Raw genomic sequence first — 54,484 nt, 5'->3', positions numbered from 1 at the left:
TTGAAGCGAAACATCACCTGGGCGCGCTTGGCCGGTGGCGTATTACGCCAGGCCGGGAACGCGGATTTGGCAGAGTCAATGGCTTGCTGGATGGTTTCACGGCTGGCCAACGGCACTTTATGAATCGCCTTGCCAGTGGAAGGGTTGAATACGTCGCTGCTACGACCGTTGTCGCTGACCAGTTCGCCGTGGATCAGGTGTTGAATCAAACTCATGCGGGGACTCCTGAAAAGGGGGAAGGCGCAGGCACGAAACGCTTCATGCCTGCCTCTATATAAGAAGGATCGAATCAGTCGAGCTTGTTCAGCACTTCGCCAACCGCATCGAACAGACGATCGAGGTCTTGTGGCTTGCTATTAAAGGTTGGGCCGAACTGCAGGGTGTCGCCGCCGAAGCGCACGTAGAAACCGGCTTTCCACAAGGCCATGCCGGCCTCGAATGGACGCACGATCGCATCACCGTCCCTGTGCGCGATCTGGATCGCACCGGCCAGGCCGAAGTTACGGATGTCGATCACGTTCTTCGCGCCCTTGATGCCGTGCAGCGCATTCTCGAAATGCGGAGCAACTTCAGCCACGCTCTGCACCAGGTTTTCCTTCTGCAGCAGATCCAGTGCCGCCAGACCCGCAGCGCACGCCACCGGGTGCGCCGAATAGGTGTAGCCGTGGGGGAATTCCACTGCGTACTCAGGCGTCGCCTGGTTCATGAAGGTCTGATAGATCTCGGAGCTGGCAATCACCGCGCCCATGGGAATGGCGCCGTTGGTGACCTGCTTGGCCACACACATCAGATCCGGGGTTACGCCGAAGCTGTCGGCGCCAAACATCGCACCCGTACGACCGAAGCCTGTGATCACTTCGTCGAACACCAGCAGGATGTTGTGCTGATCACAGATTTCCCGCAGACGCTTGAGATAACCCTGTGGCGGCACCAGTACGCCAGCCGAGCCAGCCATCGGCTCGACGAAGACCGCAGCGATATTGGAAGCATCGTGCAGTTCGATCAGCTTCAGCAGCTCATCGGCCAGGGCAATACCGCCCTGCTCCGGCATGCCACGGGAAAACGCGTTACTGGCCAGCAGAGTGTGCGGCAGGTGGTCCACATCCATCATTGCCTGGCCGAACAGTTTACGGTTGCCGTTGACCCCGCCCAGGCTGGTGCCGGCGATGTTCACACCGTGATAGCCACGGGCACGGCCGATCATCTTGGTCTTGGTCGACTGGCCTTTCAGGCGCCAGTAGGCACGCACCATCTTCACTGCGGTATCAGCGCACTCGGAGCCGGAGTCGGTGAAGAACACGTGGTTCAGGTTGCCCGGAGTCAGGTCGGTGATTTTTTCCGCCAGTTGAAACGACAGCGGGTGACCGTATTGGAAGCCTGGGGAGTAATCCAGGGTGCCCAGTTGCTTGGATACCGCTTCCTGGATCTCTTTGCGCGAGTGACCGGCGCCGCAAGTCCACAGACCGGACAGCGAGTCATAGACCTTGCGACCCTTGTCATCCACCAGCCAGCTGCCTTCGGCGCCGACGATCAGGCGCGGGTCGCGTTGGAAGTTGCGATTGGCGGTGTAGGGCATCCAGTGAGCGTCAAGCTTGAGCTGACTGGCCAAAGATGGAATCGCGGTTTCCGGCATGTTCATGAGCAAAACCTCGCAAGGCAATGAAGCGGCGTAGGAATAAAAGCGTTGTTGCGACTAAGTTGCCACGGCTATAAAGTCGGTGAAATCCAACTTTAATAACCTTCAGTCTGGCATCCACTAAACTATGAGCAGCCGTCGCGCCGACCCGCTGGCGCAAGTCAGCGACTTTGATATCCGCCTGCTGCGGATCTTTCGCAGCGTTGTGGAATGCGGTGGTTTCTCCGCCGCAGAGACCGTGCTCGGCATTGGCCGCTCGGCCATCAGCCAACAGATGAGTGATCTGGAGCAACGGGTCGGCCTGCGCCTGTGCCAACGCGGACGCGCCGGCTTTTCCCTCACCGAAGAAGGCCGCGAGGTCTATCAGTCGAGCCTGCAACTGCTCAGCGCCCTGGAGAGCTTCCGCACCGAGGTCAACGGCCTGCACCGCCACCTGCGGGGCGAGTTGATCATCGGCCTCACCGACAACCTGGTGACCCTGCCCCACATGCGCATCACCCACGCCCTGGCGCAATTGAAGGAGCGCGGCCCGGACGTGCAGATCCAGATCCGCATGATCGCCCCCAACGAAGTCGAGCAAGGGGTACTCGACGGTCGCCTGCACGTCGGCGTGGTGCCCCAGGCCAGCGCCCTGTCTGGATTGGAGTATCAGCCGCTGTATGACGAACGTTCGTTGCTGTACTGCGCGGTGGGCCATCCCCTGTTCTACGTGGACGACAAGCAACTGGACGATCAGCGTCTCAACGATCAGGACGCCATTGCCCCGACCTTCCGCCTGCCCGCGGAAATCCAGGCCCACTATCAAGCATTGAACTGCACCGCCAGCGCATCCGACCGCGAAGGCATGGCCTTCCTGATCCTCACCGGACGCTATATCGGCTACCTCCCTGACCACTACGCCACCCTCTGGGTGCAGCAGGGCCGGTTGCGCGCGCTCAAGCCCAAGTCGCGCTTCTATGACCTGAGCCTGGCATCGGTCACACGCAAGGGCCGGCGCCCCCACCTGGTGCTGGAAAGCTTCCTGGAGAGCCTGGCGGCGACCCGCTAAAAACCGGCAAAGCCCCGTACTCGCATGGCCGCATCGACAACCAGACAAAATGGCCTGAGCACCTGGACCGCTTTTTTGCAAAGACCTCGGCACCTAGAACCTTCAGCCCGAGCTCCACGCCCTGCAGCCAGATGCTTCCCGCAGCCGTGAACTGATCCATGGACTCAACGACCGCCGCAACCCCTGGCAGCCCTGCTGATGCGCCTGCTGCCGGAAGGTAAAAGCCTGCCAAACGACATAAATCCGGCGCCGGAAAATCACAGTCTGAAGGCCCGCTGAAGCTTTTGTCGCGCCAAGGCTTGTCTGATCAACCTGGGTGCGCTATCAACGCACAGGTTGCACCCACAGACTTGCTCGGAAACCTCCATGACCTTTGAAGTCCCCGCCCACAGCACTCCTCACCCAGGCAAACCCGCCAGCCGCATTCGACAGAAGAATGAAGAGGCCATCATCCAGGCCGCCGAGGACGAGTTCGCCCGTCACGGCTTCAAAGGCACCAGCATGAACACCATCGCGCAGAAGGCCGGCCTGCCCAAAGCCAACCTGCACTACTATTTCACCAACAAGCTGGGGCTGTACATCGCGGTGCTGAGCAACATCCTCGAACTCTGGGACAGCACCTTCAACACCCTCACCGCCGAGGATGACCCGGCGGAGGCCCTGACCCGCTACATCCGCGCCAAGATGGAATTTTCCCGTCGCCAGCCACAGGCCTCGCGGATCTTCGCCATGGAAATCATCAGTGGCGGCGAATGCCTGAGCGAATACTTCAGCCAGGACTACCGCGCCTGGTTCCAAGGCCGGGCCAATGTGTTCCAGGCCTGGATCGACGCCGGCAAGATGGACCCGGTTGACCCGGTGCACCTGATCTTCCTGCTCTGGGGCAGCACCCAGCACTACGCCGACTTCGCCACCCAGATCTGCCGCGTCACCGGCCGCAGCCGCCTGACCAAGCAGGATTTCGAAGAGGCCGGCACCAACCTGATCCGTATCATCCTCAAAGGCTGTGGCCTGACTCCCGCCCAGAAAGACTGACGCTCATGCCCTTTACCCTGGCCGGCCTTTGCGAGTACCGCGAAGAGATTCGCAAAAGCCGCTTCATCACCTTTGCCGCGCCCATCACCAGCGCGGTCGAGGCCCAAGCCTTCATCCAGCAATACAGTGACCTCAACGCCTCCCACAATTGCTGGGCGTGGAAGCTGGCCGATCAGTACCGCAGCAACGACGACGGCGAACCCGGCGGCACCGCCGGACGGCCGATCCTCGCGGCCATCGAGGCCCAGGATTGCGATCAGGTAGCCGTGCTGGTGATCCGCTGGTACGGCGGCATCCAGCTGGGCACTGGTGGCCTGGCCCGGGCCTACGGCGGCGGTGCCAACAAATGCCTGCAAGGCGCCGAACGCATCGCCCTGGTCAACCGCATACCGCTGCGCTGCGCCTGCAGTTTCAGCGAGCTGGCCCTGGTCAAGTTGCGGATCGCCGAGCTGGGCGGACTACTGGTCCAGGAAGACTTCACCGCCCATGGCGTGGAGTTGCAACTGGCCCTGGGCGAAGAGCAGATCGATACCCTGCAACAGCAGTTGGCCGACCTCAGCCGCGGACGCATCCTCTTGCAGCGCTGAGCGCACCAACCCGGCCCGAGCACCTTGTGCATAACCCGGCAGAGCCTCCCGCAGTTGCCCACATCTGCTGTGCACCCGACTGTGGATAACCTGAGCACATAGCGCTGTAACCCTTCTGTAACGTGGCTTTGCGGGCTTTGTTCATTTTTTGCCCAAAGTTCCTCCAGTGGACTTTTTTTGCAACGTAAAACAGCAAGTTAGAGTGGTTTATCGCGGTTGGAAGGCAAGGCTGCCGGGCTTATGCCCAAGTTCCAGGCTTGCACACAAATACTGTGGAGCAAGCTGTGGATAACCCGTGCAAGGCTGCTCCAGCCGCTGACGGCACAGGGCCTGCAGGCCACTGGTCATTTTTTGCGCAGTTTGCCGCGGACAAAAACAGAGCCCTTTCAAACACTTTGCCCCGAAGTGGTGCCCGGTATCCGCCTTCTCCGACAGTTCAAGGGGCACTCCAGGGCGGCGCCTGAGCTTTCCTGACCTACTGGCCAGGAAATTGCTTTATCCACAGCAACAACTCCAATCCCCTGAGCCCGTCATGCCAAATTCCGCTGTGCCCATCGCACAAACTCCGCGCCTGCAACTGCGCCAGATCAGCAAGCGCTATCCCGGTTGCCTGGCCAACGACGCCATCGACCTGAGCATCGCCCCAGGTGAAATCCAGGCCCTGCTCGGCGAGAACGGCGCCGGCAAAAGCACCTTGATGAAGATCATCTACGGGGTGATCCAGGCCGACTCGGGGGAGTTGATCTGGCAAGGCCGGCGTCAGCTCATCAGCAGCCCGGCCCAGGCTCGCGGCCTGGGAATCGGCATGGTGTTCCAGCATTTCTCATTGTTCGAAACCCTCAGCGTCGCGCAAAACATCGCCCTGGCCATGGGCGCGGCGGCCGGCACGCCGGGCCAGCTGGAAGGCAAGATCCGCGAAGTGTCCCAGCGCTACGGCATGGCCCTGGAACCCCAGCGCCTGGTGCACAGCCTGTCCATCGGCGAGCGCCAGCGAGTGGAGATCGTGCGCTGCCTGATGCAGGACATCCGCCTGTTGATTCTCGACGAACCCACCTCAGTGCTGACCCCGCAAGAGGCCGAAGAACTGTTCATCACCCTGCGCCGGCTGGCGGCCGAGGGCTGCAGCATCCTGTTCATCAGCCACAAGCTCGCCGAAGTCCGCGCGCTGTGCCACAGCGCCACAGTACTGCGGGGCGGCCGGGTGGCCGGTCACTGTCGGCCGGCCGAATGCTCGAACCAGGAACTGGCGCGACTGATGGTGGGTGACACGGCGGCCCTGCTCGCCGACTACCCCAAGGTCAGCGGCGCTACCGAATTCCTGCACATCCGCGAGTTGAGCTGGCACAACCCCGATCCCTTCGGCTGCTCCCTCAAGGCCATCGACCTGAGCCTGCGCAGTGGCGAAATCGTCGGCATCGCCGGGGTCGCCGGCAATGGCCAGGACGAACTGCTGGCCCTGCTCAGCGGCGAGCAACGCCTGGCTCCCGGTGAGGCCCAACGCATCTGCCTGGCCGGCCAGGCCGTCGGCCATCTCTACCCCGATGCAAGACGCCGAAAGGGGCTGGCCTTCGTCCCCGCCGAACGCCTGGGGCAAGGTGCCGTGCCGGAACTGAGCCTGGAAGACAACGCGCTGCTCAGCGCCTTTCAACAGGGACTGGTCCGCAATGGCCTGATTCAAAGAGCCAAGGTCCGCGCCCTGGCCGAGAAAATAATCCAGCGCTTCGGGGTCAAGACCGGTGATGCCCAGAGCCCGGCCCGCAGCCTGTCCGGCGGCAATCTGCAGAAATTCATCCTCGGCCGCGAGATCCTCCAGCAACCGCGCTTGCTGATCGCCGCGCACCCGACCTGGGGCGTCGACGTGGGTGCCGCTGCCACCATTCACCGGGCACTGATCGCCCTGCGCGATGCCGGCGCGGCGATCCTGGTGATCTCCGAAGACCTGGATGAACTGCTGCAGATCAGCGATCGCATTGCCGCCCTGTGCGGCGGTCGTCTCTCGACGCCCAAAGCCTGCGCCGACACCTCATTGGTCGAAGTCGGCGCCTGGATGGCCGGCCACTTCGAAGCCGTCCCTTCTACCCCCGCCCCGGCGGTTTAACGGAGTCGTCCATGCTGCTTTCACTCGAACCTCGCGGCCGCCAGTCGCGCCTGATGCTCTGGTGTTCCCCTCTTCTGGCCGCGCTGCTGACCCTGAGCTGTGGCGCCCTGCTGTTCATGGCCCTGGGGCATGACCCGCTGCTGACCTTGCACACCCTGCTGATCGCCCCGGTCAGCGACCTGTACGGCGTCTCGGAACTGCTGGTCAAGGCGCTGCCGATCCTGCTCTGCGCCCTGGGCCTGGCAGTGGCCTACCGGGCCCGCATCTGGAACATCGGCGCTGAAGGCCAATTGCTGATCGGGGCCCTGGCCGGCAGCGCCCTGGCGGTCAACCTCATCGAGTTGCAAAGTCGCTGGGCGCTGGTACTGATCCTGCTCACCGGCACCCTGGCCGGAGCCGCCTGGGCCGGGCTCACCGCCTGGTTGCGCACGCGTTTCAACGCCAACGAAATCCTTACCAGCATCATGCTCAACTACATCGCCCTGAACCTGTTGCTGTATTGCGTACACGGCCCATTGAAGGACCCCGCCGGGTTCAACTTCCCCGAGTCGGCGATGTTCGGCGACGCCAGCCGCTTGCCACAGTTGATGGAAGACGGTCGGGTCCACGCCGGGGTGTATTTCGCCCTGCTGGCCCTGGTGGCAGTCTGGGTACTGCTGCAGAAAAGCTTCGTCGGTTTCCAGATCAAGGTCCTCGGGCTGGACACCCGCGCCGCAGGTTTCGTCGGCTTTCGCCAGCAGCGCCTGATCTGGCTGGCGCTATTGATCAGCGGCGCCCTGGCAGGGCTGGCCGGGGTCTGTGAAGTCACCGGCCCCATCGGCCAACTGGTGCCGCAAGTCTCCCCCGGCTACGGCTATGCGGCGATCACCGTGGCCTTTCTTGGACGCTTGAACCCCATCGGCATCCTGTTCTCCAGCCTGCTCATGGCCCTGCTGTACATCGGTGGCGAAAGCGCGCAGATGAGCCTCAACCTGCCACAGGCCATTACCCAGTTGTTCCAGGGCATGATGCTGTTCTTCCTCCTGGCCTGTGACGTACTGATTCTCTATCGGCCGCGCCTGAACCTGCGCTGGGCACGCCGCGACACGCCCCTCAGCGCAACCGCCGGAGCCCTGTAATGGATATCGATCTGCTGAGCAATATTCTCTACGCCATGGTGCGCTGCGGCACGCCCTTGCTGCTGGTGGCCCTGGGGGAACTGATCTGTGAAAAGAGCGGCGTCCTCAACCTCGGCCAGGAAGGCATGATGCTGTTCGGCGCGGTGATAGGTTTTATCGTCGCCCTCAACAGCGGCCATTTGTGGCTTGGCGTGCTGCTGGCAATGGCGGCGGGAATGCTGCTCTCGGCGCTGTTTGCCCTGGTGGCCCTGGCGTTCAACGCCAATCAGGTGGCTACCGGGCTGGCGTTGACCATCTTCGGGGTCGGCCTGTCGAGCTTTGTCGGTGCGGCCTGGGTCGGCAAGCCACTGGCCGGGTTCGAACCGCTGGCGCTGCCATTGCTCAGCGACATCCCGCTGATCGGCCGCATGCTGTTTGCCCAGGATCTGCTGGTGTACTTGTCCTTCGCGCTGTTCGCCCTGGTGGCCTGGGTGATCCTCAAGAGCCGGGTTGGCCTGATCATCCAGGCCGTCGGCGAAAACCCCGACGCCGCCAGCGCCATGGGCCTGCCGGTGCTGCGGGTGCGCACTCTCGCGGTGCTGTTCGGCGGCGCCATGGCCGGGTTGGCCGGGGCCTACCTGTCCCTGGCCTACACCCCGATGTGGGCCGAGAACATGAGCGCCGGCCGCGGCTGGATTGCCCTGGCCCTGGTGGTGTTCGCCAGTTGGCGCGTGTGGCGACTGTTGCTCGGCGCCTACCTGTTCGGCCTGGCGAGCATCCTGCATCTGGTGGCCCAGGGCCTGGGGCTGGCGATACCCTCCAACCTGCTGGCGATGCTGCCGTATGCCGCCACCATCCTGGTGCTGGTGCTGCTATCGCGCGACGCCTTGCGCACCCGTTTGTACGCTCCGGTTTCCCTGGGGCAGCCGTGGCAGGCGGGGCATTAAATGACCGGCGCACGCCCGGCTGCAGCCAGCTTGCCGACGTCGCCTTTGACCGGCAGCAACTGCGCCACGCACCAGGCCAGTTCGAAAACCAGGAACACCGCGATCAATGCCGTGGCGCCGTGCATCAGGGCGTACCCCAGCCAGGTGGCAAACAGGAGGCGCCCCACCGCGTCATAACGACCAAACGCCTGCTGCGGATCACGAATCCGCAGCACCGACCATACGCAGACAATCGACCCCATGAGGTTGGCCATCAGCAGGTGCATCGGCTCGAACGGAGGCAGGCTACCGGGCAGATTGAAGGCCTGGACCGCGCCCTGCAGCAACTCGTGCAGGGCCATGAAGCTCCAGGGGGTGACAAAGGCCAGCGTCACCAGCAAGTCGTACCAGCCGCTGGCGCGGACCAATTTTCGGTAGTGTTCGGTCGTCCACATAGGAAGTGCTCCATCAACTCAAGGAGCGCGCAGGCTAAAGCCTGGAGTATGCTCAAGGGTCAAGCCCTTTCGAGCCCCATGCATGTGCATCGGAGAACTGGGCCAGTTGCGCCACGAGCTGCAACTGCGGCTGGGACAAGCCTGTCCATTGAATCCGTGATCCTCATTTATCAAGGAACCTCATCATGCCCACGGTAAAAACCGCACTGATCATCGGCGCCTCCCGGGGCCTTGGCCTCGGCCTGGTACAACGCCTGCTGGAAGACGGCTGGCAAGTCACCGCCACCGTGCGCAACCCGCACAAGGCCGAGGCCCTGCAGGCCCTGGGCAAGGTGCAGATCGAACAACTGGACATGGACGATCAACAAGCGGTGATCGCCCTGAGCCAGAAACTCAAGGACCAGGTGTTCGACCTGCTGTTCGTCAATGCCGGGGTCAAGGGCCCGGACAACCAGCTGCCGGGCCACGCGACCCTGGCCGAAGTCGGCCAGCTGTTCTTCACCAACGCGGTGGCGCCGATCAACCTGGCCCAGCGCTTTGTCGGGCAGATCCGCAAGGACAGCGGCGTGCTGGCGTTCATGAGTTCGGTGCTAGGCAGCGTGACCATGCCGGACGCTCCGGAGCTGGCGCTGTACAAGGCCAGCAAGGCGGCGCTGAATTCCATGACCAACAGTTTCGTGACCCAACTGCAACAGAAGCTGACCGTGCTCTCGCTGCACCCGGGCTGGGTAAAGACCGACATGGGCGGCGAAGGCGCCGACATCGACGTGCAAACCAGCACCCGTGGGCTGATCGCCCAGATCAACGCCTACACCGGCAAGGGCGGCCATCACTTCGTCAACTACAAGGGCGAAACCATCCCCTGGTAAGCCCGCAACCTCTGTAACCTATGCCCCTGGCAGCGCTTGCACAGCGCGGCCAAGGCTCTGCAACGGGGGGCAAACCGCAAGTTTTGTCCCCCGGCACATCTTTCGCTAGACTGCGCACCTCGCCCCTTGCGGCGACCCTGGATCAGCAGACAGGGCAACACTGAGCTGGCTAACCTGAACCCACTTTCAGAGGAGCCGGCCACCATGCCTGCGACCCGTACCTGGTTAAAAAATCCCCTGGCCATCTTCACCGGCAATGCCCTCGACGCCCGTGGCGGCCTGGTCGTGCAAGACGGTCTGATCGTCGAAGTCCTGGGCCTGGGCCAACAGCCTGCGAGCCCTTGCCAACAGGTCTTCGATGCCCGCGAGCACGTGTTGCTGCCGGGCCTGATCAACACCCACCATCACTTCTACCAAACCCTGACCCGGGCCTGGGCGCCGGTGGTCAACCAGCCGCTGTTCCCCTGGCTCAAGACCCTGTACCCGGTCTGGGCGCGGCTGACCCCGGAAAAACTCGCCCTGGCCACCAAAGTGGCGCTGGCCGAACTGCTGCTCTCCGGTTGCACCACCGCCGCCGACCATCACTACCTGTTCCCGGACGGTCTGGAAAACGCCATCGACGTACAAGTCGAAAGCGTGCGTGAACTGGGCATGCGCGCCATGCTCACCCGCGGTTCCATGAGCCTTGGCGAAAAGGACGGCGGCCTGCCACCGCAACAGACCGTGCAGGAAGGCCAGGTGATTCTCGACGACAGTCAGCGCCTGATTCACCAGTACCACGAGCGTGGCGACGGCGCGCAAATCCAGATTGCCCTGGCGCCGTGCTCGCCGTTCTCGGTGACCCCGGAAATCATGTCGGCCAGCGCCGAACTGGCCAACGGACTCGATGTGCGCCTGCACACTCACCTCGCCGAGACCCTCGACGAAGAAGACTTCTGCCTGCAGCGCTTCGGCCTGCGCACCGTGGATTACCTGGACAGCGTCGGCTGGCTCGGTCCGCGTACCTGGCTGGCCCACGGCATCCACTTCAACCCGGATGAAATCGCCCGCCTGGGCGCTGCCGGCACCGGCATCTGCCATTGTCCGAGTTCGAACATGCGCCTGGCCTCCGGCATCTGCCCCAGTATCGAGCTGACCGATGCGGGGGCGCCGCTTGGCTTGGGCGTGGATGGCTCGGCATCCAATGATGCCTCGAACATGATCCTCGAAGCCCGTCAGGCGCTGTACATCCAGCGTCTGCGCTACGGCGCCGAGAAGATCACCCCGGAGCGGGTACTGGGCTGGGCGACCCAGGGTTCGGCAAGCCTGTTGGGCCGCACCGACATCGGCGAGCTGGCGGCGGGCAAGCAGGCGGACCTGGCGTTGTTCAAGCTTGATGAGCTGCGTTTCTCGGGTAGCCATGATCCGGTTTCGGCGCTGCTGTTGTGCGGCGCGGATCGAGCGGACCGGGTCATGATTGGTGGCAAGTGGCGGGTGATTGATGGCCAGGTCGAAGGGCTCGACCTGAAAAACCTGATCGCCGATCACAGCCAGGCGGCCCGGCAGTTGATCGCCGGTAGCTGATCGTTGAGTCCAACGGCGAGGGACCCGATCCCTCGCCTGCGCCTTAAGCGGAATCGGATTGAGGAAACATGTTAGTTTCCGCCCTCGAACGAACCGCTATAGGGACATTACGTGAAACAAAAGTACGGACTGGCGCTCTGCGTCGCGCTGCTGATTTCAGGCTGCGAGAAACTGGAGGTTGCTGGCCCGCCCAGCAAAGTGCTGTCCCCTGAAAAAGTGGCAGAAATTGCTTCGACCATCAGCCGCAAATACCCGAATCTGTCCCCACAAAACCGCGATGCCGTACTCAACACAGTGATCCGCTCGCTGGACAACATGGTGTTGATTGAAGGGGGCGAATTCCAGATGGGCGATTTCGGTTGGCCCCATGGCTTCGACCCACTTGCCTTGTGCCAATGGCCCTGCGGCGTGGACCCGGCAAAAATGGAGCGGATCAGTCTCGACGTCGATGACGATTTCGTTCACCCGGTCAAATTGAGCAGCTATTACCTGTCCTCGCTGCAAACCACCTTGGGCGATTTTGATCTGTTCTTCCTGGCCCAAGGCAAGCCGCCATTCGACGCTGAACTTCGTAAACGCGAAGACATGAAGCACCTCTACCTTGAAAACCTGCCCGCCCCGGCCTCTCGATCATGGCAAGAGGCCAAGGATTACTGTGGCTGGCTGGCAGACCTCAGCGGCTATCGCGTCGATCTGCCGACCGAGGCGCAATGGGAATATGCGGCGCGCAACCGCGGCCAGCCGGTGATGTTCGCCACCGACAACGGCAATCTGGATTACGGCCGCAACTTCCCGGCCCCTGACGACAACGAAACCTTCGCCGTGGACAGGTTTGTGCCCAATCCGCTGGGCCTCTACAACCTCACCGGCAACGCCAGTGAATGGGTCAACGATTGGTACGATAAACACTACTATCGCGAGTCTCCCGTGGAGAACCCGCAAGGGCCTGAAACAGGCATCTATCGGGCGCAACGCGGCGCCAACAACAAGTTTGCCAACGACCCGACCTTTTCTCCTTCGGCCAGCACCGTGCGCCGTTGGCGTTGGGGGGCACTGGCGGCCTGGAATGCCCCGGGTGTCAGCTTTCGCTGCGCCATCCAGTCAGCTCAGCCGCTTTAAAGGCCCAGCAGCGACAGCATGATGAAGGTGGCAAACAGCACAAAGTGAGTCATGCCTTCTATGGCATTGGTTTCACCGTCGTTGAGGTTGATCGCGCTGACGATCAGGGTGATGAACACCATCACTGTCTGCACCGGAGTCATGGCCATCTGGAACGGCTGGCCGGTGTACAAGGCCATGGCCTCCATCACCGGCACCGTGAGGATCACCGTCGACAGGGAGGCGCCCAGTGCCACGTTGACCACCGACTGCATGCGGTTGGCCAAGGCCGCGCGCAGGGCGGTGAGAATCTCCGGCGCGGCGGAAATGGCCGCCACCAGGATTGCCGTGATCACCGGCGGTGCGCCCGTGCCTTCCAGGCCCAGGTCAAGGGTCTTGGACATGACCTCGGCCAGGGCACCGATCACCACCACCCCGAACACCAGGATGCCGATGCTCCAGGCCAGGTTGACGGCATGGGGCTGTTCCTGGGCCTCTTTAGCACGGCGCTTTTCCGGGTAGCTATAGCTGAAGAAGTAACTGTGGGGCCCGACCTGCATGCGCAGGAACAGGGTATAGAGCACCACCATCGCGCCAATGGTGAAGGCCGAATACACCTTCCAGTCGGCCTCGGGGATGAACTCCGGCACCACCATCGACACGCCCATGGCGGTGAGGATCATCACGCTGTAGGTGCGCGCCGAATCGTCGTTGTAAGGCTGCTCGCCGTGCTTGATGCCGCCCATCAACGCGGCCAGGCCGAGGATGCCATTGATGTCCAGCATCACCGCCGAATAGATGGTGTCGCGCACCAGGGTCGGCGAAGCTTCGTTGCTCATCATGATGGCCAGGATCACCACCTCCACCAGCACCGCAGCCAGGGTCAGGATCATGGTGCCGTAGGGGTCGCCGACCTTTTCCGCCAGCCGTTCGGCGTGGTGGGCAACGCGCATCGAGGCGATGACGATAAAGCCGATCAGCACCAGCCCGGCCATCAGGGCAATGCCTTGGCCGCTATTGAGCAACAGGTGTTCCAGGGGATAGGCGGCCACGGCAGCCAGCAGCGCAAGCAGCAGAAACTGTTCTTGCTTGAGGGAAGTGAGCATCGCAGTCCTTTGACGGAAATAAAAACCAGTACAGGAGATGAGTAAAAGACTGCTTCGGGTCACTAACGTTTCGTTACATGTCAGTGCACCAGGCTCAGGCGCCGCGCACCGGGATGGATCTTGAACAGCCCTTCGCCGGCAAGCCGGCTCCTACATTCCAACGCCGTAGGAGCTGGCTTGCCAGCGAAAAACGCGCTCCAAAGCCCCCGTAGAAACCGCCTCGCCGGCGCAACGCCGATCTTTGTTGTCCTGTTGGTCAGCTATTTGCATTGCCCTCCAGCGCTTGCCGACCCAGTCCTCCCCCACAACAAGATGGAGCTCCAATTCATGCATACACGCCCGTTGCACAAGCTGCTCTGCGCCCTGGCCGCCGCTGTCGGCCTGAGTGCCAGTCTCGCCGCCAGCGCTGCCGATCCGCTGAAGGTCGGCTTCGTCTACATCGGTCCCATCGGTGACCACGGCTGGACCTATCAGCATGAACAAGGACGCAAGGCACTGGCGGAAAAATTCGGCGAGCAGATCAAGACCAACTACGTCGAGAACGTGGCCGAAGGCGCCGACGCCGAGCGGGTGATCCGCAACATGGCCAAGGATCATTACGACCTGATCTTCACCACCTCCTTCGGCTACATGAACCCCACCCTGAAAGTCGCCAAGCAGTTCCCCAAGGTGACCTTCGAACACGCCACCGGCTACAAGCAGGACAAGAACCTCGGAACCTACCTGGCACGCACTTACGAGGGCCGTTATGTCGGCGGCTTCCTCGCGGCAAAGATGACCAAGACCAAGAAGATCGGCTACGTCGCCTCCTTCCCGATCCCGGAAGTGATCCGCGACATCAACGCCATCCAGCTAGCCCTGAACAAGTACAACCCGGGCACCGAGATCAAAGTGGTGTGGGTCAACTCCTGGTTCGACCCGGGCAAGGAAGCCGACGCCGCCAACGCCCTGATCGACCAGGGCGCCGACGTGATCTTCCAGCACACCGACAGCCCGGCGCCGATCCAGGCCGCAGAACGCCGTGGCGTGTATGCGGTGGGCTACGCCTCGGACATGGCCCACTTCGGCCCCAAGGCGGTGCTGACCTCCATCGTCAACAACTGGGCCCCCCATTACATCCAGGCCACCCAAGGGGTGCTGGACCACAGCTGGACATCCCAGGACTACTGGGGCGGCCTGAAAGAGGGTACGGTTGAGCTGCCCCTCAGCGACCTGCTGCCGGCCCCGGTGAAAGCCGAGGCCGAGCAGATCATCGCCAGCATCAAGAGTGGCCAGTTCCACCCGTTCACCGGCCCGATCAAGGACCAGGGCGGGACAGAAAAAATCCCTGCGGGGGTCAGCGCCAGCAATGCCGAACTGGCCTCGATGAACTACTACGTCGAAGGCCTGAAGGCAGACCTCCCCAAATAAGCTGGTCGTCGCTGCCGGAGCACCCGCCAGCGACGACGGACCGCCAACAGGATGGGAGCCTTTTCATGCATCAACTGCCGATCATCGATATCAGCCCGCTGTATCAGGAGGCCCAGCCAGGCTGGGACAGTGTCGCCAAACAGATCGACCGCGCCTGTCGCGAATGGGGCTTCTTCTACATCAAGGGCCACCCGATCAGCGCACAACGCATCGAGCAATTGCTGGCCATGGCCAAGCAGTTCTTCGCCCTGCCCAGCGCCGAAAAACTCAAGATCGACATCACCCAGAGCCGCCACCATCGCGGCTACGGCGCCATCGCCACCGAGCAGCTGGACCCGGGCAAGCCCAGCGACCTCAAGGAAACCTTCGACATGGGCCTGCATCTGCCCGCCGAGCATCCCGAGGTAGTGGCGGACAAGCCCCTGCGCGGCCCCAACCGCCACCCGGACCTGCCCGGCTGGAAAGACCTGATGGAGCAGCACTACCAGGACATGCAGGCCCTGGCCCAGACCCTGCTGCGGGCCATGACCCTGGCCCTGGGCATCGAACGCGACTTCTTCGACCGCCGCTTCCAGGACCCGGTCAGCGTGCTGCGGCTGATCCACTATCCGCCGCGCCACACCGCCAGCAGCACCGAGCAGCAAGGCGCCGGCGCCCACACCGACTATGGCTGCATCACCCTGCTCTACCAGGACGCCGCCGGTGGCTTGCAGGTACGCAACGTCCAGGGGCAATGGATCGACGCGCCGCCCATTGCAGGCACCTTCGTGGTCAACCTCGGCGACATGATGGCGCGCTGGAGCAACGACCGTTACCTGTCGACTCCGCACCGGGTCATCAGCCCGCTGGGGGTGGACCGCTACTCGATGCCGTTCTTCGCCGAACCGCACCCGGACACCCGCATCGAATGCCTGCCCGGCTGCCAGGACGCGGAGCATCCGGCCAAGTATCCGCTGACCACCTGCGCCGAATTCCTGCTCTCGCGTTTTGCCGATACCTACGCCTATCGCCGGGAGCTGGAGCAGGCCTGATCGCCCACTCGGTCAGGTTTTGCCGAACAATCGCGCCGCCAGATGTAGAATGGCGGCTTTTTCGGGCCCGGTGAAAACCTGGCGATCGCCGCAACCGCCGCCAGTTCCCCAGAGAAGGGCACGGCCCCGGCAGCGCATCACACTTCGCAGCGCCCGCCTGCACCTGATGAGACAACACCATGTATGACTGGCTGAACGCCTTGCCCAAGGCCGAGTTGCACCTGCACCTGGAAGGCTCCCTGGAGCCGGAACTGCTGTTCGCCCTGGCCGAACGCAACAAGATCGCCCTGCCCTGGAGCGACGTCGAAACCCTGCGCAAGGCCTACGCCTTCAACAACCTGCAGGAGTTCCTCGACCTGTATTACCAGGGCGCCGATGTGCTGCGCACCTCACAGGACTTCTACGACCTGACCTGGGCCTACCTGCTGCGCTGCAAAGAGCAGAACGTGATCCACACCGAGCCCTTCTTCGATCCGCAGACCCACACCGACCGTGGCATCCCGTTCGAAGTGGTGCTCAACGGCATCGCCGCCGCGCTGAAGGACGGCGAACAGCAACTGGGTATCACCAGTGGGCTGATCCTCAGTTTCCTGCGCCACTTGAGCGAAGAAGAGGCACAGAAAACCCTCGACCAGGCGCTGCCGTTCCGCGACGCCTTTGTCGCCGTGGGCCTGGACAGTTCGGAAATGGGTCATCCGCCGAGCAAGTTCCAGCGGGTCTTCGACCGCGCGCGCAGTGAAGGCTTCCTGACCGTCGCCCATGCCGGCGAGGAAGGCCCGCCCGAGTACATCTGGCAAGCCCTGGACCTGTTGAAGATCCAGCGCATCGACCACGGCGTGCGCGCCTTCGAAGACGAGCGGCTGATGCAGCGCATCATCGACGAACAGATCCCGCTGACCGTGTGCCCGCTGTCCAACACCAAGCTCTGCGTGTTCGACCACATGTCCCAGCACAACATCCTGCAAATGCTCGAGCGCGGGGTGAAGGTCACGGTCAACTCCGATGACCCGGCCTACTTCGGCGGCTACGTCACCGAGAACTTCCACGCCTTGTACACCGACCTGGGCATGACCCAGGACCAGGCCCGGCGCCTGGCGCAGAACAGCCTGGATGCGCGGCTGGTCAAGCCGTAACGGTCTTCGCCGGCCAGCCGGCTCCTACAGGTTCGTGTAGGAGCCGGCTGGCCGGCGCAACTCAAGCGCCCGCCTCGCTCAACGCCTCCAGCGTCTTGCCCCGGGTCTCCATCCCGAACAGCCAGACCACTCCCGCCGCCACCACAAAGCACGCCGCCCCCAAGGCAAACACCCCGCCCTGCCCGGTGATGGGAAACACCAGCCCGGTCACCAACGGCCCCAGCAGCGAACCGATCCGGCCAACGGCCGAAGCAAAGCCCGAACCCGTAGCCCGGGCAGACGTCGGGTACAGCTCGGGCGTGTAGGTGTAGAGCACCGCCCACATGCCGAACAGGAAGAACTGCATCAGCAGGCCGGTGCCGATCAACAGGCTTACGTTGCCGCCAAACACCGCGCTCTGCCCGTAGAAGAAGGCCATGATCCCGCCGCCGAGCAAGGTGACGATGCACACCGGCTTGCGCCCCCAGCGCTCCACCAGCCAGGCGGCCATGAGGAACCCGGGAATCCCGCCCAGGGAAATCAGCACCGTGTAGTACACCGACTGGGTCACGGCAAAACCGGACTGTTGCAGCAAGGCGCTGAGCCAGGACGTCAACCCGTAGAACCCCAGCAATGCGAAGAACCAAAGGCTCCAGATCATCATCGTGCGTTGCCGATACAGGGGCGACCAGATCTGTTTCAGCGCGGAGAAAAAATGCCCCGGCGCACTGTCGATGCGTGGCAGGCGCACCGGCTCCGGCAACGCAGCACCACCCAGGGCAGCCCGCACCTTGTCCTCGATGCCCAGCAGCACCCGGTCGGCCTCGGCATGGCGCCCAGCCTGCTCCAGCCAGCGCGGCGACTCGGGAATGAAGAAGCGGATCACCAGCACGAACACTGCCGGAATCGCCAACACCAGGAAGATGTCGCGCCAGCCGATCAGCGGCAGGAGGAAGTACGACAGCGCACCGGCCGCCACAAAACCCAAGGGCCAGAAGCCGTCCATCAAAGCGATGTAGCGCCCGCGTCGTTGCGCCGGAATCATCTCCGAGAGCATCGATTGGGCGATGGGAAACTCCATGCCCATGCCGATGCCCAGCAGCACCCGGAACAGGGTCAGGCTGTCCACGCTCTGGGCGGTGGAACACAGGTAACTGGCCACGCCCCAGAGCACGATACTCCATTGGAACACCGGCTTGCGCCCGAAGCGGTCGGCGAGCATGCCCGACAGCGAGGCGCCGAGCACCATGCCGAAGAAGCTGGAGCTGGCCAGCAGGCCGGCCTGGGCCGAGCTCAGGCCGAACTCGGTTTTGATCGACCCCAGCAGGAAGGTCATCATCGCCAAATCCATGGAGTCGAAGAAAAACGCCAGGGCAATGATGATGAAGATCACCCGGTGATAACCGCTGATGGGTAAGCGCTCCAGGCGCTCTGCGGCGCTGTATCCCTGTATGCCCATGCCCTGTTCCCCCGATTGAATGCACGACCCGTCGAGTGTGCGGGATCGAAGCGGGGGGTGATGGCTGAGGGCGACCTGTTCGCGTCCGGCAGCGACGCCGAGGGCGCGGCACCTGGGTTCGCCGGCAACCCGGCTCTTACGGGCGGCGGGCGCTGATCTGGGCGCAGCGCTCCTGGAGCATGTCCCGCAACAGCTTGACCGGTTTGCTCAAGTGCGCGCGATGGGTGCACAAAAGGTTCAGCGACGCGCCTTCGCAACGCAACTCCGGCAACAGCACCTGCAAGCGGCCGGCCAGCACGTCGGCGGCCACATCCAGCCAGGACTTGTAGGCAATCCCTTCGCCGGCCACCGCCCAGCGCCGCACTACATCGGCATCGTCACTCAGGCGGTCGCCGCTGACGGTCAGGCTCACCTCGCGCTTGCCGTCATAAAAACTCCAAAGGTCATGGGCCCGGCTGTCGAGCATGTACAGCAGGCAGTTGTGCTGGGCCAGTTGCTCCAGCTGGCGCGGCTCGCCGTGCCGGGCCAGGTAGCTGGGGGCCGCACACAGGACCCGGAGATTGTCCGGGGCTATCGGCAGTGCCACCAGACTGGAGTCCTCCGGCTCGCCATAGCGCAGGGCAATGTCCACCGGCTGGCGGAACAGATCGGCAATCCGGTCCCCCAGCAGCAGGCGCACGCTGAGCTTGGGATGCTCGCGCTGGAACTCGTCGAGCCAGGGCAGCAGCAGGTTGCGACCAAAGTCAGAGGGCGCGGAAAGCTGCAACACGCCGCTGACCTGATCCTGTCCGCTGGCCAGCAAGCGCCGCCCTTCATCCAGGTTGCTCAAGGCGGCGCGAGCGTATTCAAGAAAGCCCTCGCCCTCGGCCGTCAGACGCAGGCTGCGGGTGGAACGGGCCAGCAAACGCGCCCCCAAGTGTTCTTCGATGCGCTTGAGGGCGGCGCTGGCCACCGCCGGCGACAAGTCCATGACCCGGGCCGCCGCCGACAGGCTGCCCAGGTCCGCGGCCCGCACGAACAGTTGCAGGTCATCGAATCGCAGCATGGATCTACCCCTGGATTATCAAAAAAATATTGAAAGAGACTGCTCTTTTAGCCGGTTTTATCTTCAGGAGAAATAGCCAATTATCTGCCCATCACCTGACAGCCCAAAGGTAAACACCATGTCCCAAGCCTTTACCGCCATCGCGACCCTGATCGCCAAGCCTGACCAGCACAACGTCCTCAAGCACGAACTCAGTGCCCTGGTACACCCCAGCCGTGCCGAGACCGGCTGCCAGTACTACCAATTGCATCAGGACGCCGAACAGCCGGGCACCTTCTACGTTCTGGAACGCTGGGACGATGAGGCCGCCCTGGAGTTTCACAACAACACCCCGCACTTCCAGCATTTCCTCAACCAGACCCGCGAGGCGATCGAGCACTTCGAACTCAAGCGCCTGCAACTGATCGTCTGACCCTCACTCTGCACTCAACAGGAATTCAGCATGAAAGCCATCGCCTACTACACATCCCTACCAATCGACGACCCCAAGTCCCTGCAAGACATCGAGCTGCCGGAGCCGGTCGCCGGCCCCCGCGACCTGCTGGTGGAGGTCAAGGCCATCTCGGTCAACCCGGTGGACACCAAGGTCCGCCAGAACGCCCAGCCCGAAGGCGGCGCCGCCAAGGTGCTGGGCTGGGACGTGGCCGGCGTGGTCACGGCCGTGGGCAGCGAGGTCAGCCTGTTCAAGGTTGGCGACCGGGTGTTCTACGCCGGCTCCATCGCCCGGGCCGGAGGCAACAGCGAGCTGCACACCGTGGATGAACGGATCGTCGGCCATATGCCCAAGAGCCTGGGTTTTGCCGAAGCCGCGGCCCTGCCGCTGACCGCGATCACGGCCTGGGAACTGCTGTTCGAACGCCTGCAAATCAGCCAGGACCGCAGCGACCAGGGCCAGAGCCTGCTGATTGTCGGCGCCGCCGGCGGGGTCGGTTCGATCCTCACCCAACTGGCCCGGCAACTGACCGGCCTCAAGGTGATCGGCAGCGCCTCCCGGGAGCAGACCCAAGCCTGGGTCCGCGAGCTGGGCGCGCACGGCGTGGTGGATCACCGTCAGCCACTGAGCGCCGAGCTCAAGCGCATCGGCATCAATCAGGTGACCCACGTCGCCAGCCTGACCCAGACCGACACCCACCTTGATGAGTTGGTGGAAGCCCTGGTGCCCCAGGGCAAACTGGCCTTGATCGACGACCCGAAAAGCCTCGACGTGACCAAGCTCAAGCGCAAGAGCCTGTCCCTGCACTGGGAGTTCATGTACACCCGCTCGCTGTTCGAGACCGCCGACATGCAGGAACAGCACGTGCTGCTCAACAAGGTCGCCGAGCTGATCGACGCCGGCACCCTGAAGACCACGGTGGGCGAGCATTTCGGCCAGATCAACGCGGCCAACCTGCGCCGCGCCCACGCCTTGCTGGAGAGCGGCACGGCCAAGGGCAAGATCGTCCTGGAAGGTTTCTAAGGGCTGAACGCACGGCGGCCATCGCGCACAAAAGCCCGATGGCCGCCGTCAGTCCGAGAGTTGATTTCGGTCATATTTGTGACCGTATTCGGGTCTACACTGGCAGCCCTTGCATCGCACTCTTTTACCGTTAGGAGGTCAGCAATGAAGATCCTGATAAAAGAATTGGCAAACCCTCAAGGCTCCCAATGGCAGGTCCGTCTCGACCAGCACGCGGTGACTTTCCGCAGTGAAGCCGAGGCCCGGGCTTTCACCCAGACCCTGCAAGCACGCCTGCAAGCCCCCCACCCGATTCCCCAGAGTCAGCGCGCCGTCGGCTGACTCAGAGCTCGGCGGCTTTCAAGGCCCGGGCATTCTGCAAACGCCGGGTCATGACCGCCATGCTCACCGCCAGAACACCACACAGGCTGATGACCATGGCCATCGGCATGGCACTGCCATCGTGCAACACACCCACCAGATAGGCAGCACCCGCAGCGACGCTGAACTGCAGGCAACCGAGCATCGCCGAGGCACTGCCGGCCCGCGCGCCCTGGCCGTTCATGGCACAGGCCGCCGCGTTGGGAATGATGCAGCCCAGGCTGGCGATGCACACGAACAAGGGCAGCAACAGCGGCCAGAGCTCACTCGTATGCAGGGCGCTGACTGCCAGCAAGGTCAACCCGGCCGCCAGGTAGATCCACACGGTACGGGCCAGCAGGAAGGCCGGACCGCGCTTGGCCAACAGCCGCGCATTGATCTGCGCCACCAGGATAAAACCGCCGGCATTGATCCCGAAGAACCAGCCGAAATGCTCCGCCGGCACGCCATAAAGCTTGATAAAGACAAAGGGCGAGCCGGCGATATAGGAAAACATCCCGGCGATGGCGATGCCGCCGGTCAGGGCGTGACCGAGAAAGACCCGGTCCGCCAGCAACAGGCCGTACTGGCGCAACGCGCCGGACAACGGTAGGCGCGGGCGCGTGGCCGGCATGCTTTCCGGCAGCCCCAGGGCCACCGCCAATCCCGACAGGGCGCTGAACACCGTGAGCATGATGAAGATCGATTGCCAACCGTAGAGATTGACCAGCAGGCCGCCGAGCATCGGCGCCAGGATCGGCGCCAGGCCCATCACCAGCATCAACTGGGAGAACACCTTGGCCGAACCCACGGCATCGCACTTGTCGCTAACCACCGCGCGGGATATCACCATCCCGGCGCAACCGCCCAGGGCCTGGACGAAACGCGCGCCAATCAGCCACTCCAGGTTGGGCGCATAGGCGCAGGCCAGTGAGGCCAGGGTGAACAGCCCCACTCCCACCAGCAACGGCAGGCGCCGACCAAAACGGTCGGCCACAGGACCATAGGCCAGCTGCCCAATGGACAATCCAAGGAAATAGGCGGCCAGGGTCAGTTGGACGTGTTTTTCATCGGTGCCGAAAGCCAGGGCCATCGAGGGAAAGGCCGGCAGATAAAAGTCGATGGCCAGAGGGCCAAAAGCGCTCAAGGCGCCGAGAATCAAAATTGTGCGCAGGTTCATGGCATCCAAGCGAGCGTTGGTCAGCGGTCGCACAGTCTAGCTGCGCTTGGACACCTTGAACATTCCGATAGGTCGCTAACTATTAAAAAGACTCAAGCAACCTGGACGGCGTAGCCTTCCTCGCTGATCAGATTGATCACCTCTTCGCTGGACAGGCGACTCTCGACCCCCACTTCCTTGGCCGCCAGATCCACCCGCACGGTGGCCGCCGGGTCCTTGCTCTGCAGCGCCTGAGTGATGGCCCGCACGCAGTGGCCGCAGGACATGCCTTGAACATTGAATACTTGCATCACGCTTCTCCTGTATTGGGATGCACGCAGTCTTGTCCTTGCCACCGTGGCAAGGTCAAGTTCCGGATTGAACTGCCGGGCTGGAAATCGGCGCCGCGCTCCGCCAAGCTGCACGTCTTATGACATCACAGCAGGAGATTCAGCCATGCGCTGGTCAACTTTCAGCTTCGTCGGCCTCCTTGGTCTGTTGGCGGCAACGCCACCGGCACTGGCCGCCGGAGAAGACTACGGCGTACTGATCATTTCCCGGGAGCGGCTGGAAGTCGCCACCTCCTGCGAGATCGGCCTGTACATCCAGGACCAGCTCGCCGGTCGGCTGTTCCAGGAACAGAGCGCCTCCTTCAACCTGCCGCCGGGCAAAGTGTCCCTGCGCCTGAAACTGCTGCCGGGCCAGGCGCCGGGCTGCAACCCTGGCCTGCTCGCCCCGGGTTCCCAGGACATCAGCGTGCGGGCCGGCGACGTGCTGAAGTTCCGCATCGCCAGCAACGCCTCGGGCATGTACCTCAAGCCCACCGCCCTGGACTACTGACGCTGCGCCCTCCACACGCCTTGCGTCCTGCAGCGCAAGGCGTGCTCCTGCTCCCCCCTGGGACAAAATGAAGCACCCTGGCAATGCCCGCTTGACCTTGCCTGCATGGCAAGGTTGATCCTGTGGGCAACATTTACAGGGAGTGTCAGACATGCCTGAATCAACCACCTTCGACCTGCCGATTGCCGGCATGACCTGCGCCAGTTGCGCCGGTCGTGTGGAGCGTGCCTTGGCCAAGGTCGCCGGTATACGCGCGGTCAGCGTCAACCTCGCCACGGAACAGGCCCGGATCGAAGCCCCCGGGGACAGTCTGCCGGCCCTGCTGGAAGCGGTGGAAAATGCCGGTTACAGCGTGCCGGTGCAGTCCATTGAATTGACCATCGGCGGCATGACCTGCGCCACCTGTGCCGGACGTGTAGAACGCGCCTTGAACAAGGTTCAAGGCGTGCGCAGCGCCAGCGTCAACCTGGCCACCGAGCGCGCCCACGTCGAACTGCTGGGCCAGGTCGATCCGACGCAGTTGATCAACGCCGTGACCCAGGCCGGCTACTCAGCCAGCCTGTGGCAGGCCGAGCACAAGCACGGCAACGACCAGCAGCAGAACCTGCGCCGCGAACGCTGGAGCCTGGTCCTGGCGATCCTCCTGGCCCTGCCCCTGGTGCTGCCGATGCTGGTGCAACCCTTTGGCCTGCACTGGATGCTCCCGGCCTGGGCCCAGTTCGCCCTGGCCACTCCGGTGCAGTTCATCTTCGGCGCACGCTTTTATGTCGCCGCCTGGAAAGCCGTGCGCGCCGGCAGCGGCAACATGGACCTGCTGGTGGCCCTGGGCACCAGCGCCGGCTATGGCCTGAGCCTGTATGAATGGGCCACGGCCGCCGCCGGCAGCATGCCGCACCTGTACTTCGAAGCCTCGGCGGTGGTGATCGCTCTGGTGCTGCTGGGCAAGTACCTGGAAAGCCGCGCCAAGCGCCAGACCGCCAGCGCCATCCGCGCGCTGGAAGCCCTGCGCCCCGAGCGGGCAATCCAGGTCATCGATGGGCGCGAGCAGGAAGTCGCCATCAGCGCCCTGCGCCTGAACGACCTGGTGCTGGTCAAACCCGGCGAGCGCTTTCCGGTGGACGGCGAAGTCATCGAAGGCCAGAGCCATGCCGACGAAGCGCTGATCAGCGGTGAAAGCCTGCCGGTGCCCAAGCAGCCCGGGGATAAAGTCACCGGCGGCGCCATCAACGGCGAAGGCCGCCTGCTGGTACGCACCCTGGCCCTCGGCGCGGAAACCGTGCTGGCACGGATCATTCGCCTGGTGGAAGACGCCCAGGCCGGCAAGGCACCGATCCAGAAGCTGGTGGACAAGGTCAGCCAGGTGTTCGTGCCCACCGTGCTGGTGCTGGCGCTGATCACCCTGGTGGGCTGGTGGCTGTATGGCGCGCCCCTGGAAACCGCAGTGATCAACGCCGTCGCCGTGCTGGTGATCGCCTGTCCTTGCGCCCTGGGCCTGGCCACCCCCACCGCGATCATGGCCGGCACCGGCGTAGCCGCCCGCCACGGCATCCTGATCAAGGACGCCGAAGCCCTGGAACGAGCCCATGAAGTCAGCTCGGTGGTTTTCGACAAGACCGGCACCCTGACTTCCGGTACGCCACGCATCGCCCATATGCAGGCCCTGGAAGGCGACGACAACAGCGTGCTGCAACTGGCCGGTGCCCTGCAGCGCGGCAGTGAGCATCCCCTGGCCAAGGCGGTGCTGGACCTGTGCCAGGAACGCCAACTGCCAGTGGCCGATGTCAGCGCCAGCCAGTCCCTGACCGGGCGCGGCATCGCCGGCACCCTGGACGGCCGCCAACTGGCCCTGGGCAACCGCCGCCTGCTGGAAGAAAGCGGCCTGACCCCGGGCAGCCTGGCCCAGGCAGCCAAAGACTGGGAACACGAGGGCCGGACCCTGTCCTGGCTGATCGAGCAGAGCCCGCAATCCCGGGTACTGGGCCTGTTCGCCTTTGGCGACACCCTCAAGCCCGGCGCCTTGCAGGCGGTACAGCAACTGCGCGCGCGGCATATCAGCAGCCACCTGCTGACCGGCGACAACCGTGGCAGCGCCAAGGTCGTGGCCGACGCCCTGGGCATTGACGATGTGCACGCCGAAGTACTGCCGGCGGACAAGGCCGCCACGGTGACGGCACTGAAAAAGACCGGCGTGGTGGCCATGGTCGGCGACGGCATCAACGACGCCCCGGCCCTGGCGGCGGCCGACATCGGCATTGCCATGGGCGGCGGCACCGACGTGGCCATGCACGCGGCCGGCATCACCCTGATGCGCGGCGATCCACGACTGATCCCCGCGGCCCTGGAGATCAGCCGCAAGACCTACGCGAAAATCCGCCAGAACCTGTTCTGGGCCTTCGTCTACAACCTGATCGGCATCCCGCTGGCGGCCTTCGGCCTGCTCAACCCGGTGCTGGCCGGGGCGGCCATGGCCCTGTCCAGCGTCAGCGTGGTGAGCAATGCGCTACTGTTGAAAACCTGGAAACCCAAAGACCTGGAGAACGCCGAATGAACATCGGCCAAGCGGCGCGCAAGAGCGGCCTGAGCGCCAAGATGATCCGTTACTACGAGTCCATCGGCCTGCTCAAGCCGGCCCATCGCAGCGACAGCGGCTATCGCCTGTACGGCGACGAAGACCTGCACAGCCTGGCCTTCATCAAGCGCTCTCGCGATCTGGGCTTTTCCCTGGAAGAAGTGGGCAAGCTGCTGACCCTGTGGCAGGACCGGCAGCGAGCCAGCGCCGATGTAAAGGCCCTGGCGCGCCAGCACATCGATGAGCTCAACCAGAAGATCCGCGAACTGGCCGGGCTGCGCGACACCCTGCAGGACCTGGTGGAGCACTGCCACGGCGACCATCGCCCGGACTGCCCGATCCTCAAGGAACTGGCTTCGGGCAGTTGTTGCGGGTCCTGAGTATTTGCAAAAAGCGATCTCTGTAGCCGCTGCCGAGCCCTGGCGAGGCTGCGAAAAGGCCCGCAGGGCCTTGCTTGGCGATCCCTTGCAAAATTTCAGCGCCCTCAAGATCCTCGCGGCCCTTCGGGCCGTGCGCAGCCTGCGGCAGCGGCTACAAGGTGCCAAGGTGCCAAGGTGCCAAGGTGCCAAGGTGCCAGGTAGTTTGCAGGCATAAAAAATCCGGCCAAGGCCGGATTTTTTTATTCCATCACTGCATCCAGGGCGGAGGCGGTGGTTCTTCGGATTTGCCTGGCGGCGCATCGTCCGCCGCCCGCACTGCCTGCCGGCGCTCCTCGTCGAGACGTGCCGCTTCGATCTCGCGGATCACGCTGCCAACATCCGCCAGTTCTTCGGGGTCGTCGAACTCGCCGGTCAGCACACTGCCCGGATGCAAGGTGCCAGCCTCGTACAAAGCCCACATTTCCTTGGCATAACGGGTGTGCTTGAGCTCCGGGGCAAAACGCCCGAAGTAGGACGCCATGTTGCCCACGTCCCGCTCCAGCATGCTGAACGCGTGGTTGTTGCCTGCCGCGTCCACCGCCTGGGGCAGGTCGATGATCACCGGACCATCCGGCGTCAGCAGCACGTTGAATTCGGACAGGTCACCGTGCACCAGCCCGGTACACAACATCAGCACGATCTGGGAAATCAGGAAGGCGTGATATTCACGAGCCTGGTCCGGTTCCAGCACCACATCGTTGAGCCGCGGCGCCGCGTCGCCGTACTCGTCGGCCACCAGCTCCATCAGCAACACGCCTTCGAGAAAGTCGAACGGCTTGGGCACCCGCACCCCGGCATTGGCCAGACGGAACAAGGCCGCCACTTCGGCGTTCTGCCAGGCGTCCTCGGTTTCCTTGCGACCGAACTTGGAGCCCTTGGCCATGGCCCGCGCCTGTCGGCTGTTGCGAACCTTGCGCCCCTCCTGATATTCCGCCGCCTGACGGAAACTGCGTTTATTCGCCTCCTTGTAGACCTTGGCGCAACGTAGCTCGTTGCCGCAGCGCACCACATACACAGCTGCCTCTTTACCACTCATGAGTGGGCGCAGCACCTCGTCTACCAGACCGTCTTCGATCAGGGGTTCAATGCGTTTTGGAGTCTTCATCAGCTTTTATTGGGGGTCCCTTGTTACCAAACACGCGAAAGTCACTCGTTATACGGCAATCCTCCCACCACGGGAAAGGGCTGCCGAGCGCCGGACGACAGCAATGCACTCAATGTGCCAGATCCCTGAAGCGCTGCCGCCGAAGATCATAGCCGAGTGGCCAGCGAACAACGTCCGCCATGGCTTGAGAGATTGCCGCCATCCGTCGCACGCCCTTGGCGCCTTCAAGGAGGTTTTTTCTCTGCGCGACTCAATTTTCCGCCGTCCCAGCCGAAGTCATCAGAGACAAAGGGATTTTGTCCGACAATCCAATAAAGACGTCAGCCGCCGGCCAAGGTTCGATCGCTGCCTGCTCGACTTCTGCCTCAGGGACTGCAATCAGCGCCATCTTTCAAGCTGCCAATAATCCGCGAGTCGCCTGCACTTCGTGGTCATACAAGAAAATCTGGAGCGCGGATGAATATCAAACAGAAACTCACCTGGGCCTTCGCCGCCATTGCCTGCCTGCCCGTGGTGCTGGTGGCCACGCTGGTGGTGATCAACCTGCGCAGCGAAGCGCAAAACACCTTTGTCGACGGCAGCGGCCGCGAGATCCGCCAAGTGGCCAATGCCATGCAGCTGTTCTTCGAAGGCATCAGCCAGAACATCGACTACCTGGCAGCCCAACCCTTGCTGACCCAGGCCGGCGGCGACCTCAAGACCTGGATGAGCGCCGATGCCGCCAAGATTCCGGAAGGCGAGCAGGACAAACGCATCTTCGAACTGTTCGCCGCCATGGCCGCCAGCCACCCCGCCTATGCCTATGTGTCCTATGGCGTGAGCAACGGCGGTTACGTCTCCTGGCCCGCCGACCTGAAGCTGGCCAACTACGACCCTCGCGTGCGCCCCTGGTACAAGGCCGCGCTGGCCAGCCCGGGCAAGACCGTGCGCACCGATGCGTACTACTGGGCCCCGGACGATGCGGTGCTGGTCAGCACCGTGCGCTCCCTGGCCAACCAGTTGGGCCCCCAAGGCGGCGTGGTCGCGGTCGACGTGTCGCTCAAGCAGCTCACCGAAATCGTCAAGCAGATCAAGCTGGGCGAGTCCGGCTACCTGATGCTGATGGAAAACAACGGCACGGTGCTGGTGGACCCCAAGCAGCCGGAGCATAACTTCAAGGCCCTGGACAGCCTCGGCGAGGGTTACGCGCAACTGGCCAAGACCGGCAAGGGCCTGGTGCAAGTGGAACTGGGCGGCGAGCACTACATGGCCAACGTCTGGCCTTCCGAACAACTGGGCTGGACCTTCATCGGCCTGATCAAGCAGAACGAAGTCATGGGCTCGGCCACCCAGCTGACCTGGATCATCGCCGTGATCGCCGGGGTCCTGGCCGTGTTGTTCGCGGTATTCGGAGCCAGCTTCGCCAGCCTCATCGTGCGGCCGATCCGCAGTGTCGCCAGCGGCCTGGAAGGCATCGCCCAGGGTGAAGGCGACCTGACCCGCAACCTGAATATCCGTGGCAGCGATGAAACCGCGCAACTGGCCAACTGGTTCAACCAGTTCCTCGCGGCGATCCGCAGCCTGATCCAGCACATCGGCCAGGCGGCACAGAAGATTCTCGCCACCTCCCATTCCTCGACCCAGGTTTCCAACGACATGGCCGAAGCCGCCGGACGCCAGCGCGAAGCGGTGGACATGGTGTCCACCGCCTTCCACGAAATGGTGGCCACGGCCAACGAAGTGGCTCGCTCCTGCAGCCAGGCCGCCGAATCGGCAGACAGCGGCCAGCGTCAGGCCCAGGAAGGCCAGCAGCAGATCGACGACGCGGTGCACAGCGTCGACCGCCTGAGCCAGGAGATCGAGCAGTCGGCGCAATCGATGCAGCAACTGGAACGCGACAGCAACGACATCCAGTCGATCCTCGGCACCATCCGCTCCATCGCCGAACAGACCAACCTGCTGGCCCTCAACGCCGCCATCGAGGCCGCCCGGGCCGGAGAGCAGGGGCGCGGTTTTGCCGTGGTGGCCGACGAAGTCCGCGCCCTGGCCAAGCGCACCGCCGATTCCACCGCCGAGATCGACGGGCTGCTGGGCAACCTGGCCAAGCGCACCAGCGCCGTGACCCAGCAGATGCACGCCAGCCTGGAAGTGTCCCAACAGTCGGTGAACCGCATCGGCCTCGCGCGCAACAGCTTCGGACAGATCCGCGAGTCGGTGGACGTGATCCGCGACATGAACACTCAAATCGCCACCGCCGCCGAGGAGCAGCATCAAGTGGCGGAAGACATCAACCGGCACATCAGCCAGATCCATGGCGATGCGCAACGGGTGGCGGAACTGGCCAACGCGGCGCGCCTGGACTCCCAGAACTTGGCGGGGCTGTCCAATGAGCTGGACAGCCTGGTGCGGCGCTTCAAGACTTGAGTCCCCTTTCGCCGGCAAGCCGGCTCCTACGGATTTGGAGGCACGTCTCTGTAGGAACCGGCTTGCCAGCGAATGCCACGAACCTCAGCGTTCGATGATCGCCGTCACACCCTGCCCACCCGCGGCACAGATCGAAATCAGCCCGCGCCCCTGCCCCGCCAAACTCAGCAACTTCGCCAGGTTGGCGACAATGCGCCCGCCGGTGGCGGCAAACGGGTGCCCCGCCGCCAAGGAGCTGCCTTTGACGTTAAGCCGGGCGCGATCGATGCAGCCCAGAGGCGCGTCGAGGCCCAGGCGGGTCTTGCAGTAATCCGCGTCCTCCCAGGCCTTGAGGGTGCACAGCACCTGGGCGGCAAAGGCTTCGTGGATCTCGTAATAATCAAAGTCCTGCAGGCTCAGCCCGTTGCGCGCCAGCAAGCGCGGCACGGCATACACCGGGGCCATCAGCAGGCCTTCGGCTCCTTTGACGAAATCCACCGCGCCAGCCTCGCCGTCGCGCAGGTAGGCGAGGATCGGCAGGCCGCGCTCCTGGGCCCATTGCTCACTGCCCAGCAACACCAGGGAGGCGCCATCGGTCAGAGGCGTGGAATTGCCCGCGGTGAGGGTGCCCGCGGCACTGCGATCGAAGGCGGGCTTGAGGCTGGCGAGTTTTTCCAGGGTCAGGTCCGGGCGCAGGTTGTTGTCCCGGGTCAGGCCGAGGAAGGGGGTGAGCAGGTCGTCGTGCCAGCCTTCGGCATAGGCGGCGGCCATCTTCTGGTGGCTCTCCAGGGCCAGTTGGTCCTGCTCGCCACGGGGAATGTTCCAGGTCTTGGCCATCTGTTCGCAGTGTTCGCCCATGGACAGGCCGGTGCGCGGCTCACCGTTGCGCGGCAGTTCCGGCTTGAGGTGATGGGGCCGCAACTGCAGCAGGATCTTCAGCTTGTCGCCGGTAGTCTTGGCCCGATTGGCCTGCAACAGGATCTGCCGCAGCCCCTCGTTGACCCCGATCGGCGCATCCGAGGTGGTGTCGACGCCACCGGCGATGCCGCAGTCGATCTGCCCCAGGGCAATCTTGTTGGCCACCAGCAAGGCCGCTTCCAGGCCGGTGCCACAGGCTTGCTGGATGTCGTAAGCCGGGGTGGTGGGCGATAGCCGCGAACCCAGTACGCACTCCCGGGTCAGGTTGAAGTCCCGCGAGTGCTTGAGCACCGCCCCCGCCGCCACTTCGCCAAGGCGCAGGCCGTGGAGCTGGTAACGCTCGATCAGGCCCTCCAGGGCGGCCGTGAGCATGGCCTGGTTGCTGGCCGTGGCATACGGACCGTTGGAGCGGGCGAAGGGAATGCGGTTACCGCCGATAATCGCGACGCGACGCAGCTGTGTCATGGAAAGCTCCCTATTCTATGAGTGCGACTTCGGTGAGTACCTCTCCCACTAGCGTAGGAGGCTTCTCGCAGATCGAACGACTCGGGGCCATTCGTGGTCCACACTTTGAACCCCAGCCTGCGGAGTGCGTTCCATGTCCGACCGTTATATCGACTTCGCCAATTCGTCCATCGGCCAGCGCCTGGTCGGGGCCCTTGGCCTGCCGTCACCGGTACGTCTGGAGCGCTGGCAGGCCGGCCGCCTGCGGCCCATCGAAGGCGCTCTGTTGATCGGTGGCGGCGCCATGGCCCAACAGGTGAGCGCCCTGGCACCGCGCCTGACCGATTCGGTCTACAGCTACGGCACCGACCCAACCCTGGCCACGCCCTGGATTCCCGGCCATGGGCCCAAGCTCAAGGCCGTGGTCTTCGATGCCAGCGAACTGCGGCATACCGATCAGCTCAAGCAACTGCGGGAGTTCTTCCAGCCGCTGCTGCGCAGCCTTGAGTCCAGCGCCCATCTGCTGATCCTCGGACGTGCTCCGCACACCCTGGCAGAGCCCTTTGCCGCCAGCGCCCAGCGTGCCCTGGAAGGCTTCAGTCGCTCCCTGGCCAAGGAGCTGCGCAACGGCGCCACCCTGCAACTGCTGTACGTGGCCGAGGGCGCCGAAGAGCAGTTGGAAGGCGCCCTGCGATTCTTTCTCTCGCCCAAGAGCGCCTATGTTTCCGGGCAGGTGATCCACTTGCAGCCCTGCGCCAGTCAGGTCCAGGACTGGAGCCGGCCGCTGGCCGGGCGCAAGGCCCTGGTCACCGGCGCGGCCCGGGGCATTGGCGCGGCCATCGCCGAAACCCTGGCCCGGGACGGGGCCCAGGTGCTGTTGCTGGATGTGCCCCAGGCCAAGGCCGACCTGGACGCTCTGGCGGCCCGTCTCGGCGCACGCGCCATCGGCCTGGATATCTGCGCCGAGGACGCCCCGGCCCAGTTGCTCGAACAACTGCCCGAGGGCATCGACATTCTGGTGCACAACGCCGGGATCACCCGGGACAAGACCCTGGCCAACATGACCGCGGAGTTCTGGGACGCCGTGCTGGCGGTGAACCTCAACGCCCCGCAGGTATTGACCCAGGCCCTGCTGGACAGCGGCCGGCTGCACGATCACGGACGCGTGATCCTGTTGGCCTCCATCAGCGGCATTGCCGGCAACCGCGGGCAGACCAACTACGCCGCCAGCAAGGCCGGGCTGATCGGCCTGGCCCAGGCCTGGGCACCGCTGCTCAAGGCCCGGGACATCAGCATCAACGCCGTGGCGCCAGGCTTCATCGAGACCCAGATGACCGCCAAGGTGCCCTTCGCCTTGCGCGAAGCCGGACGCCGCATGAGTTCCCTGGGCCAGGGCGGCCTGCCTCAGGACGTCGCCGAGGCCGTGGCCTGGCTCGGCCAGCCGGGCAGTGGCGCGGTCAGCGGGCAAGCCTTGCGGGTGTGTGGCCAAAGTGTCCTGGGAGCCTGAAGATGACAACGCACTGGCATGAACTGAACCTGCCTGCGCTCTTGCCGCCGCTGTTTCTCAAGGCGGCGCTGAGACGGCGGAGCAATGGCACCGAATTGCCCGAAGATGGCCTGCGCTGCTGGATCAGCCTGGAGCCCAAGCGGCTGGCGGCCTATCGCAAGGTCTGCGGTTTTGCCGACAACGGCCTGCTTCCCGCTACCTATCCCCATGTGCTGGCCTTCGCCCTGCAGATGCAGCTGCTGACCGCCCAGAACTTCCCCTTCCCGTTGCTGGGGCTGGTCCATCTGGCCAACCGGATTCGAGTGTTGCGCCCCATGGGCAACGTCAGTAGCGTGCGCATCGGCGTCCGGGTGGACAACCTGCAACCTCACGCCAAGGGGGCGGTGTTCGATCTGGTGACCACCGTGGACGATCTGCTGGGGCCGCTCTGGGAAGCCGAAAGCCAGATGCTCTGTCGCACAGTCAAGTTGCCCGGAGAACCTGCCGCGCCGCTTCCAGCATTGGGCGAAGGCCTGAACGAGGTGAGCCGCTGGCAGGCCGAAAGCAATATCGGCCGGCGCTACGCCAGGGTCTCTGGTGACTACAACCCTATCCACCTCAGTGCCTGGAGTGCCCGCCTGTTTGGCTTTCCCCAGGCCATAGCCCACGGTCTGTGGAACAAGGCCATGACCCTGGCGGCACTGAGCGAGCACCTGCCGGCCGCGAATATCGAAGTGTCGGTGCATTTCATCAAGCCCGTGCTGCTGCCCGGAACCGTCCGCTTGCTGGCCAGCGCTGCAGGGTCCAGTGGCGAACTCCAGCTACTGGGCAATGGCGATCTGCAACATATGCAGGGTCGCTGGCAGCCCATCGCCTGAGACGTCATCAACCACGGCGAATAAGCACTACACCGGCGACGATCAGCAGCAATCCGGCAATCTTGCCGAGGCTCACCGGCGCCTCGCGAAAGCCCACCCAACCAAAGTGGTCCAGGGCCAGGGCCATGCTCAACTGACCCGCCAGCACCAGAGCCATGAACAGCAAGGCGCCGATCCGTGGCCCGGCAAAAGCTGCGGTGGTAATGAAAAAGACCCCCAGCAAGCCGCCACACCAGTGCCACCAGGTCAGGCCCTTGAGGGCACTCAACGAGGGCATCTCACGCTGCATCAACACCAGGATCAACAAGGCTGCAGTACCGACAAAAAAGGAAATCAGTGCTGCGGCCAGCACACCACCGACCTGCTTGGCCAACTGACCATTGATTCCGGCTTGCAGGGCCAGAAAGGCCCCAGCGAAAAACGGCAGGCACAACAGCCACCAGATTGGACTAGGCATCACAGGCTCCAACAGCAATTCGGCCGCGCAGTATAGGCCAGCGCAGATTTGAAAGTCCTCGACACCCATTAACAGAATCTTAGAAAACTGCCGTTCTCTTGAGCAGAAAACAAAATAGAACCCATTAATTGTATATATATAACTTTCGTTTAGAGCTCACGAGCAGTCGCTCCAGACAGAGATACAAGATATTGATTAATAACAACTTATAAAACACAAACTTCACAAACAATACTTTCAAACTAGTCACTTTTAAAGCAGTAGAAAACCAAGAATAAAACTCATTAATACCAAGTTCATAATTGTTCAAAAAGTCTCTCGCGCCTTTCATGTAGACAACGGACGAAGGTATCTCCAGCAATAGAACTGGAGAGCTATCGAAAACAACGAACGTTGTAATAGGTGCAAGGGATACCTCTCATGAAAACTCAATTCGGATGGAAAGCGTGTACAGCACTGGCGATGATCCTGACCCTCAGCCTGGCGGGCTGCAGCGGCGGCGGTGGTGGTCATAAGAGTGGTTCGAGCAGTTCTCCTGCCAGCTCAGGTGGTGGCAGCACCGATGGCGGAACCGGTGGCACGCCCAGCACCCTGGTGACCGCCGACGTGGCGTCCGACGTGGGTACTACCGTGAGCGGTGTCGGCGACGGCATCAGCGCCCTGGGCGACTCTCTGGCAACGGTTCCAGTGGTCGGCGGCCTGGCCCGCAGTGCCGTCAGCACTACCGGCAATGTGGTGGACAGCGTTGGTGAGGGCTTGACCAATGGCCTTGGCAAACTGGGCAGCGATCCCAAGGCCCTGAGCAAGACTACGGCCACCGTCGGCAACGTGGTCGGCGATGTGGGCACCGGAGTCAAGGATCTCAGCGGGCAACTGGCGACGACCACCCAAAGCGTTCCGGTCGTCGGTGGCGTGGTGACCAGGGTGGCCCCGGTACTCAGCGGTGTCGGCACCCGGGTAACCATGCTGGGCAACACCTTGAGTACCGTCACCAGCAGCGGGCCGGTCGGCACCCTGACCGATGGCGTGGGTGACAGGGTACTGGTACCGGTAGTGAGCATGGCAGAAGGCCTGACCGACAAGGTGGGCAGCACCACCGGCCTGGGCGCACCAGTCAAGGGACTGATCAAAGGCGTGAGCGATGCTGTGGATGATACCGGCGAGAAGGTCAGCGATAGCGGTGATGGCAACCCTGTGACCGATCTGTTGGGCAATGCCCTGAGCAACGCCAGCGGCGCGGTAAACAGCGCAGGAGGCTACGTCGGCAAGTCCGGGAGCGGCACCGGAAGCGGTGGCAGCAACGGTGGCGGTACTGGCCTGGGCGGCACCGGCATGCTGGAAGTCGTAGGCGGTGCAGTGGCCAATCTCGGCAACGGCATCAATACCGGCAACACCAATGGCGCTGTCAGCGCAGTGAGTGCCGCCGGCGGTGCAGTGGGCGGCCTGATCGCCTCGGTGGGCGGAGCCCTGGGCGGCCCTGGCACTCCCAACCTGGTGGTCACCGCGCCCCTGGCCAGTGTCGGCGTAAACCTGGGTTCGGCGTTGAATCCGATCACCAGCTCCGTCACTGGCCTGACCCAGCAAGTAGGCGCAGCCAGCGGCCTGGGTGGCGCGGTCAGCGGTCTGCTGGGCCAAGCGGGCGGGGCTGTGAGCAATGTGGGTACCACTGTTGCCGGTGGCATAGGCGGCAATCAGGTCGGCGGCGCCCTGGGCGGCACCCTCGGCGCAGTGGGCAGCACCGTGGCCTCGGTCGGCGGTCTGGTCAACGGTGGCACTGCCCCCAGCGGCGGTCTGCTCGGTGGGGCCGGGATCGGCGTCGGAGCCAGCGCCAACGGCAGCGCTTCTGCAGGAGCAGGTCTCAACGGTGGCCTGGGTGGTGTGCTGGGTGGTTTGACCGGCGCCCTGGGCGGCAAGAAATAATTTGCACCTGGCCGATTCGACGGCCTCACCTACAGCGCCTACGCTTGGTTGAGGGCGAGAGGTTCAGATGAATCTCTCGCCTTTTTGTTTATCCAGAGCATCACCCTCCAGCACCTGATCAGGGCTCAGACCTTGAACGGTGCATGGAATGAGGACTTTTAGCATCGCTGCGGCTTGACCATGGAGTGTCCTATGCGCACGTTGGCCAGTTTGTTGTTGATTGGATGCTGTACCTCCGCTTACGCCGACTCCCTTCCGCGCTTTCTCAACAGTAACGACAGCATTACCAACCTGCCCCAACCCAACCTGCCGGTGGACGCCTACCGCCCGGCTACACCGCAGTTGCAGATGCCTGAGCACCCCGTCGCCCCCCAAGGGCAGCAGCCGCTGATGATGGGCACCAAGGTTACGGTGCGTCAGGTCCAGATCGAGGGTGGCACGGTCTACCCTCTTGAGCAGTTGGCGGCGATCTACCAGCCATTGATCGGCCATGAAACCAGCTTCGCTCAATTGATCGAAGCCACCCGTGAGATCACCCGACGCTACCAGAACGACGGCTACCTGCTGTCCTACGCCTTCATGCCGCAGCAGAACTTCAACCAGGGTGTCCTGCGGGTGGTGCTGGTGGAAGGCTATATCAGGGACTACCAGCTACAGGGCGACATCGGTCCGGTGTCCACCTATCTGGACAAGCTGGTGAGCAAGCTAAAGGCCGAACGCCCACTGACCCGCAAGACCTTCGAGCGCTATACCACTCTGATGAGCCGGGTACCGGGCGTGACCCTGCAAGCGGTGGTGCCACCACCGGGAACCACCGACGGTGCGACCCAATTGGTCGCCGTGGCCAGCCGTAAATCCATCAGCACCACCCTCAACAGCACCGACGACAATCGCAACGGTCTGCAGGCCCTAGTGGGTATTACCAGCAGCTCGCAAACGGCCTGGGGCGAACAGCTGAGCCTCAGCGGACTGTTTCCCCCGGGCAAGGACAAGGAGCACTACTACCGCCTGGATTACAGCCAGTTGCTGGGTTCCGAGGGCACGCAGTTGAACCTCTACGGTGCGCGCTACCGCAGTGATCCGCGAAGCAACGTGCAATTGGGCAATGGCCTGGAGCTTGAGTCCCATCGCGCAAACGACCGTTTCTCCATCGGCGTCAGCCACCCCTTCATCGCCTCGCCCAATGAGATGCTCACCGCCGGTACACGCCTGTATGCAGTGAACGACAAGACCCGCTATCGGCTGAACAACGCCCCCCTGACCCTGGAAGAGAAAACCGATATCCGCGCCCTGGCGCTGGAGAGCGACTGGAGCAAATCCGATCCGCGCCAACTGCGAATCCTCAGCGCCGGTCTCTACCAGGGCCTGGACAGCATGGGAGCCAAGACCAACAACGCACTCTACGATCTGGATTTCTTCCGCCTGCGTGTGGCGGGGGTACAGAGCGACCGTTTCTTCGACAATTGGCAGGGGGTGCTTTCCGCAGCCCTGTACTGGAGCGATGACAATCTGCCAGACAGTGAACGGGCCAGTTTTGGCGGACAGAACTTCGCGCGGGGTTATCCCGATGACCAGGCCACCGGTGACAAGGGTTGGGGTGTGGCTTATGAGGTGAACTACAGCTTCCATCGCGCGGGTCCTTGGGTCCGGGTACTGCAACCCTATGTCGTGCTGGACCGCTCCAAGACCTGGTTCAACCAGTTGCCGGTCAAGGGCAGCAACCTGTCATCGGCGGCTGTGGGTCTGCGCTTCGGCGACACCAAGCACTACAACATCGCCCTGGAGGCCGCCAAGCCCATGTCCGATGAAGCCCTGGACACCTACAACCGCCGTCCGCGCTATACCTTGAGTTTCAGCTATCAACTCTGAACAGTTGGGTGATTTTGACCTGCTCCCCAGCAGGTCTTTTTTTGCCGGTAAAAAAGACCGAGCAAGCCTGAAGGTCAGGGACCGACGATATGCAGCCGGGGTTGGGGAAACAGATTATTGAGGGTTTCCAGCAGGCGCACGTAATAGATCGGCTTGCGGAACAGATCCAGGACCTGCAGACGCAACAGGTCACTGACGTCATCCATGTCGGCGTGCCCCGACATGACGATCACCGGCAAGTGCTGGCGCGAGGTGTGCTCGCGCAGACGCTTGATCAGCGACAGGCCACCCTCTTCCGGCATGCGCAGGTCCGTGATCACCAGAGCAATATCCGGATGCTGGGTGAGGTGTTCCAGAGCACATTTCACCGAGGTGGCGGTAAAGCAGCAAAAGCCCTCGCCTTCCAGCAGCTCGGCGAGTTCCATCAGCGCATCTTCTTCGTCGTCCACCAGCAACAATTGCTGACGTGTGGGTTGAGGGGAGGTCATGGACAGTACCCTGGAGTGAGCGTCACGCCCGTGGTTGAACGCAGCCATCGAACATCAGGCTACCGGTGGCGTAACCGCAAACAGGCCTTCGGTTCTAGAAAACCGAAGGCCTGCACGGAACCGGGGGTAGCTTGAAGGTCTGTCGAAAGCGCTGCCCAGCGGCTGCTCACCTGGGCCACTCCGCTGATCAAGGCTCAGGCCGGGTGACGGCGTCGCCTCCAAGGCTGGTCAGGATGTTGTTGAAGATGGCCAGTACACGATCACCCAGAGGGGTAACGAACGCTACGACCACCACTGCCACCATCGCTACGACAATCGCGTACTCGATCGCGGATGCGCCTTCGGTGCGGTCAAAAAACAGGCGCGCCCTGAGCAACAAATATTGAAGAATCATCCTAGCTCTCCTTTGCGCCAGACGGCGCCACTGGAACAGCACTGGGCAAAATTCCCCGGTGCCACCTGAGCATTGTCAACAAAGCCCGGACCAGCAACTGTAAGAACTGATTAATCACAAAGTATTAATCGGATGGTTGGCGCCAAAAAACTCGCCCCATTGAATCAACTCATACTTTTGTTAGCTATTTTTCGACGACTTAATGGCATTTCGTCCTAGCTCTACTACCTTCACATAGCGAAATAGTTGCATGTTCATAGCTGCCTGATTGCGAAATTAACTCGTTTGGAATCACGGGCTGGTGGTGCAGCAGGATAGGGAGAGCCTTCATGAACAGTCGCGTCACCATGGGTCTGGCTGGACTTCTGCTGCTGGGTGCGGTGTTTTTCGGTTACTGGGGCCTGGTCCTCAGCCATCAACCCGAACCGGCACCACCGGCTCAACCGGTGGCCCCCCGCGTCGTCGAACAAGTCACCAGCAATGCCGAAGACCAGACCCGCCAACCCGTGGTGGTACTGGTGCGCGATGTGCCACCTTTCGTTCCGCTCACCGCCGCGGATCTGGCGCTGGAAAAACTGCGCACCGCGCCTGCCGGCAGCCTCAGTGCCATTGATCAGGCGGTGGGCCGTACGCCCTGGCGACAACTGAGTGCCGGCACCTGGCTCAACGCCCAGAGCTTCGAGACCGGTGGCACCCTGGCACGAATGATTCGCAGCGATGAGCGAGCCCTGGCGGTAGCGGTGGATGAAGTCATCGGCGCCGCCGGGCAACTGAGCCCCGGGGACTATGTCGACGTGCTGTTGTTCCTGCGTCAGGACACGACCAATCCACAGCAATCGGCACAGATCGCCGTGCCCGCCATGCGGGTACTGGCAGTGGGCGAGCAACTGGGACTGACCAATGACGGACAGCCCGCCGCCCCAGCGGTGACCCGCGAGGAGAAGCTCAAGCAGGACCAGCGCCGGATCGCCGCCCGCACGGTGGTTCTGGCCGTACCCGAGCAGCTCTTGAGCCGGTTGATGCTCGCCACCCAGGTCGGCGTGCTGCGACTGGCCGTGCGCAGCAGCGATGAGCAGCGCCTGGCCCACTACTGGGCCGGCAATGAGGACGCCACCGGCCACCTCGATGCAGCCAACAGCAACCTGTTCCAGTTCACTCAACTGGCCCTCGGCAAAGCTCCCCGTAGCCCGCTCGCCCAAGGTGGCGGACCACGCTCGGCGGTGGAGGTCATCCGGGGCAACCAGGTCTCTCAACAAACCCCCTGATCGAGCAAGGATGCATGACATGCGCAGTCGTTCCATGCCGCTGTTCACCACACTGCTGACGCTGAGTCTGGGCCAATGGCTCTGGAACCCGGCCCTGGCCGCGCCAATGTCGGGCTGCTCGAGCCTGGCGCCGTTGCCGGCCGTGCTGGAAGTCGGCGAAGGTTTGCAACAGGAGCTGCAGTCCCCGGTGGTCATCACTCGCTTGGCAGTAGGCGATCCGAAAGTCGCCGATGTCCACGCCAACGGCAACAAGGCCTTTCTGCTCACCGGCATGGCTCCCGGCGCCACCAGCCTGATGGTCTGGACCTCCTGCTCAAGCACTCCACGCCAGAGCATGGTGTTCGTCCGCGGCCGGGCCACTGCCGACATGACCGCCAGCCGCTTGCCAATCAGCGACGATCCGTTGCTGCCCAGCCAGGTACAGACCGACATCCGCTTCGTCGAGGTCAGCCGCACCAAGCTCAAGGAGGCCAGTGCCTCGATCTTCGGCCGCGGAAACAACTTCCTGTTCGGCTCCCCTGGCACCGCTCCCGTCACCACCGGCACCGCCGGCAGCGTCACCCCGACCTTCGGTGGCCGGCGGACCAACATCCCCCTGGACAACGGCACCTTCAACATCGGCTTCGGCAACGGCCGGGTACTGACCCTGATCAACGCCCTGGAAGGCAGCGGCTTCGCCTACACCCTGGCCCGGCCCTCCCTGGTGGCCCTCAGCGGCCAGAGCGCAAGCTTCCTGGCCGGTGGCGAAATCCCTATTCCGGTACCCAGCACCGCTAGCAACAGCGTGACCATCGAATACAAGGAATTCGGTATCCGCCTGACCCTGACCCCCACCATTGTCGACAGCGGTCGCATTTCGCTGAAAGTGGCGCCGGAGGTCAGTGAGCTGGACTACAGCAACGGCGTGACCATCGCCGGGACCGTGGTACCGGCGCTGATCGTACGACGCACGGACACCAGCATCTCCCTGGCCGATGGCGAGAGCTTCGTCATCAGCGGCCTGATCAGCACCCGCAACAGTTCCCTGGTGAGCAAGTTTCCCGGGTTGGGGGACATCCCGGTACTGGGGGCCTTTTTCCGCGACTCGACGATCAATCGCGAAGAGCGCGAGCTGCTGATGGTGGTCACTCCGCATCTGGTCCAGCCCCTGGCCGCCGATGCCAAGCTGCCGGCCTTGCCCGGTGAACGCCTGCGCAGCTACGACCCGAACTTCTATCGCATGTTCTTCCTCGAGAACGGCAACTTCGACAAGCGCAGCGGGCTATCGCAATGAGCCAGAACATGAGCCAGACGTTCCTGGCCATCACCCGCAACAGCACCGATCTTGAATGGCTGCAAGGCGCCCTGGCGCCCCTGGGCCAGGTGGTAGGGGCCGATGGCAGCCTCGACGAGTTGCTAGCGCTGGTGGACGTGACTTTCGCCAACCTGGTGTTCGTCGGTCTCGACCGCGAGCATGTGGTGGCCCAGGCCGCATTGATCGAAGGGGCCCTGGAAGCCAAGCCGATGCTGGCGATCGTCGCCCTTGGCGATGGCATGGACAACCAGTTGGTCCTCAACGCCATGCGTGCCGGCGCCCGGGACTTCGTCGCCTACGGCTCGCGTTCCAGCGAAGTTGCCGGTCTGGTCCGACGTTTGAGCAAACGCCTGCCGGCAGTGACGCCCAACACCCAGATGGGCGGCCTGACCGTGCTCTACGGCGCGCAAGCCGATAGCGACGGCGCACTCCTGTCCGGGCACCTGGCCCTGGTGGTGCAAAAGAGTGGCCAGCAGACTCTGCTGCTGGACCTCGGCCTGCCCCGTGGCGACAGCCTGGCACTGTTGGGGCTGGAAAGTTCGTTCCACTTCGGCGATGCCCTGCGCCACCTGCGGCGCCTGGATACCACCCTGATCGACAGCGCCTTCACCAGCACTGAAGCCGGCTTGCGCATCCTCGCCTACGCCAGTCACGACGAGCCCCTGGAACACACCAGTGCCGCCGAGCTGTACATGTTGCTCAGCGCCTTGCGCCAGCACTTCCAGCACATCGTGGTGAACCTTGTTGGCCAGCCCGACAGCGAGGCTCTGCGGACCTTCGTCAGTCATTGCGACAAGCTGATCTGGTGCACCGACCAGAATGTCCTCGACTGCCGGCGCAACCTGGCGGTCCTCAATCACTGGCGCGAAAAGGGCATGAAACTGGAGCACGCACGCTTGCTGGTGGACCGCTACCTGCGCGCCGTCACTCCGGATTCCGAAACCCTGGGCAAGACTTTCGGCCTGGAAGTGATCGCGGTGCTGGCCTACAGCCCGGAGGTGCGCCTGAACGCCAAGAACCAGGGAGTCACCCTGTTTGAAATGGCCCCCCGGGAGAGCCTGACCCAAAGCATTCGCACCTTGGGCGAACGCCTGGCCAAGCGCTCCGAAGGCCTGACCAAGCCCAAGGCCGGCTGGCTCAACAGAATCATGGGGGGCAGATGAGCGGCGAAAAACTCTTTGGCGCCCCGGCTCGTCCGGCACCGGGCAATAGCGATCACGAAGGCCTGAAGCTGGTGCTGCATCGCTACATCATCGATGCCATCGAAGACTCGGGGAAAAACCTGCTGGAAAGCTCCCGGCAGAACCTCTCGCAGTTCGTCACCGACAAAGTGGCGGAGTACATCGCGCGCATGCACCTGGCGATTTCCCGCTACGAAATGGAACGGCTGGCGGAGGAAATCGTCGATGAGCTGACCGGCTTCGGCCCCCTGGAAGTGCTGCTGCGCGATCCGGCGGTGACCGAGATCCTGGTCAACGGCCCGCACCGGGTATTCGTCGAGCGCGACGGCGTGCTGCACCAGAGCGACCTGCGTTTCATCGACGCCCACCACGTTGAGCGGGTCATGCAACGGATCCTTGCCCCCTTGGGCCGACGCCTCGACGAGTCCTCGCCGATGGTCGATGCGCGCCTGCCGGACGGCAGCCGGGTCAACGCCATCATTCCTCCCATCGCCCTGGACGGCCCCTGCCTGTCGATTCGTAAATTTCGCAAGGACATGCTCAAGAGCAGCGACCTGATCGCCATGCAGACCATCGACCTGGCGATCTTCGAGTTCCTCCAGGAGGCCGTGGGCAAACGCTGCAACATCCTGATCAGCGGCGGCACCGGTACCGGCAAGACCACCCTGCTGAACATCCTCAGCCAGTTGATCAATCCCCACGAACGGCTGGTGACCATCGAAGACGTGGCCGAACTGCAACTGGGGCACCCCCATGTGGTGCGTCTGGAAACCCGCCCGCCCAATGCCGAAGGCCATGGCGAGGTCAAGGCCAGCGACCTGATACGCAACGCCCTGCGGATGCGCCCGGATCGGATCATCCTCGGTGAGATCCGCGGCGTGGAAGTACTGGATGTACTGACCGCGATGAACACCGGCCACGATGGTTCCATGAGTACGGTACACGCCAACAACGCTCAGGATGCCCTGTTGCGCCTGGAGACCCTGGTGGGCCTGACCGGTCGCCAGATCGCCGAGCGCACCTTGCGGCAGATGATCTGCGCGGCCCTGGATGTGGTGATCCAGTTGACCCGCCTGCCCGATGGCCGGCGCTGCGTCAGCGAAGTGGTGGAGGTGGTGGGCATTCGCGATGACATCTATGTCACCAACACCCTGTTCCGCCTGGATCGCCGCAGCGGCTTTGGCTTCGGTTTCCTGCGCGAGGCGCTGCACCCGGCGGGGGACAAACTGCGCCGCGAGAGCGGGCTGAGCGTCAATTGAACCGGCGAGGTAGCCCATGATCGGCCTGCTGCTTACCTTGATGTGCCTGATTCTGCTGGGGCTTTCCGGCTGGCTGTTCTACCACGGTGTGCGCAAGACCGAGCGTGAGCGAGTGCTCAACCGGCTGGCCGAAGGGCAACCCGAGCTGAGCCCGCAACGCAGTCCATGGATCGGCCTGGAGCGCGCCTTTGCCCGCGCCGGCCTGGGCCAGCCCAGTGAGCGCCTGGGCCTGTGGCTGGCGGTGTGGGCTGTGCTGATGTTGTTGGGCTACCTGCTGGGGGACTGGCTCGGACTGCTGGGCTGCCTCTTCGGCCCACCGCTGCTGTTGCGGCTGTATATCGCCTGGCTGTACCAGCGCCGGCTCAAACGCATGATCGAGCAACTGCCGCCCTTGCTGGATCACAGCGTGCGCAGCCTGAAGTCCGGACGCACCCTGGCAGACGCCGTGCTGGGAGCCATCGAGGCCAGTAACGATCCGCTGAAACAAGCCATGGGGCGTATCCAGCGCAACGTGCAACTGGGGGTCAATCTGCCGGACGCGGTCAACGATTTCGCCGAGTTCTACGAACAGGACGAGTTACGCATGTTCGCCCTGGGCCTTAAGGTCAATCACCGATATGGCGGCAACGCCAGCGAGCTCCTGGAAAACCTGATCAAGCTGATTCGCGAGCGGGAACAAGGGGCCCGGCAACTGAGCGCGATGACCGGCGAAACCCGCATGACCGCCTGGGTCCTGGGAACCCTGCCGCTGCTGCTGGTGGGCTACTTCATGCTCACCAACCCGGGCTACATGCTGGGCATGTGGCACGACCCTTCCGGACAGAAAATGCTGATCACTGCCGTGTGCTTGCAGATCTTCGGCTGCCTGGCCCTGTGGCGCATGTTGAGGAGTATCTGAAATGCTTCTGCTGGCCGCTGCGATGCTGTTTTTAGGTGCCTTGCTGCTGCTTGGCAACGGCGTGCTGGAGCAACGCCGGCGCGAGCGCCAGGTTGCCCAGCGCCTGCAAGGCAACCTGACCCGTGACAACCGCCTGGGCAGTTGGCTGCGACAGTTGGGCGACAGCCGCTTCGGCCAGCGCGCCGTCAGCATGGACAGCGAGACCCAGACCCTGCTCAACCGTCTGGGCTGGCGTCGCGCCAGCCAGCGCTCGCTGTTCGCCGCCAGCCAGATCGCGACCCCGGTGCTGGCGGTGTGCCTGGTGATCTTTGTCCAGGAAGTGGCATTCCCCAACGCGCAAAGCAAATGGCTGGTACCGATGCTGGCGGCCGGGGCCGGTTATCTGCTGCCCAAGCGCGCCCTGGCCTACGCCGCTCACCGCCGGCAGAAACAGATCGCCCTGGAGATTTCGACCTTCATTCCCTTGCTGCGCATTCTGTTCGAGTCGGGCATGGCCGTGGAGCAGGCTCTGCGGGTCCTGAGCAACGAAGCCGGGAAGCTGCTGCCGGAACTGACCCACGAGTTGCGCCTGATCCTGGCACGGGTCGATTCGGGCCTGGAGCTGGGCCAGGAGCTCAGCCAGACCGCGACCCTGCTGGCGGTGGACGAATTCACCGACACCTGTGTGATTCTCCAGCAACTGGTACTGCAAGGCGGCGGGGCGATGAAATCCCTGCAGGCCCTCAAGCAGTTGCTCGACGACCGGCGCCTGACTCGCCTGCAGGAATACATATCGAAAATGTCGGCCAAAATGTCGGTGGTGATGATGCTGTTTCTCTTCCCCGCCTTGTTGATCGTGCTGGCCGGGCCGGGCTTCACCGCCATCGCCCGGGCCTTTGCTGCCTAGAGGGAATTTGATGAAAGCCATGATTGTCGCCACCAGTTTGTTGCTGCTCGGCGGATGCGCCAGCAACGGCCAGGTGCCGTGGGCAGCCCTGACCCAATCCGCCAGTTGCGCCAAGCTCAGCTCAGAGCAGGAGCTGGCGGTGAACCTCGCCGATGAGATGGCCAACGACGGCAAGCTGCACGCCAGCCTGGCCAACCTGCAGAACCTGCCGGACAACCTCGCCGAAGTGCGGGTGCGCAAGGCCCGGGTCTACCGCCTGCTGGGCCGTAATGAGGCCGAGCCGCTGTACCGCAGCCTGCTGGGCTCCTGCCTAGCCGCCGAGGGCGAGCATGGCCTGGGCCAATTGGCGGCGGCCCGGGGGGACAACGGCCAGGCTCAGGCTCACCTGCAACGGGCGGCGCGACTGGCACCGACCAATGAAAAAATCCGCAACGACCTGGGGGTCGTCTACCTCAACCAGTTGCGCATCGAAGATGCACGCTTCGAATTCCTCACCGCCATCGAGCTCAAGCAGTCCGAGCCGCTGGCGGCCATCAACCTGGTGACCCTGTTGCTTTATCAGGACAACTGGAAGCAGGCCGCCGAAGTGGTCAGCCAGGCCAACCTGAATCCCCAGCAATTTTCCCAGGCCCAGGCCCGCGCCGAGGCGCTGGGGAAACCCGCGACAACCACGGCCTCCGTGCCCCAGGTGGCGAAGGGTTCCACGACCCTGCAGCCCGAGGCCACGCCGTCCAAGGAGCGCTGAAATGAAACTGCCCATGCTCTGCTGCACCGCCCTGCTGACGATCCCTCTGGCTGCCCAAGCCATCGATGCAGGCCCCGCCTCGCCCCAGCAGCAGGAGACCGAAGGCTGGCTGCTGTTGCAAAGCCGCAACCTGGCCGCCTCGCCGCAGCCACAGTCGGCGACCCCCACGGAACGTGAGCTGGCGTTGCAACGCTGGTTGAAAAAATACCACTACGAAATTCCGGACCTGTACGACCCGGATGCCGGTGGCAAGGTGGAAACCAAGTAGCCAGGAGGGAATCGAGCGGCGGCAAGCTCATCACCGCCGCCATGCACTGCTCGTTATCAGTGGGCGGTGACCCGCTGGCGCAGCCCCGAATTGCTCGGTGACAAGGCCAGGGCCAGTTGCGTGCGGTTGTGCATGTGGGTCAGCCGCAGGACCTGGGAAACGTAGAGTTTTACGGTGTTTTCGGTGATCCCCAGTTCACAGGCGATCTGGTAGTTGGTCTGCCCCTTGCCCACCAGTCGCGCCACGTCCAGTTGTCGTGGCGACAGCTGGTTGAAGATGGCCGGAATCTCGATGGCATCAGCGTCTGCGCTGTCGCCCTGAGACTCCTCGCTGCGACTGGCGGCGGGGGTACGCCGGACCTTGTCCAGGTCCTGGTAGAGATCGTCTATGGACTCCGAAAGAAATTGCAGCTTCTGGTTCAGGTGCCCCAGGTGCAGGTTCTTCTGCCGCTCCTGCAAGGCGACTTCCTGACGCTGCAGGCCTTCGAGGAGTTCGTCCAGGTCGATGGGTTTCTGGTAGTAATCGGCAATGCCGGCGCGCAGGGCCTTGATCACGTCCTGTTTGTCCGCCTGCCCGGTGAGCATGATGGCTTCGAACACCCGATGCTTGCCGGCCAGGCGCTGCAGTTCCTGCACCAGCTGGATGCCGTCCATATCCGGCATGTGCAGATCGCAGAGCACCAGGGAGATTTCCGGGTCCTTGTTGAAGCACTCCATCGCCTGGAGGCTGGACTCGCAAGGAACACAACGGTAACCACTGCTTTCAAGAAACTCGCAAAGTTCTTCGACAATCAGTGGCTGATCATCGACCACGAGCACTTTCATCTGTGAGGTGAGCTTGTTCACGTGCTACTCCGTGCGGGCCATTCGTCGACTGGCCACTCCTGTCCTGCCTCGCATGATCCAGGCAGCTACACATAAAAACCTAGACCCACTTTCCGACTATGTACATCGCATTAATCAGTCCGGCGACTAATGGATCACGCTCACAGTTAAGACCATTCCAGCCAGTACAAAGGGGGCAAATGGGTATTTTTTTGACAAGCGCCTGCCGGTCCCTCCCGCTTGGGGGTCAAGCCCTTGTTTCTGCTGAAACCAGAGCCTGGGCGCGATCAGCAACCACACCAGGCTGCAGAGCCCAGCGCCGATAAAGGCCCCCAGTAAGTGCTCTGGGTCGCAGAGCAGCCCCAGGGCCGCCATCAACTTGACGTCCCCCGCCCCCATCCGCCCCATGGCATACCCGGGCAAAGTGAACAGCAGGGCCAGCAACAATGCCCAACCACCCTGTGCGGCACTGGCCCCCAGCCAGGTACTGCCGGTCCACAACAGGTATAGGCCGGCCAGCAGCGCGACGCCCAGAGTCAAGCTGTTGGCGATCTGCCGCTGACGCAGATCCTGCAGCGCGCAGATTGCCAACCAGATCCACAAAACCCAGAAATGCATCGCCGAAGAGGGTTCCTTTTGCCGGATTGATCCTATGCTCAATGGACATAGTGGTTGTCAGGGTAGACGCACTCATGAAACCGGGCCTCCCTAGAAAGCAGAAAGGTGCTGTGGCGATCGAATTCGCCGCCGTGTTCGTGATCTTCTTCGCGGTGTTTTACGGCCTGGTCAGCTACAGCCTGCCGCTGCTGCTGATGCAATCCTTCAACCAGGCGACCGCTGAAGCGGTGCGCCGGGCCGTGGCGGTCGACCCCAATATCGACGACTACGCCACCACGGTGCAGGACCTGGCCAACACGGTGGTGCAGAACCAGACCAACTGGATTCCGCCGGCCTTCAACTTCGCCGCCGCCGACCACAGCGCGGTGTACGCCAACGGCGTACTCACAGTACGGATCGACTACCCCACCCAGAAACTCACCCAGGTACTGCCGCGCCTGGTATTACCGGTGGTCGGCCCGGTGCCCAACCTGCCCACCAACCTGAGCGCCATCTCGAGTGTGCAATTTTGACCTCTGGTGACAAGCTGCTTGGACGCTTGCTGGGCCGTCAGCCACTCCCCGCCGACGAGTCCCGGGTCCCGCCCCAGGCTGTTGGCCTGCAACTGGTACTCGACCCCCAGGGCCGGGTCCTCACCAGCAGCGGGCCATTGCGTCATGGGCTGGCCCAGTTGCCCCCCAGCGCCGAACCACCGCACCTGCTGGACTACATCCTGCCCGGCAGCACCCTGGCCCTCGAAGGCCGTCCCGCCGACTGGAGCGGACAAGTGCTGGACCTGGACCTGCGCGGGCTGGGTGGCAAGACCTTGCACCTGCGCGGCTGGCTCCAACCCTGGGGCTCGCAATGGTTGCTGCATCTGCTGGACATCGGCGACCTGATCCAGCAACGCCAACAGGCCCTGAGCCGCGAGCAATGCCAGATCTTCGCCGCGCAGATCAGCGAACAGATCCGCCTGTGCAACCTGACCCGCCTGCCGGATGTGCTGCACGACCAGCTCGCCGACCTGGCCCGCTACTGGCACATCCCCTGCCTGGGCCTGGCCTTGCTCGACGAACAGGAACAAAGCTGGGTCATCCACAGTTGCTACAGTGCCCATGACTCGCCCCGGTTGTGGCATGACGACCAGGACCTGGGGACTGGCCTGGATAGCCTGAGCGGCAATACACCGCTGCATCTGAATCAAATCCAGGGCCTGAATGAACACCCGCGATTGCAGGGCATCTTCGGTCATCGCGAAGGTTTTCTGGTGCCCTACCGGGACGACCATGGCGTCGCGGCCTGGCTGCTGTGCGGCTGTTACGCCGTACAGCAACACGCGCCCAACCTGCTGGACCGCGACTGGCTGGCGCTCACTGCGGCCCTGGCCGGGCCACTGCTCAGCCGCCTGCGGGAACAGCGTCATCACCTGCACCTGGAGCGCCTGGAAGCCCTGCAAGGGCTGCTGGGCACCGGTTGGTGGGAGCTGCGCGCCGACACGGCCGAGGTGTTGCTGGCCAAGCCACTGGCCGCCAGCCTGCAACTGCCCGCCGACAGCAACAGACTCAGCGTCCAGGATTGGCTGGAACTGATTCACCCCGCCGACCGCGCCGAACTCAACAGCCGCCTGCAGGCCCTGAAGCTGGGCAAGCCGCTGCTGCTCTGCGTACGCCTGCACGAAGCTGACCCGAGCGCAGCGACGCGCTGGTACCGTTTGCAGGGCCAGGCCCTGGGACGAGGGGAACAGCAACGGCTGGTGGGGTTCATGCTGGATATCAGCGATATCAAGAACCAACAGCAACAAGCCGCTGCCGCCCATGCCCGCCTGGATAACCTGATCGCCAGCTCGCCGGCGGTGATCTATGTCCAGCGCTACCTGGAAGGCGCCCTGCAACCGAGTTTTTTCAGCGCCAGCCTGCAACCCCTGCTGGGCTGGAGCCTGGAAGACTGCAACGAAGGCGCCGTGGCGGACTGGGTCCATCCCGAGGACCGCGACCTGTACTTCCAGCGCTGTCGCCAACTGCTGCGTGAGGGCAATGTCCATGCCCGCTACCGACTCCGGGATCGCCAGGGGAACTTTCACTGGGTACTGGACGAAGCCCGGCTGCTGCGCAATGACCTGGGCCTGCCGGTGGAAGCGGTTGGCCTGTGGCTGGACGTCACCGAAGCCACCCTGGCCGCCGAGCACGTGCGCCAGAGCGAAGAGCGCTACCGGATTCTGGTGGAAGACTCACCGGCGATGATCTGCCGCTACCGCCCGGACCTGACCCTGACCTTCGGCAACCGGCCGCTGGCGGCCTACCTGGAGTGCGCCGCCGAAGATCTGCCGGGGAGCAATCTCGGACAGTGGCTGTCCGCCGAGCAGCGCGAGGGTTTTGAACGGCGGCTCACGTTGCTGAGCCCGGAGTTTCCGGTCAGCACCGCCGAGATCAACCTGCAACTGCCAGGGCGTGAACACGCCTGGTGGGTCTGGTCGGATCGTGGGGTATTCGATGAACAGGGACAGTTGCTGGAAATCCAGGCCGTGGGCCGCGACAACACCGAAGTGCGGCGTTCCCAGCAGCAACTGACGCAAAGCGCGAAAATGGCCACCCTGGGGGAAATGGCCACCGGCCTGGCCCATGAAATCAACCAGCCGCTCAACGTGATGCGCATGGCCATCGTCAATGTGCTCAAGCGCCTGAACAGTGGCGATATCCAGGTCGACTACCTGACCGAAAAACTCCATCGCATCGACGCTCAGGTCCAGCGGGCCGCTCGAGTGGTGGACCACATGCGGGTATTCGGCCGGCGCTCGGAGGTGGAGCAACAGCCCTTCAATCCGGCCCAGGCCATCGAGGGGACCCTGTCGCTGCTGGCCGAGGGCATGCGTGGCAAGGGGCTGGAACTGCGTATCAGCGAGCTGGGTTTCGAGGTTCAGGTGCTGGGCTTTGTCGACCAGTTGGAACAGGTGCTGATCAACCTTTTGGTGAATGCCCGGGACGCCCTGCTGGGCAAGCAAGGGCAGCAGAAAGATTTCAAACCCTGGATTGCCGTACATGGCCAGCGCGACGAACAGTGGGTGCGCCTGTGGGTCGAGGACAACGCCGGTGGCATCGACCCGCGGCTGCTGGAACGGATTTTCGAACCCTTCTTCACCACCAAGCCGGTGGGCGTCGGCACCGGGCTCGGGCTGTCGGTGAGCTACGGCATAGTCCAGAACATGGGCGGTCGCCTGAGTGTCAGCAACGGCCAGGACGGCGCGCGCTTTTGCATCGAGCTGCCAATTGTCCAGGCGGATCAGATCACCAGATAGGCCCTGCCCGTCTGCCCGCAGGTGAGGTTGGCACCGACCTGGACGTCCATCAGGCTGACCCCCAATGCCGCCAGCAGGTTGTTCAACAGCGGATCGAGCAAGGGGCTCAGCAGATTGCTGATCAGCGGCATGATCAGGCTGGTGACACCATTGATCAGCCCCCCCGCGCCCGCCACTACCGAACCCAGGAGGTTGGCGCTGACCGGCTGGTAAACCTGCAGGCTGATCCCGGAGATAGTGCCCGACAGGCTGTTGACGAGGTTGTTGGTCGGGGCAGCGTTCTGGTAGCTCGGCGCCTGGTTGACGTTCGGGGGGACAGCAAAATCCGGCGCACCGCTTGAGTAAGTCAGGTCCCGCCCCACGTTCGGCCCGGTCTGGCTGCGCCCCAGCGAAGCGTCGACCTTGATGCCGATGCCCCCGGCGGCGAAGGCTGTGCGCGCCGGCCCGCAACTGCCGATCCCGAGAATCTTGCGACAGGTCCAGATGCCCAGGTCGATGATCGGCAGCGGCGTCACCACAGGTTGCGTCGAGGAAGAGAACGTCGTGTTGGGATCAATCTGCCCGACCTTGATGTCGGCCAGGGACGATTCGCTGTACGCCGTGAGGCTTTTGGTTCCGGTGTTGCCCGTCGGACAGCTGTAGTTGGTGACGTAGGCCTTGGCGCCCCCCAACTCCAGGTTGATGTCGATTCGCGGAGAAGGCAGCACTTGTGGGTCGATTTGCTGGCACCCGGCGCCCAGCAGGCAGCCCACGGAGTTGATGGTGGCCGCCAGGTCCAGGCTCAGGACACTGTTGAGGGTCGGCGTCAGCGAACCCACCAGCCCCAGCACGGCGTTGGCCAGGCCGGTCACCCCGGACAGGCCCGTGAGGTTGACCGAAATCAGCGTCCGTACCTGGGCTGTGCTCACATAGATGCGATTGGGCCCCAACGGATCGAGGATGGCCAGCCGAGGGTCACCGACCGCCGAGAACTGCGGCGGCTCGATGACCTTGACCCTGACCGTCACACTGGCCAGGCCCAGCAGGTTGGCCGGTATTACCGCCGCCACCGCGCTCTTGCTGTTGGCCAGTTGAACCATCGCTTGCAGCAGTTGGAACAGCTGCACGTTGGCATCCAGCGCGGTGGACACGGCACCGGTCTGCAGTTTCAGGATGTCCCCCAGTTCCAGCTGCGGTATCTGAGCACTCACCGCCGCCTGCAGGCTCCCCAGGGCCGCCAGTATGTCGGCGGTAGCACCATTGGCCTGGACCACGGTGGCGGCAGTCTGGATCAGTTGGGTCAGGCTCGCCTGGGTGTTGAGCAACTGGGTGTAGTTGCCGGCGGCGACGCCCAGGTCGATGGCCAGTTGGTCGAGGTAGCTCAGCAAATTGATATCGCTGTTGAGCAGGCCATTCCAGCCCACGGCACTGATGTTCACGCTGCCGCCGAGCATGTTGCCCACCAGGGCATTGAGCAACGCTGAGTTGGCGCTGTTGACCGTGGCGATGGTGCTGCGAATGCTCAGTTGCGCCAGCGGCGGCGTTGGTGCAGCCGCAACGGCTGTGGCCGTGAGCTGCGTGGTGAGGTTGATCGGGTCTGGCGAGAACAGCGCAGCAACACCCGAGGCCACACTAATGGGGACGGTATTAGTGGCGATTACCTGCACAGCCGCCGACTGCGCCGGGTTGGCATTGAAGGTACGCAAACCGTCGGCTCCGGTGCTCAGGAAGCCGCAGTTGGTGGTCAGGGTATTGCCGGCGGCGACGACAAAGCCATTGCGCACTGCACTCTGCCCGACATAGGTGGCGGCCGTCAGGCCGGCCAGGCAATTGCCGCCACGGCTGACGGCTTCCAGCGCCGCGTTATCCGCTACCCGCTGCAACTTGCGCTGCTCCATGTAGAGCCGGCCGCTGTCCACCACCAGCAGCATCAGCAACAGCGCCAGGCCCAGGGTCGTTGCCGCCATCAGGCCAATGGCGCCACGTTGACGGGCCGGGCCGGTAAACCGCTTCAGAGGAGACATCGGGGCACTCCTTTACCGGCTCGCAGCCGAGCGCACTCTCCATCGATGCACAGCAGTGTAGTCAAAGGCCCGGGCCTGTGCTGGCAGGCTGCCAGCTCGCCTGACTGTCGGCGCAAAGGCGCGCCACAGGCTGCCTGTGGCGCTTGCCAAAGCCGGTGCTCCTGCCTGGTAAAGGCCTCAGTGCGGCGGGTAGTTCTGCAGGATGCGCATCACCGTAGTACGCACCGCAGCCGTGCGGTCGGCGGGATTGGGCGAGCTGCTGAGCATTTGTTCATCACTGCCACGCCACACCAGCCTGCCGTCCTTACCGTCCAGCAAGTCGATCTGAAGGGTCGCCACCTTGTAGGTGATGTTACGGGTCTCGTTGTACATCGGGCCGCCCCAGTAGCCATTCCATGGGCCACCCCAGCCTCCACCATAGTGGGTGGTGACCTGTTGCTGACGGTCCTCGACAATCAGATACGCTTGGACATTCAGGTCTGCCCGGCTCCCGCCCTGGGCCGGGCGCAGACCCCGCTGGTCCAATTGCTCGGCCACCGCCTGACGGATGCGCTGCTCGGTCAGGTCACTCTTGATGCGCGGATCGTCGGGGCGATATTGCAGGGCGGGTTCTTTCCAGCTCCAGCTGCGGTAGGCGCCAAAGTCCCGGCTGGCGTCAAAGTCATGATTGATCTGGTCGGCAGCGCAGGCACTGAGCAAGGCGGCGCACACCAGTAACGCGATTCGATGGAACATGCTGTTTCTCCGCGTGAAGAGCAAAAACGGGCATCGTTCAACTAACTGGGAGGATAGGCGGCCATGGCCTTTTGCACTGCCTCACGCAGCGAATCGGCACGTTCACTCAGGCTGCCCCTGCTGCTGGTCTCGGCGCTGGCGCTCCACACCGGCTGGCCGCTGGCGCCGTCAAACAGATTGACCCGGACCACCACCACCTCCACCTCGTAGGTGCGCACCACCGGCACGCTGCCGTACATGCCGTAACCCGGCCCGTAGCGGTTGTACCCCCCGTACCCGCCATAACCATAATCGTCCCGGACCTGGCGCAGACGCTTCTCCAGATGCAGGTCGGCGCTGACCCACAGGTCCGCCGGACGCAGGTCTTGCACCGGTCGCAAACCCTGCTGATCCAGGGCATTGCTGACCGCCTCGGCGATCTGCGCCGAGTCGGCCCAGGCCGAGCCGTTGGGCAGGCGCCCATTAAGCCAGGCCCAGTTGCGGTAGCGCCCATAGTCCCGTTGCGGCGCCGGATAGGCGCTGCGGTCGAAGGTGTTGGC

At 63.4% G+C, this 54,484-nt stretch carries 51 protein-coding genes and 1 pseudogene (2 of these 52 running past the window's edge); 34 read left to right on the top strand and 18 right to left on the bottom strand.

Translation table 11 applies throughout. The annotated features are described in order from the left end of the window. Positions 1-215 carry the start of a CoA-acylating methylmalonate-semialdehyde dehydrogenase gene (locus tag PFZ56_RS09540; protein WP_102863050.1) on the bottom strand. Its footprint begins 1,279 nt before the window's first position, so the window shows 215 of its 1,494 coding nt (coding positions 1-215); the start codon lies at positions 213-215; its stop codon lies off the left edge, out of view. A 74-nt stretch (positions 216-289) separates the two neighbouring features. Then, entirely contained in the window at positions 290-1,639 is a 1,350-nt protein-coding gene (locus PFZ56_RS09535) for an aspartate aminotransferase family protein (protein WP_102881904.1), read from the bottom strand. Between the two features lie 124 nt (positions 1,640-1,763). Between PFZ56_RS09535 and PFZ56_RS09530 the strand changes: the two genes are divergently transcribed. The 6 genes from PFZ56_RS09530 to PFZ56_RS09505 all read left to right on the top strand — a co-directional run bounded on the left by PFZ56_RS09530 (position 1,764) and on the right by PFZ56_RS09505 (position 8,448). Beyond that, positions 1,764-2,684, top strand: a complete 921-nt coding sequence (locus PFZ56_RS09530) for a LysR family transcriptional regulator (protein WP_102863048.1) — start codon at positions 1,764-1,766, stop codon at positions 2,682-2,684. A 366-nt stretch (positions 2,685-3,050) separates the two neighbouring features. Continuing rightward, positions 3,051-3,719, top strand: coding sequence for a TetR/AcrR family transcriptional regulator (locus tag PFZ56_RS09525; protein WP_102863047.1), 669 nt, complete (start codon positions 3,051-3,053; stop codon positions 3,717-3,719). A 5-nt stretch (positions 3,720-3,724) separates the two neighbouring features. Then, positions 3,725-4,306, top strand: a complete 582-nt coding sequence (locus PFZ56_RS09520; RefSeq protein WP_102881906.1) for a YigZ family protein — start codon at positions 3,725-3,727, stop codon at positions 4,304-4,306. Between the two features lie 532 nt (positions 4,307-4,838). Then, positions 4,839-6,404, top strand: a complete 1,566-nt coding sequence (locus PFZ56_RS09515) for an ABC transporter ATP-binding protein (RefSeq protein ID WP_170001538.1) — start codon at positions 4,839-4,841, stop codon at positions 6,402-6,404. An 11-nt stretch (positions 6,405-6,415) separates the two neighbouring features. Then, on the top strand, positions 6,416-7,522 hold the full coding sequence (locus tag PFZ56_RS09510; RefSeq protein WP_170001539.1) for an ABC transporter permease: 1,107 nt from the start codon (positions 6,416-6,418) through the stop codon (positions 7,520-7,522). Then, positions 7,522-8,448, top strand: coding sequence for an ABC transporter permease (locus PFZ56_RS09505; RefSeq protein ID WP_102881909.1), 927 nt, complete (start codon positions 7,522-7,524; stop codon positions 8,446-8,448). The genes PFZ56_RS09510 and PFZ56_RS09505 overlap by 1 nt, the downstream gene beginning before the upstream one ends. Here PFZ56_RS09505 and PFZ56_RS09500 read toward each other — a convergent pair. Next, on the bottom strand, positions 8,445-8,882 hold the full coding sequence (locus tag PFZ56_RS09500; RefSeq protein ID WP_102881910.1) for a hypothetical protein: 438 nt from the start codon (positions 8,880-8,882) through the stop codon (positions 8,445-8,447). The two genes, PFZ56_RS09505 and PFZ56_RS09500, sit on opposite strands and share 4 nt — an antisense overlap. A gap of 185 nt (positions 8,883-9,067) precedes the next feature. Between PFZ56_RS09500 and PFZ56_RS09495 the strand changes: the two genes are divergently transcribed. The 3 genes from PFZ56_RS09495 (at position 9,068) to PFZ56_RS09485 (ending at position 12,433) form a co-directional block, all read left to right on the top strand. Next, a complete protein-coding gene (locus PFZ56_RS09495) occupies positions 9,068-9,751 on the top strand; it encodes an SDR family oxidoreductase (RefSeq protein ID WP_102881911.1) in 684 nt (227 codons plus the stop codon). A gap of 204 nt (positions 9,752-9,955) precedes the next feature. Next, entirely contained in the window at positions 9,956-11,314 is a 1,359-nt protein-coding gene (locus tag PFZ56_RS09490) for an 8-oxoguanine deaminase (protein ID WP_170001540.1), read from the top strand. A 111-nt stretch (positions 11,315-11,425) separates the two neighbouring features. Continuing rightward, positions 11,426-12,433, top strand: a complete 1,008-nt coding sequence (locus PFZ56_RS09485; protein ID WP_346010518.1) for an SUMF1/EgtB/PvdO family nonheme iron enzyme — start codon at positions 11,426-11,428, stop codon at positions 12,431-12,433. On the opposite strand, the gene PFZ56_RS09480 is transcribed toward PFZ56_RS09485, so the two are convergent. After that, positions 12,430-13,518 (bottom strand): calcium:proton antiporter, encoded by a 1,089-nt coding sequence (locus PFZ56_RS09480; RefSeq protein WP_102881913.1) that lies wholly within the window; start codon positions 13,516-13,518, stop codon positions 12,430-12,432. The two genes, PFZ56_RS09485 and PFZ56_RS09480, sit on opposite strands and share 4 nt — an antisense overlap. A 327-nt stretch (positions 13,519-13,845) precedes the next feature. Between PFZ56_RS09480 and PFZ56_RS09475 the strand changes: the two genes are divergently transcribed. The 3 genes from PFZ56_RS09475 to PFZ56_RS09465 all read left to right on the top strand — a co-directional run bounded on the left by PFZ56_RS09475 (position 13,846) and on the right by PFZ56_RS09465 (position 17,092). Then, positions 13,846-14,928, top strand: coding sequence for a BMP family ABC transporter substrate-binding protein (locus tag PFZ56_RS09475; protein WP_170001541.1), 1,083 nt, complete (start codon positions 13,846-13,848; stop codon positions 14,926-14,928). Positions 14,929-14,993: 65 nt separating this feature from the next. Continuing rightward, the gene (locus PFZ56_RS09470) at positions 14,994-15,959 is read left to right on the top strand and encodes a 2-oxoglutarate and iron-dependent oxygenase domain-containing protein (RefSeq protein WP_170001542.1); all 966 of its coding nucleotides are present in this window, start codon (positions 14,994-14,996) and stop codon (positions 15,957-15,959) included. 179 nt (positions 15,960-16,138) lie between these two features. Further along, entirely contained in the window at positions 16,139-17,092 is a 954-nt protein-coding gene (locus PFZ56_RS09465) for an adenosine deaminase (RefSeq protein WP_110650835.1), read from the top strand. Positions 17,093-17,153: 61 nt separating this feature from the next. On the opposite strand, the gene PFZ56_RS09460 is transcribed toward PFZ56_RS09465, so the two are convergent. Together PFZ56_RS09460 and PFZ56_RS09455 are read right to left on the bottom strand one after the other, a co-directional pair. Continuing rightward, positions 17,154-18,530: an MFS transporter gene (locus PFZ56_RS09460; protein ID WP_123391176.1), complete on the bottom strand. Its 1,377-nt coding sequence runs from the start codon at positions 18,528-18,530 to the stop codon at positions 17,154-17,156. 136 nt (positions 18,531-18,666) lie between these two features. Next, positions 18,667-19,575 (bottom strand): LysR family transcriptional regulator, encoded by a 909-nt coding sequence (locus tag PFZ56_RS09455; protein WP_102863034.1) that lies wholly within the window; start codon positions 19,573-19,575, stop codon positions 18,667-18,669. A gap of 118 nt (positions 19,576-19,693) precedes the next feature. Between PFZ56_RS09455 and PFZ56_RS09450 the strand changes: the two genes are divergently transcribed. From PFZ56_RS09450 to PFZ56_RS09440, 3 genes are all read left to right on the top strand, one after another. Then, complete coding sequence (locus PFZ56_RS09450) at positions 19,694-19,987, top strand: putative quinol monooxygenase (protein ID WP_102881919.1); 294 nt, start codon at positions 19,694-19,696, stop codon at positions 19,985-19,987. 30 nt (positions 19,988-20,017) lie between these two features. After that, positions 20,018-21,031 (top strand): zinc-binding alcohol dehydrogenase family protein, encoded by a 1,014-nt coding sequence (locus PFZ56_RS09445; RefSeq protein ID WP_170001543.1) that lies wholly within the window; start codon positions 20,018-20,020, stop codon positions 21,029-21,031. 144 nt (positions 21,032-21,175) lie between these two features. Beyond that, positions 21,176-21,352, top strand: a complete 177-nt coding sequence (locus PFZ56_RS09440) for a hypothetical protein (RefSeq protein ID WP_162884107.1) — start codon at positions 21,176-21,178, stop codon at positions 21,350-21,352. 1 nt (position 21,353) lies between these two features. On the opposite strand, the gene PFZ56_RS09435 is transcribed toward PFZ56_RS09440, so the two are convergent. Then, on the bottom strand, positions 21,354-22,550 hold the full coding sequence (locus PFZ56_RS09435) for a multidrug effflux MFS transporter (RefSeq protein ID WP_102863031.1): 1,197 nt from the start codon (positions 22,548-22,550) through the stop codon (positions 21,354-21,356). 92 nt (positions 22,551-22,642) lie between these two features. Further along, positions 22,643-22,840: a heavy-metal-associated domain-containing protein gene (locus PFZ56_RS09430; RefSeq protein WP_102863030.1), complete on the bottom strand. Its 198-nt coding sequence runs from the start codon at positions 22,838-22,840 to the stop codon at positions 22,643-22,645. A 145-nt stretch (positions 22,841-22,985) separates the two neighbouring features. Here PFZ56_RS09430 and PFZ56_RS09425 point away from each other — a divergent pair, with 145 nt between their 5' ends. From PFZ56_RS09425 to cueR, 3 genes are all read left to right on the top strand, one after another. After that, entirely contained in the window at positions 22,986-23,369 is a 384-nt protein-coding gene (locus PFZ56_RS09425) for a hypothetical protein (protein WP_110650842.1), read from the top strand. 151 nt (positions 23,370-23,520) lie between these two features. Then, positions 23,521-25,917 carry a heavy metal translocating P-type ATPase gene (locus PFZ56_RS09420; protein ID WP_170001544.1) on the top strand — a complete coding sequence of 799 codons (2,397 nt, stop codon included), beginning with the start codon at positions 23,521-23,523 and terminating at the stop codon, positions 25,915-25,917. Then, the gene (gene cueR / locus PFZ56_RS09415) at positions 25,914-26,318 is read left to right on the top strand and encodes a Cu(I)-responsive transcriptional regulator (RefSeq protein ID WP_060837378.1); all 405 of its coding nucleotides are present in this window, start codon (positions 25,914-25,916) and stop codon (positions 26,316-26,318) included. The genes PFZ56_RS09420 and cueR overlap by 4 nt, the downstream gene beginning before the upstream one ends. A 247-nt stretch (positions 26,319-26,565) precedes the next feature. Here the strand turns inward: cueR and PFZ56_RS09410 are convergent, their stop codons facing one another. Continuing rightward, positions 26,566-27,462 (bottom strand): PA4780 family RIO1-like protein kinase, encoded by an 897-nt coding sequence (locus PFZ56_RS09410; RefSeq protein ID WP_102863027.1) that lies wholly within the window; start codon positions 27,460-27,462, stop codon positions 26,566-26,568. 456 nt (positions 27,463-27,918) lie between these two features. Here PFZ56_RS09410 and PFZ56_RS09405 point away from each other — a divergent pair. Both PFZ56_RS09405 and PFZ56_RS09400 read left to right on the top strand, forming a co-directional pair. Next, positions 27,919-28,959: pseudogene (locus tag PFZ56_RS09405) on the top strand (cache domain-containing protein); the annotation flags it as partial. A gap of 138 nt (positions 28,960-29,097) precedes the next feature. Next, complete coding sequence (locus PFZ56_RS09400) at positions 29,098-29,865, top strand: methyl-accepting chemotaxis protein (protein ID WP_371826197.1); 768 nt, start codon at positions 29,098-29,100, stop codon at positions 29,863-29,865. A gap of 84 nt (positions 29,866-29,949) precedes the next feature. Here PFZ56_RS09400 and PFZ56_RS09395 read toward each other — a convergent pair whose 3' ends face one another. Then, positions 29,950-31,227 (bottom strand): acetyl-CoA C-acetyltransferase, encoded by a 1,278-nt coding sequence (locus tag PFZ56_RS09395; protein ID WP_170001546.1) that lies wholly within the window; start codon positions 31,225-31,227, stop codon positions 29,950-29,952. Positions 31,228-31,360: 133 nt separating this feature from the next. On the opposite strand from PFZ56_RS09395, the gene PFZ56_RS09390 reads away from it, so the two are divergent. Beyond that, complete coding sequence (locus PFZ56_RS09390; protein ID WP_123391182.1) at positions 31,361-32,713, top strand: 3-oxoacyl-ACP reductase; 1,353 nt, start codon at positions 31,361-31,363, stop codon at positions 32,711-32,713. 2 nt (positions 32,714-32,715) lie between these two features. Continuing rightward, positions 32,716-33,570 carry a MaoC family dehydratase gene (locus PFZ56_RS09385; RefSeq protein ID WP_102881926.1) on the top strand — a complete coding sequence of 285 codons (855 nt, stop codon included), beginning with the start codon at positions 32,716-32,718 and terminating at the stop codon, positions 33,568-33,570. Between the two features lie 7 nt (positions 33,571-33,577). Here PFZ56_RS09385 and PFZ56_RS09380 read toward each other — a convergent pair whose 3' ends face one another. After that, positions 33,578-34,027, bottom strand: a complete 450-nt coding sequence (locus PFZ56_RS09380) for a DMT family transporter (protein WP_102863022.1) — start codon at positions 34,025-34,027, stop codon at positions 33,578-33,580. Positions 34,028-34,447: 420 nt separating this feature from the next. Here PFZ56_RS09380 and PFZ56_RS09375 point away from each other — a divergent pair, with 420 nt between their 5' ends. Together PFZ56_RS09375 and PFZ56_RS09370 are read left to right on the top strand one after the other, a co-directional pair. Beyond that, positions 34,448-35,947, top strand: coding sequence for a collagen-like triple helix repeat-containing protein (locus PFZ56_RS09375; RefSeq protein ID WP_170001547.1), 1,500 nt, complete (start codon positions 34,448-34,450; stop codon positions 35,945-35,947). A gap of 192 nt (positions 35,948-36,139) precedes the next feature. Then, positions 36,140-37,816, top strand: a complete 1,677-nt coding sequence (locus tag PFZ56_RS09370; protein WP_170001548.1) for a ShlB/FhaC/HecB family hemolysin secretion/activation protein — start codon at positions 36,140-36,142, stop codon at positions 37,814-37,816. Between the two features lie 74 nt (positions 37,817-37,890). On the opposite strand, the gene PFZ56_RS09365 is transcribed toward PFZ56_RS09370, so the two are convergent. After that, complete coding sequence (locus PFZ56_RS09365; protein WP_110595495.1) at positions 37,891-38,304, bottom strand: response regulator; 414 nt, start codon at positions 38,302-38,304, stop codon at positions 37,891-37,893. 187 nt (positions 38,305-38,491) lie between these two features. After that, the gene (locus PFZ56_RS09360) at positions 38,492-38,698 is read right to left on the bottom strand and encodes a Flp family type IVb pilin (protein ID WP_102881931.1); all 207 of its coding nucleotides are present in this window, start codon (positions 38,696-38,698) and stop codon (positions 38,492-38,494) included. Positions 38,699-39,027: 329 nt separating this feature from the next. Here PFZ56_RS09360 and cpaB point away from each other — a divergent pair, with 329 nt between their 5' ends. The 8 genes from cpaB to PFZ56_RS09320 are packed head-to-tail and all read left to right on the top strand — an operon-like array spanning position 39,028 to position 46,494. Continuing rightward, on the top strand, positions 39,028-39,963 hold the full coding sequence (gene cpaB, locus PFZ56_RS09355; RefSeq protein WP_170001549.1) for a Flp pilus assembly protein CpaB: 936 nt from the start codon (positions 39,028-39,030) through the stop codon (positions 39,961-39,963). Between the two features lie 19 nt (positions 39,964-39,982). Further along, the gene (locus PFZ56_RS09350) at positions 39,983-41,236 is read left to right on the top strand and encodes a type II and III secretion system protein family protein (RefSeq protein WP_110595494.1); all 1,254 of its coding nucleotides are present in this window, start codon (positions 39,983-39,985) and stop codon (positions 41,234-41,236) included. Then, complete coding sequence (locus tag PFZ56_RS09345) at positions 41,233-42,420, top strand: pilus assembly protein (protein WP_110595493.1); 1,188 nt, start codon at positions 41,233-41,235, stop codon at positions 42,418-42,420. The genes PFZ56_RS09350 and PFZ56_RS09345 overlap by 4 nt, the downstream gene beginning before the upstream one ends. Further along, a complete protein-coding gene (locus PFZ56_RS09340; protein ID WP_102863014.1) occupies positions 42,417-43,697 on the top strand; it encodes a CpaF family protein in 1,281 nt (426 codons plus the stop codon). The genes PFZ56_RS09345 and PFZ56_RS09340 overlap by 4 nt, the downstream gene beginning before the upstream one ends. A 16-nt stretch (positions 43,698-43,713) precedes the next feature. Further along, a complete protein-coding gene (locus tag PFZ56_RS09335; RefSeq protein ID WP_170001550.1) occupies positions 43,714-44,595 on the top strand; it encodes a type II secretion system F family protein in 882 nt (293 codons plus the stop codon). A 1-nt stretch (position 44,596) separates the two neighbouring features. Beyond that, a complete protein-coding gene (locus tag PFZ56_RS09330) occupies positions 44,597-45,481 on the top strand; it encodes a type II secretion system F family protein (protein ID WP_102863012.1) in 885 nt (294 codons plus the stop codon). A gap of 10 nt (positions 45,482-45,491) precedes the next feature. Beyond that, positions 45,492-46,226 (top strand): tetratricopeptide repeat protein, encoded by a 735-nt coding sequence (locus tag PFZ56_RS09325; RefSeq protein WP_110595490.1) that lies wholly within the window; start codon positions 45,492-45,494, stop codon positions 46,224-46,226. Between the two features lies 1 nt (position 46,227). After that, positions 46,228-46,494, top strand: a complete 267-nt coding sequence (locus PFZ56_RS09320; RefSeq protein WP_110650856.1) for a DUF3613 domain-containing protein — start codon at positions 46,228-46,230, stop codon at positions 46,492-46,494. A gap of 56 nt (positions 46,495-46,550) precedes the next feature. Here the strand turns inward: PFZ56_RS09320 and PFZ56_RS09315 are convergent, their stop codons facing one another. Beyond that, entirely contained in the window at positions 46,551-47,339 is a 789-nt protein-coding gene (locus tag PFZ56_RS09315) for a response regulator transcription factor (RefSeq protein WP_110595489.1), read from the bottom strand. A gap of 126 nt (positions 47,340-47,465) precedes the next feature. After that, complete coding sequence (locus PFZ56_RS09310; RefSeq protein ID WP_110595488.1) at positions 47,466-47,936, bottom strand: prepilin peptidase; 471 nt, start codon at positions 47,934-47,936, stop codon at positions 47,466-47,468. A 74-nt stretch (positions 47,937-48,010) separates the two neighbouring features. Between PFZ56_RS09310 and PFZ56_RS09305 the strand changes: the two genes are divergently transcribed. Then, positions 48,011-48,448, top strand: coding sequence for a TadE/TadG family type IV pilus assembly protein (locus PFZ56_RS09305; RefSeq protein ID WP_110595487.1), 438 nt, complete (start codon positions 48,011-48,013; stop codon positions 48,446-48,448). After that, positions 48,445-51,207, top strand: coding sequence for an ATP-binding protein (locus PFZ56_RS09300; protein ID WP_110650862.1), 2,763 nt, complete (start codon positions 48,445-48,447; stop codon positions 51,205-51,207). The genes PFZ56_RS09305 and PFZ56_RS09300 overlap by 4 nt, the downstream gene beginning before the upstream one ends. Here the strand turns inward: PFZ56_RS09300 and PFZ56_RS09295 are convergent. From PFZ56_RS09295 to PFZ56_RS09285, 3 genes are all read right to left on the bottom strand, one after another. After that, a complete protein-coding gene (locus PFZ56_RS09295; RefSeq protein WP_170001551.1) occupies positions 51,192-53,210 on the bottom strand; it encodes a pilus assembly protein TadG-related protein in 2,019 nt (672 codons plus the stop codon). The genes PFZ56_RS09300 and PFZ56_RS09295 overlap by 16 nt on opposite strands. A 177-nt stretch (positions 53,211-53,387) precedes the next feature. Further along, positions 53,388-53,945 carry a DUF4136 domain-containing protein gene (locus PFZ56_RS09290; RefSeq protein ID WP_170001552.1) on the bottom strand — a complete coding sequence of 186 codons (558 nt, stop codon included), beginning with the start codon at positions 53,943-53,945 and terminating at the stop codon, positions 53,388-53,390. Positions 53,946-53,986: 41 nt separating this feature from the next. Further along, positions 53,987-54,484 carry the 3' portion of a DUF4136 domain-containing protein gene (locus PFZ56_RS09285; RefSeq protein WP_102863003.1) on the bottom strand. The gene runs 111 nt beyond the window's last position, so 498 of the gene's 609 nt are visible here — the last part of the coding sequence; its start codon lies off the right edge, out of view; the stop codon is at positions 53,987-53,989.

This window comes from Pseudomonas danubii (assembly GCF_042980055.1).
Lineage (GTDB): Bacteria > Pseudomonadota > Gammaproteobacteria > Pseudomonadales > Pseudomonadaceae > Aquipseudomonas > Aquipseudomonas danubii.
Note: the sequence above shows the minus strand (reverse complement) of the source record. Positions and strands in the feature narration are given on the sequence as shown.

Coding starts and splice junctions, on each gene's coding strand:
- PFZ56_RS09535 (WP_102881904.1), bottom strand. CDS start 1,639: ATGAACATGCCGGAAACCGCGATTCCATCTTTGGCCAGTCAGCTCAAG.
- PFZ56_RS09530 (WP_102863048.1), top strand. CDS start 1,764: ATGAGCAGCCGTCGCGCCGACCCGCTGGCGCAAGTCAGCGACTTTGAT.
- PFZ56_RS09525 (WP_102863047.1), top strand. CDS start 3,051: ATGACCTTTGAAGTCCCCGCCCACAGCACTCCTCACCCAGGCAAACCC.
- PFZ56_RS09520 (WP_102881906.1), top strand. CDS start 3,725: ATGCCCTTTACCCTGGCCGGCCTTTGCGAGTACCGCGAAGAGATTCGC.
- PFZ56_RS09515 (WP_170001538.1), top strand. CDS start 4,839: ATGCCAAATTCCGCTGTGCCCATCGCACAAACTCCGCGCCTGCAACTG.
- PFZ56_RS09510 (WP_170001539.1), top strand. CDS start 6,416: ATGCTGCTTTCACTCGAACCTCGCGGCCGCCAGTCGCGCCTGATGCTC.
- PFZ56_RS09505 (WP_102881909.1), top strand. CDS start 7,522: ATGGATATCGATCTGCTGAGCAATATTCTCTACGCCATGGTGCGCTGC.
- PFZ56_RS09500 (WP_102881910.1), bottom strand. CDS start 8,882: ATGTGGACGACCGAACACTACCGAAAATTGGTCCGCGCCAGCGGCTGG.
- PFZ56_RS09495 (WP_102881911.1), top strand. CDS start 9,068: ATGCCCACGGTAAAAACCGCACTGATCATCGGCGCCTCCCGGGGCCTT.
- PFZ56_RS09490 (WP_170001540.1), top strand. CDS start 9,956: ATGCCTGCGACCCGTACCTGGTTAAAAAATCCCCTGGCCATCTTCACC.
- PFZ56_RS09480 (WP_102881913.1), bottom strand. CDS start 13,518: ATGCTCACTTCCCTCAAGCAAGAACAGTTTCTGCTGCTTGCGCTGCTG.
- PFZ56_RS09475 (WP_170001541.1), top strand. CDS start 13,846: ATGCATACACGCCCGTTGCACAAGCTGCTCTGCGCCCTGGCCGCCGCT.
- PFZ56_RS09470 (WP_170001542.1), top strand. CDS start 14,994: ATGCATCAACTGCCGATCATCGATATCAGCCCGCTGTATCAGGAGGCC.
- PFZ56_RS09465 (WP_110650835.1), top strand. CDS start 16,139: ATGTATGACTGGCTGAACGCCTTGCCCAAGGCCGAGTTGCACCTGCAC.
- PFZ56_RS09460 (WP_123391176.1), bottom strand. CDS start 18,530: ATGGGCATACAGGGATACAGCGCCGCAGAGCGCCTGGAGCGCTTACCC.
- PFZ56_RS09455 (WP_102863034.1), bottom strand. CDS start 19,575: ATGCTGCGATTCGATGACCTGCAACTGTTCGTGCGGGCCGCGGACCTG.
- PFZ56_RS09450 (WP_102881919.1), top strand. CDS start 19,694: ATGTCCCAAGCCTTTACCGCCATCGCGACCCTGATCGCCAAGCCTGAC.
- PFZ56_RS09445 (WP_170001543.1), top strand. CDS start 20,018: ATGAAAGCCATCGCCTACTACACATCCCTACCAATCGACGACCCCAAG.
- PFZ56_RS09440 (WP_162884107.1), top strand. CDS start 21,176: ATGAAGATCCTGATAAAAGAATTGGCAAACCCTCAAGGCTCCCAATGG.
- PFZ56_RS09435 (WP_102863031.1), bottom strand. CDS start 22,550: ATGAACCTGCGCACAATTTTGATTCTCGGCGCCTTGAGCGCTTTTGGC.
- PFZ56_RS09430 (WP_102863030.1), bottom strand. CDS start 22,840: ATGCAAGTATTCAATGTTCAAGGCATGTCCTGCGGCCACTGCGTGCGG.
- PFZ56_RS09425 (WP_110650842.1), top strand. CDS start 22,986: ATGCGCTGGTCAACTTTCAGCTTCGTCGGCCTCCTTGGTCTGTTGGCG.
- PFZ56_RS09420 (WP_170001544.1), top strand. CDS start 23,521: ATGCCTGAATCAACCACCTTCGACCTGCCGATTGCCGGCATGACCTGC.
- cueR (WP_060837378.1), top strand. CDS start 25,914: ATGAACATCGGCCAAGCGGCGCGCAAGAGCGGCCTGAGCGCCAAGATG.
- PFZ56_RS09410 (WP_102863027.1), bottom strand. CDS start 27,462: ATGAAGACTCCAAAACGCATTGAACCCCTGATCGAAGACGGTCTGGTA.
- PFZ56_RS09400 (WP_371826197.1), top strand. CDS start 29,098: ATGGCCGAAGCCGCCGGACGCCAGCGCGAAGCGGTGGACATGGTGTCC.
- PFZ56_RS09395 (WP_170001546.1), bottom strand. CDS start 31,227: ATGACACAGCTGCGTCGCGTCGCGATTATCGGCGGTAACCGCATTCCC.
- PFZ56_RS09390 (WP_123391182.1), top strand. CDS start 31,361: ATGTCCGACCGTTATATCGACTTCGCCAATTCGTCCATCGGCCAGCGC.
- PFZ56_RS09385 (WP_102881926.1), top strand. CDS start 32,716: ATGACAACGCACTGGCATGAACTGAACCTGCCTGCGCTCTTGCCGCCG.
- PFZ56_RS09380 (WP_102863022.1), bottom strand. CDS start 34,027: ATGCCTAGTCCAATCTGGTGGCTGTTGTGCCTGCCGTTTTTCGCTGGG.
- PFZ56_RS09375 (WP_170001547.1), top strand. CDS start 34,448: ATGAAAACTCAATTCGGATGGAAAGCGTGTACAGCACTGGCGATGATC.
- PFZ56_RS09370 (WP_170001548.1), top strand. CDS start 36,140: ATGCGCACGTTGGCCAGTTTGTTGTTGATTGGATGCTGTACCTCCGCT.
- PFZ56_RS09365 (WP_110595495.1), bottom strand. CDS start 38,304: ATGACCTCCCCTCAACCCACACGTCAGCAATTGTTGCTGGTGGACGAC.
- PFZ56_RS09360 (WP_102881931.1), bottom strand. CDS start 38,698: ATGATTCTTCAATATTTGTTGCTCAGGGCGCGCCTGTTTTTTGACCGC.
- cpaB (WP_170001549.1), top strand. CDS start 39,028: ATGAACAGTCGCGTCACCATGGGTCTGGCTGGACTTCTGCTGCTGGGT.
- PFZ56_RS09350 (WP_110595494.1), top strand. CDS start 39,983: ATGCGCAGTCGTTCCATGCCGCTGTTCACCACACTGCTGACGCTGAGT.
- PFZ56_RS09345 (WP_110595493.1), top strand. CDS start 41,233: ATGAGCCAGAACATGAGCCAGACGTTCCTGGCCATCACCCGCAACAGC.
- PFZ56_RS09340 (WP_102863014.1), top strand. CDS start 42,417: ATGAGCGGCGAAAAACTCTTTGGCGCCCCGGCTCGTCCGGCACCGGGC.
- PFZ56_RS09335 (WP_170001550.1), top strand. CDS start 43,714: ATGATCGGCCTGCTGCTTACCTTGATGTGCCTGATTCTGCTGGGGCTT.
- PFZ56_RS09330 (WP_102863012.1), top strand. CDS start 44,597: ATGCTTCTGCTGGCCGCTGCGATGCTGTTTTTAGGTGCCTTGCTGCTG.
- PFZ56_RS09325 (WP_110595490.1), top strand. CDS start 45,492: ATGAAAGCCATGATTGTCGCCACCAGTTTGTTGCTGCTCGGCGGATGC.
- PFZ56_RS09320 (WP_110650856.1), top strand. CDS start 46,228: ATGAAACTGCCCATGCTCTGCTGCACCGCCCTGCTGACGATCCCTCTG.
- PFZ56_RS09310 (WP_110595488.1), bottom strand. CDS start 47,936: ATGCATTTCTGGGTTTTGTGGATCTGGTTGGCAATCTGCGCGCTGCAG.
- PFZ56_RS09305 (WP_110595487.1), top strand. CDS start 48,011: ATGAAACCGGGCCTCCCTAGAAAGCAGAAAGGTGCTGTGGCGATCGAA.
- PFZ56_RS09295 (WP_170001551.1), bottom strand. CDS start 53,210: ATGTCTCCTCTGAAGCGGTTTACCGGCCCGGCCCGTCAACGTGGCGCC.
- PFZ56_RS09290 (WP_170001552.1), bottom strand. CDS start 53,945: ATGTTCCATCGAATCGCGTTACTGGTGTGCGCCGCCTTGCTCAGTGCC.